General features: G+C 71.6%; 50 protein-coding genes and 2 pseudogenes (1 of these 52 running past the window's edge). 33 read left to right on the top strand and 19 right to left on the bottom strand.

What is annotated here, in order from left to right; genetic code table 11:
* Together AB0G17_RS33050 and AB0G17_RS33045 are read left to right on the top strand one after the other, a co-directional pair.
* Positions 1–399: the 3' portion of a RidA family protein gene (locus AB0G17_RS33050; protein ID WP_361390633.1), read on the top strand. The gene continues 15 nt to the left of window position 1, outside the view; 399 of the gene's 414 nt are visible here — the last part of the coding sequence; the start codon falls outside the window, past its left edge; its stop codon occupies positions 397–399.
* A gap of 133 nt (positions 400–532) precedes the next feature.
* Complete coding sequence (locus AB0G17_RS33045; protein ID WP_361390631.1) at positions 533–2,011, top strand: gluconate:H+ symporter; 1,479 nt, start codon at positions 533–535, stop codon at positions 2,009–2,011.
* Between the two features lie 175 nt (positions 2,012–2,186).
* Here the strand turns inward: AB0G17_RS33045 and AB0G17_RS33040 are convergent, their stop codons facing one another.
* Entirely contained in the window at positions 2,187–3,548 is a 1,362-nt protein-coding gene (locus tag AB0G17_RS33040; protein ID WP_361390629.1) for a M14 family metallopeptidase, read from the bottom strand.
* Positions 3,549–3,965: 417 nt separating this feature from the next.
* Between AB0G17_RS33040 and AB0G17_RS33035 the strand changes: the two genes are divergently transcribed.
* A complete protein-coding gene (locus AB0G17_RS33035) occupies positions 3,966–4,808 on the top strand; it encodes a serine protease (RefSeq protein ID WP_361390627.1) in 843 nt (280 codons plus the stop codon).
* Between the two features lie 57 nt (positions 4,809–4,865).
* Here the strand turns inward: AB0G17_RS33035 and AB0G17_RS33030 are convergent, their stop codons facing one another.
* On the bottom strand, positions 4,866–6,554 hold the full coding sequence (locus tag AB0G17_RS33030) for a glycoside hydrolase family 18 protein (RefSeq protein ID WP_361390625.1): 1,689 nt from the start codon (positions 6,552–6,554) through the stop codon (positions 4,866–4,868).
* 261 nt (positions 6,555–6,815) lie between these two features.
* Between AB0G17_RS33030 and AB0G17_RS33025 the strand changes: the two genes are divergently transcribed.
* The 16 genes from AB0G17_RS33025 (at position 6,816) to AB0G17_RS32950 (ending at position 19,418) form a co-directional block, all read left to right on the top strand.
* Positions 6,816–7,667 (top strand): hypothetical protein, encoded by an 852-nt coding sequence (locus AB0G17_RS33025; protein WP_361390623.1) that lies wholly within the window; start codon positions 6,816–6,818, stop codon positions 7,665–7,667.
* A 68-nt stretch (positions 7,668–7,735) separates the two neighbouring features.
* Complete coding sequence (gene cpaB / locus AB0G17_RS33020) at positions 7,736–8,440, top strand: Flp pilus assembly protein CpaB (RefSeq protein ID WP_361390621.1); 705 nt, start codon at positions 7,736–7,738, stop codon at positions 8,438–8,440.
* A 7-nt stretch (positions 8,441–8,447) separates the two neighbouring features.
* Positions 8,448–9,683, top strand: coding sequence for an AAA family ATPase (locus tag AB0G17_RS33015; protein ID WP_361390619.1), 1,236 nt, complete (start codon positions 8,448–8,450; stop codon positions 9,681–9,683).
* A gap of 95 nt (positions 9,684–9,778) precedes the next feature.
* The gene (locus AB0G17_RS33010; RefSeq protein ID WP_361390617.1) at positions 9,779–10,156 is read left to right on the top strand and encodes a TadE family protein; all 378 of its coding nucleotides are present in this window, start codon (positions 9,779–9,781) and stop codon (positions 10,154–10,156) included.
* Positions 10,157–10,203: 47 nt separating this feature from the next.
* The gene (locus AB0G17_RS33005; RefSeq protein ID WP_361390615.1) at positions 10,204–10,584 is read left to right on the top strand and encodes a TadE/TadG family type IV pilus assembly protein; all 381 of its coding nucleotides are present in this window, start codon (positions 10,204–10,206) and stop codon (positions 10,582–10,584) included.
* 17 nt (positions 10,585–10,601) lie between these two features.
* Positions 10,602–11,939: a CpaF family protein gene (locus AB0G17_RS33000; protein WP_361390613.1), complete on the top strand. Its 1,338-nt coding sequence runs from the start codon at positions 10,602–10,604 to the stop codon at positions 11,937–11,939.
* Positions 11,940–11,947: 8 nt separating this feature from the next.
* The gene (locus AB0G17_RS32995; RefSeq protein WP_361390611.1) at positions 11,948–12,886 is read left to right on the top strand and encodes a type II secretion system F family protein; all 939 of its coding nucleotides are present in this window, start codon (positions 11,948–11,950) and stop codon (positions 12,884–12,886) included.
* 10 nt (positions 12,887–12,896) lie between these two features.
* Entirely contained in the window at positions 12,897–13,784 is an 888-nt protein-coding gene (locus AB0G17_RS32990; protein WP_361390609.1) for a DUF5936 domain-containing protein, read from the top strand.
* A 10-nt stretch (positions 13,785–13,794) separates the two neighbouring features.
* A complete protein-coding gene (locus AB0G17_RS32985) occupies positions 13,795–15,111 on the top strand; it encodes a histidine kinase (protein WP_361390607.1) in 1,317 nt (438 codons plus the stop codon).
* Positions 15,108–15,884 carry a response regulator transcription factor gene (locus tag AB0G17_RS32980; RefSeq protein ID WP_361390605.1) on the top strand — a complete coding sequence of 259 codons (777 nt, stop codon included), beginning with the start codon at positions 15,108–15,110 and terminating at the stop codon, positions 15,882–15,884. Before AB0G17_RS32985 ends, AB0G17_RS32980 begins: the two co-directional genes overlap by 4 nt.
* A 129-nt stretch (positions 15,885–16,013) precedes the next feature.
* Positions 16,014–16,244, top strand: coding sequence for a hypothetical protein (locus AB0G17_RS32975; RefSeq protein WP_358833109.1), 231 nt, complete (start codon positions 16,014–16,016; stop codon positions 16,242–16,244).
* A 65-nt stretch (positions 16,245–16,309) separates the two neighbouring features.
* On the top strand, positions 16,310–16,936 hold the full coding sequence (locus AB0G17_RS32970; RefSeq protein ID WP_361390603.1) for a pilus assembly protein TadG-related protein: 627 nt from the start codon (positions 16,310–16,312) through the stop codon (positions 16,934–16,936).
* A 52-nt stretch (positions 16,937–16,988) separates the two neighbouring features.
* The gene (locus AB0G17_RS32965) at positions 16,989–17,579 is read left to right on the top strand and encodes a hypothetical protein (protein WP_361390601.1); all 591 of its coding nucleotides are present in this window, start codon (positions 16,989–16,991) and stop codon (positions 17,577–17,579) included.
* A 14-nt stretch (positions 17,580–17,593) separates the two neighbouring features.
* Positions 17,594–18,250 carry an OmpA family protein gene (locus AB0G17_RS32960; RefSeq protein WP_361390599.1) on the top strand — a complete coding sequence of 219 codons (657 nt, stop codon included), beginning with the start codon at positions 17,594–17,596 and terminating at the stop codon, positions 18,248–18,250.
* 320 nt (positions 18,251–18,570) lie between these two features.
* Positions 18,571–18,990: an SRPBCC family protein gene (locus tag AB0G17_RS32955; RefSeq protein WP_361390597.1), complete on the top strand. Its 420-nt coding sequence runs from the start codon at positions 18,571–18,573 to the stop codon at positions 18,988–18,990.
* Entirely contained in the window at positions 18,990–19,418 is a 429-nt protein-coding gene (locus AB0G17_RS32950) for a MarR family transcriptional regulator (RefSeq protein ID WP_361390595.1), read from the top strand. The genes AB0G17_RS32955 and AB0G17_RS32950 overlap by 1 nt, the downstream gene beginning before the upstream one ends.
* Positions 19,419–19,433: 15 nt before the next feature.
* Here the strand turns inward: AB0G17_RS32950 and AB0G17_RS32945 are convergent, their stop codons facing one another.
* Together AB0G17_RS32945 and AB0G17_RS32940 are read right to left on the bottom strand one after the other, a co-directional pair.
* The gene (locus AB0G17_RS32945) at positions 19,434–19,847 is read right to left on the bottom strand and encodes a VOC family protein (protein ID WP_361390593.1); all 414 of its coding nucleotides are present in this window, start codon (positions 19,845–19,847) and stop codon (positions 19,434–19,436) included.
* 124 nt (positions 19,848–19,971) lie between these two features.
* Entirely contained in the window at positions 19,972–20,343 is a 372-nt protein-coding gene (locus tag AB0G17_RS32940; protein ID WP_361390591.1) for a DUF192 domain-containing protein, read from the bottom strand.
* Between the two features lie 185 nt (positions 20,344–20,528).
* On the opposite strand from AB0G17_RS32940, the gene AB0G17_RS32935 reads away from it, so the two are divergent.
* From AB0G17_RS32935 to AB0G17_RS32925, 3 genes are all read left to right on the top strand, one after another.
* The gene (locus AB0G17_RS32935) at positions 20,529–21,227 is read left to right on the top strand and encodes a prepilin peptidase (RefSeq protein ID WP_361390589.1); all 699 of its coding nucleotides are present in this window, start codon (positions 20,529–20,531) and stop codon (positions 21,225–21,227) included.
* A gap of 214 nt (positions 21,228–21,441) precedes the next feature.
* Positions 21,442–22,236, top strand: coding sequence for a class I SAM-dependent methyltransferase (locus AB0G17_RS32930; RefSeq protein WP_361390587.1), 795 nt, complete (start codon positions 21,442–21,444; stop codon positions 22,234–22,236).
* Positions 22,237–22,286: 50 nt separating this feature from the next.
* Positions 22,287–23,777 (top strand): DUF2079 domain-containing protein, encoded by a 1,491-nt coding sequence (locus AB0G17_RS32925; protein WP_361390585.1) that lies wholly within the window; start codon positions 22,287–22,289, stop codon positions 23,775–23,777.
* Between the two features lie 363 nt (positions 23,778–24,140).
* Here the strand turns inward: AB0G17_RS32925 and mgrA are convergent, their stop codons facing one another.
* Complete coding sequence (mgrA, locus tag AB0G17_RS32920; protein ID WP_361390583.1) at positions 24,141–25,184, bottom strand: L-glyceraldehyde 3-phosphate reductase; 1,044 nt, start codon at positions 25,182–25,184, stop codon at positions 24,141–24,143.
* 136 nt (positions 25,185–25,320) lie between these two features.
* On the opposite strand from mgrA, the gene AB0G17_RS32915 reads away from it, so the two are divergent.
* The 4 genes from AB0G17_RS32915 (at position 25,321) to AB0G17_RS32900 (ending at position 30,338) form a co-directional block, all read left to right on the top strand.
* Positions 25,321–26,082: an isoprenyl transferase gene (locus AB0G17_RS32915; protein ID WP_361390581.1), complete on the top strand. Its 762-nt coding sequence runs from the start codon at positions 25,321–25,323 to the stop codon at positions 26,080–26,082.
* A 315-nt stretch (positions 26,083–26,397) separates the two neighbouring features.
* Positions 26,398–27,720: a PhoH family protein gene (locus tag AB0G17_RS32910; RefSeq protein WP_361390579.1), complete on the top strand. Its 1,323-nt coding sequence runs from the start codon at positions 26,398–26,400 to the stop codon at positions 27,718–27,720.
* A gap of 368 nt (positions 27,721–28,088) precedes the next feature.
* On the top strand, positions 28,089–28,778 hold the full coding sequence (locus tag AB0G17_RS32905) for a transglycosylase SLT domain-containing protein (protein WP_361390577.1): 690 nt from the start codon (positions 28,089–28,091) through the stop codon (positions 28,776–28,778).
* Between the two features lie 150 nt (positions 28,779–28,928).
* Positions 28,929–30,338 carry an AI-2E family transporter gene (locus AB0G17_RS32900; RefSeq protein WP_361390575.1) on the top strand — a complete coding sequence of 470 codons (1,410 nt, stop codon included), beginning with the start codon at positions 28,929–28,931 and terminating at the stop codon, positions 30,336–30,338.
* Between the two features lie 67 nt (positions 30,339–30,405).
* Here the strand turns inward: AB0G17_RS32900 and AB0G17_RS32895 are convergent, their stop codons facing one another.
* Together AB0G17_RS32895 and AB0G17_RS32890 are read right to left on the bottom strand one after the other, a co-directional pair.
* Entirely contained in the window at positions 30,406–30,939 is a 534-nt protein-coding gene (locus AB0G17_RS32895) for an alkyl hydroperoxide reductase (protein WP_361390573.1), read from the bottom strand.
* Between the two features lie 15 nt (positions 30,940–30,954).
* Entirely contained in the window at positions 30,955–31,509 is a 555-nt protein-coding gene (locus tag AB0G17_RS32890) for a peroxiredoxin (protein WP_150487917.1), read from the bottom strand.
* Between the two features lie 150 nt (positions 31,510–31,659).
* Between AB0G17_RS32890 and AB0G17_RS32885 the strand changes: the two genes are divergently transcribed.
* Positions 31,660–32,670, top strand: coding sequence for a LysR substrate-binding domain-containing protein (locus AB0G17_RS32885; protein ID WP_361390571.1), 1,011 nt, complete (start codon positions 31,660–31,662; stop codon positions 32,668–32,670).
* 213 nt (positions 32,671–32,883) lie between these two features.
* On the opposite strand, the gene AB0G17_RS32880 is transcribed toward AB0G17_RS32885, so the two are convergent.
* The 5 genes and pseudogenes from AB0G17_RS32880 to AB0G17_RS32860 all read right to left on the bottom strand — a co-directional run bounded on the left by AB0G17_RS32880 (position 32,884) and on the right by AB0G17_RS32860 (position 37,681).
* Entirely contained in the window at positions 32,884–35,223 is a 2,340-nt protein-coding gene (locus tag AB0G17_RS32880; RefSeq protein ID WP_361390569.1) for an FtsX-like permease family protein, read from the bottom strand.
* On the bottom strand, positions 35,220–35,912 hold the full coding sequence (locus AB0G17_RS32875) for an ABC transporter ATP-binding protein (protein ID WP_361390567.1): 693 nt from the start codon (positions 35,910–35,912) through the stop codon (positions 35,220–35,222). The genes AB0G17_RS32880 and AB0G17_RS32875 overlap by 4 nt, the downstream gene beginning before the upstream one ends.
* Positions 35,909–36,433, bottom strand: a complete 525-nt coding sequence (locus AB0G17_RS32870) for a PadR family transcriptional regulator (protein ID WP_361390565.1) — start codon at positions 36,431–36,433, stop codon at positions 35,909–35,911. Before AB0G17_RS32870 ends, AB0G17_RS32875 begins: the two co-directional genes overlap by 4 nt.
* Positions 36,434–36,476: 43 nt before the next feature.
* Positions 36,477–36,791, bottom strand: a pseudogene (locus tag AB0G17_RS32865) (FtsX-like permease family protein); the annotation flags it as partial.
* Positions 36,792–36,949: 158 nt separating this feature from the next.
* On the bottom strand, positions 36,950–37,681 hold the full coding sequence (locus tag AB0G17_RS32860) for an ABC transporter ATP-binding protein (RefSeq protein ID WP_361390563.1): 732 nt from the start codon (positions 37,679–37,681) through the stop codon (positions 36,950–36,952).
* A 259-nt stretch (positions 37,682–37,940) separates the two neighbouring features.
* Between AB0G17_RS32860 and AB0G17_RS32855 the strand changes: the two genes are divergently transcribed.
* A complete protein-coding gene (locus AB0G17_RS32855; protein ID WP_361390561.1) occupies positions 37,941–40,334 on the top strand; it encodes a transglycosylase domain-containing protein in 2,394 nt (797 codons plus the stop codon).
* A gap of 75 nt (positions 40,335–40,409) precedes the next feature.
* Here the strand turns inward: AB0G17_RS32855 and AB0G17_RS32850 are convergent, their stop codons facing one another.
* The 3 genes from AB0G17_RS32850 to AB0G17_RS32840 all read right to left on the bottom strand — a co-directional run bounded on the left by AB0G17_RS32850 (position 40,410) and on the right by AB0G17_RS32840 (position 44,929).
* Positions 40,410–42,509 carry a SpoIIE family protein phosphatase gene (locus tag AB0G17_RS32850; RefSeq protein ID WP_361390559.1) on the bottom strand — a complete coding sequence of 700 codons (2,100 nt, stop codon included), beginning with the start codon at positions 42,507–42,509 and terminating at the stop codon, positions 40,410–40,412.
* A 237-nt stretch (positions 42,510–42,746) separates the two neighbouring features.
* Positions 42,747–43,421, bottom strand: coding sequence for a DUF402 domain-containing protein (locus AB0G17_RS32845; RefSeq protein WP_361390557.1), 675 nt, complete (start codon positions 43,419–43,421; stop codon positions 42,747–42,749).
* 116 nt (positions 43,422–43,537) lie between these two features.
* Positions 43,538–44,929 (bottom strand): class II fumarate hydratase, encoded by a 1,392-nt coding sequence (locus AB0G17_RS32840; RefSeq protein WP_361390555.1) that lies wholly within the window; start codon positions 44,927–44,929, stop codon positions 43,538–43,540.
* 144 nt (positions 44,930–45,073) lie between these two features.
* On the opposite strand from AB0G17_RS32840, the gene AB0G17_RS32835 reads away from it, so the two are divergent.
* Together AB0G17_RS32835 and AB0G17_RS32830 are read left to right on the top strand one after the other, a co-directional pair.
* Entirely contained in the window at positions 45,074–46,600 is a 1,527-nt protein-coding gene (locus AB0G17_RS32835) for a ricin-type beta-trefoil lectin domain protein (RefSeq protein WP_361390553.1), read from the top strand.
* Positions 46,601–46,751: 151 nt separating this feature from the next.
* Complete coding sequence (locus AB0G17_RS32830; protein ID WP_361390551.1) at positions 46,752–49,367, top strand: GNAT family N-acetyltransferase; 2,616 nt, start codon at positions 46,752–46,754, stop codon at positions 49,365–49,367.
* A gap of 441 nt (positions 49,368–49,808) precedes the next feature.
* On the opposite strand, the gene AB0G17_RS32825 is transcribed toward AB0G17_RS32830, so the two are convergent.
* Entirely contained in the window at positions 49,809–51,506 is a 1,698-nt protein-coding gene (locus AB0G17_RS32825; RefSeq protein WP_361390549.1) for a fumarate hydratase, read from the bottom strand.
* A gap of 272 nt (positions 51,507–51,778) precedes the next feature.
* Here AB0G17_RS32825 and AB0G17_RS32820 point away from each other — a divergent pair, with 272 nt between their 5' ends.
* The gene (locus AB0G17_RS32820) at positions 51,779–52,441 is read left to right on the top strand and encodes a DUF1707 domain-containing protein (protein WP_361390637.1); all 663 of its coding nucleotides are present in this window, start codon (positions 51,779–51,781) and stop codon (positions 52,439–52,441) included.
* A 149-nt stretch (positions 52,442–52,590) separates the two neighbouring features.
* On the top strand, positions 52,591–52,947 hold the full coding sequence (locus tag AB0G17_RS32815; protein WP_067163559.1) for a WhiB family transcriptional regulator: 357 nt from the start codon (positions 52,591–52,593) through the stop codon (positions 52,945–52,947).
* A 129-nt stretch (positions 52,948–53,076) separates the two neighbouring features.
* On the opposite strand, the gene glpX is transcribed toward AB0G17_RS32815, so the two are convergent.
* Positions 53,077–54,108: a class II fructose-bisphosphatase gene (gene glpX / locus AB0G17_RS32810; RefSeq protein WP_361390547.1), complete on the bottom strand. Its 1,032-nt coding sequence runs from the start codon at positions 54,106–54,108 to the stop codon at positions 53,077–53,079.
* A gap of 128 nt (positions 54,109–54,236) precedes the next feature.
* Here glpX and AB0G17_RS32805 point away from each other — a divergent pair, with 128 nt between their 5' ends.
* Positions 54,237–54,770, top strand: coding sequence for a DUF4245 domain-containing protein (locus tag AB0G17_RS32805; RefSeq protein ID WP_361390545.1), 534 nt, complete (start codon positions 54,237–54,239; stop codon positions 54,768–54,770).
* A gap of 221 nt (positions 54,771–54,991) precedes the next feature.
* Here the strand turns inward: AB0G17_RS32805 and AB0G17_RS32800 are convergent, their stop codons facing one another.
* Complete coding sequence (locus tag AB0G17_RS32800) at positions 54,992–55,582, bottom strand: malonic semialdehyde reductase (RefSeq protein ID WP_361390543.1); 591 nt, start codon at positions 55,580–55,582, stop codon at positions 54,992–54,994.
* Positions 55,583–56,891: 1,309 nt separating this feature from the next.
* Positions 56,892–57,146: pseudogene (locus AB0G17_RS32795) on the bottom strand (IS110 family transposase); the annotation flags it as partial.

Below are 57,146 nucleotides of genomic sequence, written 5' to 3'. Positions count from 1 at the left end.
GCTCTCACCCCCGCCACCCACACCACACCCCCGGCCAGGTTCTCGCACGGCGTACGCAAGGGGAACATCCTCCAGGTCGCCGGGCAGGTCGGCTTCCTGCCCGCCGTCCAGGGGCAGTCCCCGACGACCGCGGGCCCCGGGCTGCGCGAGCAGACCCTCCAGACCTTCGCCAACGTCCGGGCGATCCTGGAGGAGGGCGGCGCCACCTGGGACGACGTGATGATGATGCGCGTCTACCTCACCGACGTCGCCCACTTCGCCGAGATGAACGAGATCTACGACGCGTACTTCGAGGAGCAGGGCCTCAAGGCCCCCGCCCCGGCGCGTACGACGGTGTACGTGGGCCTGCCCGAGGGCCTGCTCATCGAGATCGACGCGCTGGCCGTCCTGGACGCCTGACCTTGCTCTTAGTCACCTTGCTCTTAGTACGACCGCTCCACAGGCCGCACGGAGCGGCGCCCCGGACCGCCGGGACGCCGCCCCGCGGTCCGCCACGCCCTGGAACAGCCCTGCGAGTCACAGGAGTCCCCGGATGCCGTACCCGCTCGCCACCACCGCGCCCCCGCCGCCTGTGCCGCACACGGGCGGGATCCTCCCCTTCGTCGGCGGCACGACGGGCCTGCTGACCGTCGCCGCCCTGGGCATAGCCCTCCTCCTCTATCTGATCATCAAGATCAGACTCCAGCCGTTCGTGGCGCTGCTGGCCGTCTCCATAGCCGTCGGCCTCGGGGCCGGCCTCTCCGTCACGGAGCTCTTCGGCACGGTCCAGAAGTCCGCCGCCGTCTCGACGGTCGAGTCGGGGATGGGCGGCATCCTCGGACACGTGGCGATCATCATCGGGCTCGGTACGATGCTGGGCGCGATCCTCGAAGTGAGCGGCGGCGCAGAGGTGTTGAGCGCCCGGCTCCTCGCGCTCTTCGGGGAGGAACGCGCCCCCCTCGCCATGGGCCTGACCGGCCTGGTCTTCGGCATCCCGGTCTTCTTCGACGTCGGCATCTTCGTCCTGGCGCCCATCGTGTACGCGGCGACGAAGCGCTCGGGCAAGTCGATCCTGCTGTTCTGCATGCCGCTCCTGGCCGGCCTCTCCATGACCCACGCGTTCCTGCCGCCGCACCCCGGCCCGGTGGCGGCGGCCGGGCTGTTCCACGTCTCGCTGGGCTGGGTGATCCTGATGGGCGCGGTGGTCGGGCTGCCGTCGGTGCTGGCGGCGTGGGCGTACGCGGCGTGGATCGGGCGCCGGATCTTCGTGGAGGTGCCGCAGGACATGGTGGAGGCGGCCCAGGAGGCGCGGGCGGCGGTGGCGGCGGAGCAGGAGGCGGCGGGGGTGGAGCCGGGGGAACGGCCGGTGGCCCTGGCGACGGTCCTGACGATCATCGGCACGCCGCTGCTCCTGATCCTGGCCGCGACGTTCTCCTCCATCGCGCTGGACCCGTCCCCCGGCCGCTCGGTGATCGAGTTCTTCGGCAACCCGTTCGTGGCGCTGACGATCGCGCTGGTGCTGGCGTACTGGTTGCTCGGCCTCCGGCGGGGCTGGTCGCGTACGTCCCTGGAAAGGGTGTCGACGGCGTCGTTGAAGCCGGTGGGGAACATCCTGCTGGTGGTGGGCGCGGGCGGGGTGTTCGGTGCGGTCCTGAAGGCGTCCGGGATCGCGGACGCGCTGGCCAAAACCTTCCACGACGTCGGCCTGCCGGTCATCGTGCTGGCCTGGCTGATCTCGGTGGCCCTGCGGGTCGCCCAGGGCTCGGCGACGGTCGCGATCGTCACGACGGCGGGCATCGTGGTCCCCCTGGTCGAGGGCGCGTCCTACTCCCAGGCGCACCTCGCCCTCATCATCATGGCGATCTCGGCGGGCTCGATCTTCGCGTCGCACGTCAACGACGGCGGGTTCTGGATGGTGTCGAAGTACTTCGGCATCAGCGAGCGGGACACGTTGAGGTCGTGGACGGTGCTGGAGAGTGTGCTGGCGGTTGCGGGAGGTGGGGCGGCAGCGCTCCTCAGCTTGCTGATTTAGCCCCCACCCCGCCCCTTCCCGCTGTGACATGCGCGGAGCCGCGTGGCCCCGGGGGCGGGGGCGGGGGCTGCCCGGGCGGGGCCCGCGTTCGTCTGCGGGCCGGATGTGGCTGGTCGCGCAGCCCAGCACGGCCCGCAGACGAACGGGGTCCGGGGCGTAGCCCCGGGGCAGGCCGTCAGCCCGTGCAGTACTGCTGCTCCTTACCGATCGACCGGTACATGCAGTCGGCGTTTTCGAGCAGCTGCAACACCGCGTCCCGGTTCCGCGACGTCTCCCTCTCGATCACCTCGTCCGGCGGGTAGAACCCGCCCCCCGCGCCCGACTCACCCGGATACATCTCGAACGTGAAGTCGAAGATCTTCTGCGCGCCCCAGAGGTAGTCGTCGATCGTGCCGTCCGTGATGTACAGGTCGCTGGACTGCTCCGGCGTGTACCCGTTGGACGCCGCCATCTTGCCGCCGACCGCCGCGTACGCGTCGTGGTCGTCCTGGGTCAGGCCCGGCGCCGTGTTGTTGTACGTGTAGCCGAACGGCCACAGCACCAGTTCGCTGTACGTGTGGAAGTCGATCCCCGCCTTGATCTGCTGCTTGCCGCCCACCACCCGGCTGCGGGCGAAGTCGGCGACGACCTTCACCTCGGGCGCGGATTCGGCCGACGCGCCGCGGTACGTCTCGGAGCCCTTGCTGCTGGAGGATCCGCCGCAGCAGCCCCACTTGTAGTTCCAGTTGCGGTTCAGGTCCGTACCGACGGACGACGAACCGGAGTTGGGCTGGCGGTTCTTGCGCCACGAGCGGTACGAGCCGGTCGCGATGTCGTACTCGCCGCCGTCCGGGTTCAGGTCCGGCACGATCCAGATCTCGCGGTTGTTCACCATGTTGGTGATCCGCGCGTCCTTGCCGTAGCCCGCGCCGAACTCGCGCAGCAGGTACAGCGCCATCTCCACCGTCAGGTGCTCACGCGCGTGCTGGTGGAAGGTGAACAGCACCTCCGGCTCGTTCTCGTCCGTCGCCACGTTGTCGCTGACCTTGATCGCGACGATGTCCCGGCCCTGGTACGACTTGCCGATCACGCGCTTGCTCATGATCGAGGGATAGGCCGCCAGCCGCTGGTCGATCTCCGCCGTCATCTCGGCGTAGTTGTGGTAGTTCGAGTCCGCCGGCGGGAAGTCGAAGGGCTGCGCCTTCAGGCCGTTCGTGCGGTTCGGCGGACCGGCCAGCGCCTTGAGCGTGTAGCCGAGCGCGCGCAGGTCCTTCGCCTGCGCCGCGTCCGCGCTGACCACGACGGTGTGCTCGTGCACCTCGTCGATGGAGACCCCGGTGGCGGCGAGGGCGGTGCGCGCGGCGGGGGTGGCCGGGCCGTGGATCTCGTACTGGGTGGTGGCCTCGTCGGCGGCCACGTCCGCGCGCTCCCGGGGTGAGGGGGAGGGGGACGCGGTGGCGTGGGCGGTCATGGGCGCGGCCAGGGCGATCGCCAGCAGGGCCGCCAGGCCCGCCGAGCGTCTTGCGCCGGAACCGCGCGTACGCGTACGAAGTCGCATGAATGCTCCTGGGGATTCGGAGGTGGGGGTGTTCATGTCGACGTTGCTGGGGTGGTGCCTCGCACCCCGAGCTTCTGGGTATGGCATGTCAGCGTCAAGGTGCGGCCCCTCCTCGTCCGGCCCGCGTGGGTGATATCCCGTCAAGGTCGTTCCCGTGCGCCGGGTCCTCCCGCGCCGCCCGGGAGCCGGGCGCCTCCGTCGCTGTCATGAGCCGATGGTGCGCGGCGGGACTGCCGGACCGGGCCGCCGACGGGGCCCCGATGGACCGTCCGGACGTACGGGACGACCCCGTCGTGAGGGCGGAGCTGATCCAACTGGCCCGAACCAGACGGTTGCCCCCGGGGGTTGGCGCGACCAACAATGCGCATGACAACTTCAGGAACCCACTCCTGAATCCCTTCAGAGGGGAACCCCCACATGAAGAAGCCTCTCGTCGGCACGGTGCTCGCGCTTCTGCTCGTCGGAGCGGGTGCGGCACCGGTCGTCGCGGCGCCGCACACCCACAGCGGCGCCAAGGCGACGGTCAAGGCGGTCGACTTCGCCGGAACGGTCGCGCTCAGCAACTGTTCCGGGTCGCTCATCCGCACGCCCAGCTCCCAGCCGAACGACCCCGCTCTCATCCTCTCGAACGGCCACTGCCTGGAGACCGGATTCCCGGCCGCCGGCGAGGTCATCACCGACCAGCCCTCCACGCGCAGCTTCTCGCTGCTCAACGGCTCGGGCAGCAAGGTCGGCACGCTGCGGGCCACCAAGGTCAGTTACGCGACGATGACCGACACGGACATCACGGTCTACGAGCTGAGCAAGACGTACGCGCAGATCCAGAGCCAGTACGGGATCGGCGCGCTCACCCTCAACGACCAGCACCCGGTCGCGGGCACCGCCATCAAGGTGGTCTCCGGGTACTGGAAGCGGACCTACAGCTGCAACATCGACGGGTTCGTCTACCGCCTCAAGGAGGGCGACTGGACCTGGAAGGACTCGGTCCGCTACACCTCCGCCTGCCAGACCATCGGCGGCACCTCGGGCTCCCCGGTCATCGACACGGCCACCGGCAAGGTGGTCGCGGTGAACAACACCGGCAACGAGGACGGCCAGCGCTGCACCGAGAACAACCCGTGCGAGGTGGACCAGAACGGCAAGGTCACCGTCCGGTACAAGATCAACTATGCCCAGGAGACGTACATCATCGTCCCCTGCATAGGCACCGGGAACAAGGTCGACCTGAGCCGCCCGGGCTGCACCCTGCCCAAGCCGTGAGCACGACGGTCTCCCCGCGCCCCCTCCTAGGGCGCGGGGAGACCCGCCGGACAGGCCCTACGGCAGCGCGTGCACGTGCGGGCCCACCGCGTTCGACCAGGCGTTGCCCGACTTGGCGTCCCAGTTGGTCGACCAGGTCATCGCGCCGCGCAGGCCCGGGTACGTCTTCGACGGCTTGAAGGTGCCGCAGCCGGTGCCCGCCGTCAGGCAGTCCAGCGCCGCGTTCACCACCGACGGCGCCACGTAGCCGCTGCCCGCGCCGCTCGTGGAGGCCGGCAGGCCGAGGCCCACCTGGGACGGGTCCAGGCCGCCCTGGAGCTGGATGCAGGCGAGCGCGGTCAGGAAGTCGACCGTGCCCTGCGCGTAGACCTTGCCGTCGCAGCCGTTCATCGAACCGCTGTTGTAGTACTGCATGTTGACGACGGTCAGGATGTCCTTGATGTTCAGCGCCGTCCTGAAGTACTCGTTCGACGTCGACTGCATGTCGATCGTCTGCGGCGCCATCGTGATGACGAGCTTGCCGCCCGCCTTCGAGGAGAGGGACTTGAGCGCCTGTGTCATATAGGTGGAGTTGAGGCCGTTCTCCAGGTCGATGTCGACGCCGTCGAAGCCGTATGTCTGCATCAGCGAGTAGACCGAGTTGGCGAAGTTCGCCGCGGACGTCGAGTCGTTGATCGACACCGTACCGTTCTGGCCGCCGATGGAGATGATCACCGACTTGCCCGCCGCGTGCTTGGCCGCGATGTCGGCCTTGAACTGGTCGACGGTGTAGCCGCCGAGGCCGTTGGTGTCGAGGTTGAAGGTCACCCCGCCCGGCGCGCCGGTGGCGTCCGCGAAGGCGACCGCGATGATGTCGTAGTTCGCGGGTACATCGCTGATCTTCTGCACGGTCGCACCGTTGTTGAAGTTCTGCCAGTACCCGGTCACCGCGTGCTTGGGCACGCTCCCGCCGCCCGGGGTACCGGTGGCCGAGGTCTTCGCGGTCACCGCCGCCGACTTGGCGGACTCTCCGGCCGCGTTGGTCGCCGTCACCTGGAACTGGTACGAGGTCGACGCGCTCAGCCCGGTCACGGTCGCCGAACCGCCGCTCACCGACCGCACCTTGGCGCCGTCGCGGTAGACGTTGTACCCGGTCGCGTTGGAGACCGCGCCCCAGGAGAGGTCCACCGAGGAGGAGCTCACCGAGCCGACCGCGAGGCCGCCCGGGGCCGCCGGAACCGTCGGCGCCGGGTCGCCGCCCCCGCCGCCGTCCGGGCCGAAGACGGAGATGTCGTCGGCGTAGTAGGCGCTCTGGCCGTACCAGCCATGCGTGTAGATCTGCACCGACGTGGTGGAGGCGCCGGTCTTGAAGGTGGTCGACAGCCGGCTCCAGCCGCCGCCGGTGCCCGGCGTCCAGGTGGAGACGTCGCCGGTGCCGGTCCCGGTGGCGCCGAGGTAGACGTACGAGCCCTGGACCCAGGAGCTCAGTGTGTACGTCGAGTTGGGCTTCACGGCGACCGTCTGGACGCACTGGCCGGTGTCGGAGCCCGACGGGGTCGCCCTGAGGGCGGCGGCTCCGCCGTGCACCGGCGAGGAGACGGCGGCGCCGCTCCCCGCCGTACAGCTCCAGTCGGCCAGCCCCGACTCGAAGCCCGCGTTCCTGGCGTTGTTGACGTCCGCCGCGTGGGCGGTGCCGGTGAGCCCGGCTATGGACAGGGCGCCGACGGCGGCCACGGCCAGGCCGACTCTGCCGCTTGCTCGTTTCACTTGCTGCCTCCGGTGGGGGAGTTGGGAGGTCGGTGGGGAGGTGGGGCGCGCGCCGTGCGACAAGCTGGTCCAGACCTGCGTACAAGTTGGTCCAGACCAATCCTGTTGTCAAGACCTCTGGCACCCCTGGAGGCATCACAGAAACGAGAAGACTGTTCACCCGCAGCTATCTCCTGGATACAGTGCTGCTTCAGGAGGGAAGCGCGGTGATCACTTACGGCTGAGGGGGCCCGAACCGGGCCGAGGGAACGGGGACTTGATGTGCCAACTGCGATAGCCGTCACCAGCCCGGACCTGGTGTTACCGGCGACCGATCCACACACCCCGCCGGTGGCGGTCTTCTCGTCCCCGGACGTCCAGCCGCTCGACGCCGCACTCGCCCACGCCCACCGCCTGCTCGACGCGCACGGCCATGTCGTGGTGCTGTACCCGGATTCGCTCCCGGCCGCCCACGAGCAGCGGCTGCACACCGTCCGCTCGATCCTGGAGAGCGACCGGATCGCGCTGCTGCGATCGCCGCTGCCGCCGCTCGGGCTGGCGGTCCTCGCCCGCCAGCTGTGCCAGCTGTCCATGTGCGATTTCAGCCCCGGCGTGCTCGCCTCGGCCGCCCGCCTGCTCGCGCACTACATCCACGCGGGCGCCGTACTGAACTCGGTCACCCGGCTCGACCGCGTCCCGGTCGGCCTCAAGACGCACGCCAAGTCCTGGCTTCCCGGCACCCAGTTCGCGGTGCTCGCCCACCCGGAGCCGCAGCTGGTGCGGATCGGCACGGGCGACCTGGAGGGGCCCGAGTACGCCTGCCATCTGCTGGTGGCGAGCGCGGCGGCGCCCTCCGACTGGGTCACCGCCACCCTCGCCGCAGGCTGGCAGGTCGGTGCCGTGCTGGAAGCGCCGCTGCCGGGGTACTCGCCCACCTGGTGGGGGACGGGCAGGCTCACCGAGTTCGCCGCGTACCTGTCCGAGCTGTCCGTGCTCTACCAGCTCGTGGCGTCCGTACGACGGGAGTCGTGCCGGTGGTGCGGCATGGAACTCATCGGCGACCGCTGCGGGTTCTGCGCCTCGCCCGTCCCCGCCCCCGAGCTCCAGCTGCCCGCGGGAGGCACGTACACCTAGCCGCCGCGCAGCCCGCCCGGTGGCTCCGTCCGCTCAGTCCCACGTCATCGAACGAGGTCGTACGGTCAATGAACTCCCGTCAGCGCCGTGGCGTCATCCTTCTCCTGGTCTCGGTCCTGTGCGCGGCCGGCGCCTTCGCCGGGGTCCTCTCGGTGATCCACGACGCCAACTCGAAGGTCGGCCCCGAGGTGACGGCGTACCGCGTGAAGAGCGATATCGACCCCTACAAGGACCTGAAGGACAGCCAGTTCGAGAAGACGTCGATGCCCAAACGGTGGCTGCCCGGCAACGCGGTCACCGATCTCTCCGCCATCCGCGGAATGATCGCCGTCACCAAGCTCAGGGCCGGTTCGCTGCTCCAGACCGACATGATCGTGAAGCGGCCCGAACTCCGCGCCGGGGAGCAGGAGATCGCCATTATGATCGACGCCTCCACCGGTGTGGCGGGCAAGATCACGCCGGGCTCCACGGTCAACATCTTCGCCACGTTCGCCGCCGCCAAGCAGGGCGACACCGCCCAGTCGAAGATCATCGTCTCCGGCGCCAGGGTCATCGACGTGGGCAGCCTGAAGGCCCTCGACCCCGGCCGCGACGACCGCAACAAGAGCACCGAGGCCGTCCCGATCACCTTCGCCCTGGGCACCGTCGACGCCCAGCGCGTCGCGTACGCGGAGTCCTTCGCCCAGCACGTGCGGCTCGCGCTCGTCGCACCCGGCGGCAGCCCCTCCGTCCCGCCCGGCGACCGTACGTACCGCCTCGAAAAGGACCAGTGAGGTTCGGATGACCACCAGGATCCTCCCGGCCGTCGCCGACGCCGACGCCGCCCGGTCCGTCACCACCCTGCTCAGCCAGCTCCCGGACGCCGAGCCCGCCGCGCCCGTGGGGGACTCGACCCAGCTCCTGGACACCCTGGCCCGGCTCGCCGGGGAGTCCCTGGACGAGCTGCCCGAAGTCGTCCTCGTCCACGAGCGCATCGGGCCGGTGCCCGCCCTCGACCTGGTCCGCGAGGTCGCCCTGCGCTTCCCCGCCGTCGGCGTCGTCCTGATCACCTCCGACGCGGGCCCGGGCCTGTTCGCCGCCGCCATGGACTCGGGCGCGCGCGGCCTGGTCACGCTGCCGCTGCACTACGAGGAGCTGGTCAGCCGGGTGCAGGTGGCCGCCCAGTGGTCGACCGGCGTACGCCGCCACCTGGGCGGCGGGGGCGAGGCGTCGAGCGGCCCCGGCGGCACGGTCGTCACCGTCACCGGCGCCAAGGGCGGGGTCGGCACCACCGTCACCGCCGTCCACCTCGCCCTCGCGGCGTGCGCCTCGGGCCGCACCACGGCGCTGGTCGACATGGACCTCCAGGCCGGGGACGTGGCCTCGTACCTCGACGTCCAGTTCCGCCGCTCCATCGCGGACCTCGCCACGATCACCGACATCTCGCCCCGGGTCCTCCAGGACGCCCTGTTCACCCACTCCACCGGCGTCGGCCTGCTGCTCGCCCCGGGCGACGGCGAGCGGGCCGAGGAGGTCACCGACCGCGCGGCCCGCCAGATCCTCTCCGCCCTGCGCCACCGCTACGAGGTGGTCGTCGTCGACTGCGGCACCCAGATGAACGGCGCCAACGCCGCCGCCGTCGAACTCGCCGACACCGCCCTCCTGGTCACCACCCCGGACGTGGTGTCGGTACGGGCCGCCAAGCGGATCGTACGGATGTGGGACCGCCTCCAGATCCGCAAGGCCGAGGAGACCACGACCGTGGTCAACCGGCACAACCGCGCCACCGAGATCCAGCCCGCCCTCGTCCAGAAGGTCACCGGCACCCGGATCACCCGCACCTCCGTCCCCGCCAACTTCAAGGAGCTCCAGGCCGTCGTCGACGCCGGACGCCTGCACGACCTGGACGCCAAGTCCACGGTCAAGCAGGCGCTGTGGACGCTGGCGGGCGAGCTGGGCCTGGTGAAGGGGGTCGGCCCGGCGCCGGAGAAGAGCGGCCGGGGCACGCTCGTGCTGCGGCGGCGGGGGCACGGATGACACGGCTGACACGGCTGACGCGGCTGACACGGCTTGCACGGCTGACGGGCATACGGACGCGGGGGATGCGGTCGGGGTGCACGCGGTCGCGGGGGATGCGGACGCGCGCCGACCGGGACCGGGGGCAGGTCATCGTCGAGTTCACCGGGATGGTGCCGATCATCCTGGTGACCCTTGCCGCCATCTGGCAACTGGTCCTGACCGGCTACACGTACACCGTCGCCGGACACGTGGCCGACGAGGGGGCGCGGGCGGGGGCGGCGAAGGACGGGGGGCCCGCCGCGTGCGAGGCGGCGATGCGGGCGGCCGCCCCGGACGGGTGGGACGTGGGGCCCGGCTGCGGCGGAGGCGGCGACCCCGACGTCTTCACGGCCACCGTCGCGATCAAGGTCCCGGTGCTCTTCCCGGGGGCGCTGTCCTTCCCGTTCACGGTGCACGGGCGGGCCGGGGCGGCGCGGGAGGAGAGGCCGTGAGGTGGCGGGAGCTCAGGGGCGGCCGGAGCGGCGCGGGAGCAGGCGCCGTGAGGCGCCGCGCGCACCGCGGCGACCGCGGCTCCGCCGCCGTCGAGTACCTCGGCTTCCTGCCGCTGCTGCTCCTGGTCGCGCTCGCCGGCGTCCAGCTGGGCCTCGCCGCGTACGCCGCCCAGCAGGCGGGCACGGCCGCGCGGGCGGCGGCCCGTACCGGCGCGCAGACGGAGCGCGCGGGCGGAGCCGCACAGGCAGGGAAGGCCGCCGTCAGCGACTGGGTCGGCAAGCGCGCCGACATCGGGGTGCCCCCGAGCTGCCCCGGAGCCACGGTGACCGCGACGGTCACCGTCTCCATCCCCTCCGTCTTCCCCGGCATCGACCACTTCGGCCCGGTCCACAAGAGCGCCACCATGCCCTGCGACGAGAGCAACTGACCGAGGAGGCACGCCACATGAGCCTGCGAGCCCGTATCACCGCCCCCGAGGAGACCCGGGGCGGCGAGGGCGACGCGCACCTCGTCGCCGCCTACCGGGGCAAGCTCCTGGAGGAGATCGACCTCGCCGAGATGTCCTCGCTCGCCGCCGCCGAACGCCGGGCGCGGCTCGAACGCGTCCTCGGCCACATCCTCAGCCGCGAGGGCCCGGTCCTGTCCACCGGCGAGCGCGCCCAGCTGATCCGCCGGGTCGTCGACGAGGCGCTCGGCCTGGGCGTACTGGAACCGCTCCTAGAGGACGCCTCGGTCACCGAGATCATGGTCAACGGCCCCGACCAGATCTACGTGGAGCGCGCCGGGCGGGTCGAGCGGCTGCCGATGCGGTTCGCCTCGCACGAGCAGCTGATGCAGACCATCGAGCGGATCGTGTCGACCGTCAACCGCCGCGTCGACGAGTCCAACCCGATGGTCGACGCCCGGCTGCCGTCCGGCGAGCGCGTCAACGTGATCATCCCGCCGCTCTCGCTGACCGGCGCGACCCTCACCATCCGCCGCTTCCCGCGCTCCTTCACGCTCCCCGAGCTGATCGCCTTCGGCTCGCTCGACCAGTCCATGCTGATGCTGCTCGCCGGGCTGATCCAGGCGAAGTTCAACGTGATCGTCTCCGGCGCCACCGGCACCGGCAAGACGACCCTGCTCAACGCCCTCTCCGGCCTCATCCCCGAGCACGAGCGCATCATCACCATCGAGGACTCCGCCGAACTCCAGCTCCAGCAGAGCCATGTGATCCGCCTGGAGGCCCGCCCGGCGAACGTCGAGGGCAAGGGCCACGTCTCCATCCGCGACCTGGTCCGCAACTCGCTGCGCATGCGTCCCGACCGGATCGTCGTCGGCGAGGTGCGCGGCGGCGAGTCCCTCGACATGCTCCAGGCGATGTCCACCGGCCACGACGGCTCGCTGGCCACTGTCCACGCCAACAGCGCCGAGGACGCCCTGATGCGGCTCCAGACGCTCGCCTCCATGTCCGAGATCAAGATCCCGTTCGAGGCGCTGCACGACCAGATCAACTCGGCCGTCGACGTCCTGGTCCAGCTCACCCGGCACGCCGACGGCTCCCGCCGGGTCACCGAGATCGCCCTGCTCGACTCGCACGGCCGCGACCCCTACCGGCTCGCCACCGTCGCCCGCTTCGACCCCCGCCCGATGGCCGCCGAGGGGCGCGTCCACGGCGAGTTCCGCCACTTCCCGCTCCCGCGCCGCGTCGCCGAACGGCTCTACCTCGCGGGCCAGCCCGTCCCGCAGGCGTTCGGCATCGCCTCCTTCGACGAACAGCTCGCCACCCGAGAGGCCAGGTAGCACCGCCCATGTCCGCACTCACCCAGCTGACGACCGGGATCACGCTGCTCGCCTGCACGGCGGCCGTCGTCGGTGTGCACGTGTACGCCACGGGCCGCGCCCAGCGCCGGGCCCTGGTCGAACGGCTCTCCACTGCCGGGGAGCCGCTGCCCGCGGGGCGTCGGCGGCCCTTCGCCGGGGTGGACCGCAGGCTGCGCCGCACCGGCTTCGGCAAGCGCGTCGAGCGCAAGCTCGCGGTGACCGGCCTGGACCTGACGCCCGGCGAGTTCTTCGTCTACGTACTCGCCGCGGTCGTCGGCCTGTGGGTGGTGGCCGCCTCGGTGCTCGCCTCCTTCTTCGGCCCGCTCGCCGCCCTCGCCGGGCTGTGGGCCGCCAACACCTTCCTGAACTGGCAGCGCATCCGGCGTACCGAGGCGTTCATCAACCAGCTCCCCGAGATCTCCCGCGTGATCGCCAACGCCACCCAGGCCGGGCTCGCCCTGCGCACCGCGATCGCCATGGCGGCGGACGAGCTGGAGGCCCCGGCGGGCGACGAGCTGAAGACCGTCGCCGACCAGCTCGCCGTGGGCCGCACCCTCGACGACGCGCTCGGCGAGCTGGCGAAGCGGCTGCCCTCGCGCGAACTGGTCGTCCTCGTCTCGACGTTGATCCTCTCCAACCGGGCCGGCGGCGCGGTCGTCAACTCGCTGCGCAACCTCACCACCACCCTGGAGGAGCGCAAGGAGACCCGCCGCGAGGTGCGCACCCAGCTCTCCCAGGTGAACACCACGGCGTACGCGGTCCCGGCGATCGGCGTCGGTGCCATGCTGCTCGTCAACCAGATCGCGCCGGGCTCGCTCGCCAAGATGACCGGCACGTTCCTGGGCCAGGCCGCGGTCGTCGTGGCGCTCGGGCTGTACGCGCTGGGCTTCGTCGCGATCCGCCGCATCTCGAAGATCGACGTCTGAGGGGGCGGGCATGGAACTGATCCTGGGACTCATCGGCGGGCTCAGCGTGCTGGGCGCCTTCCAGGGCGTCCGGATGTACCGCGCCGAGGCCAAGCTCCCCGGCGACCTGGCCCTCGCCCTGGAGGTCGGCGCCACCCGCACCACCCGCACCGGCGGCGCCATCGACCGCCTCGGCATCCGCTACGCCCCGCTCGTGCTGCGGCTGATGGGCCCCAAGCGCGTCGGCGAGAAGCGCCGCAAGATCGACATGGCGGGCAACCCCGGAGGCCTGACCATCGACCGGTACGCGGCGCGGCGCGCGGTGTACGGGGCGCTCGGCGCGGTCGGCGCGGTCGTGATGATCTCCGGCGGCAACTACCTCCTGGCCCTGCTGATGGTCGCGTTCGCGTACTACTGGGTCGAGGTCGGCATCTGGGCCGCCGTCCGCCGCCGCCGCGACGACATCGAGCGGACCCTGCCGGACTTCCTCGACGTCCTCGCGGTGGTCGTCTCCGCCGGACTCGGCTTCCGCCAGGCGCTGGAGCGGGTCGCGGAGAAGTACGAGGGCCCCTGGGCCGACGAGGTGCGGATCGCGCTGCGCCAGATGGACATGGGGGTCAGCCGCCGCCAGGCCTTCGACGACCTGCGCCGGCGCAACGACTCCGAGCAGGTCGCCATGTTCGTCACCGCGCTCCAGCAGGGCGAGGAGCTGGGCGCGCCCATCGTGGACACGTTGATAGCGATCGCCACCGACATGCGCCGCACCGACGCCCAGAACGCCCGCCGCAAGGCCGCCAAGGCGGTGCCCAAGGCGACGCTGATGGTCACCACGTTCATGGTGCCCGCCACCATGATCCTGATGGCCTCCGCGATGCTGCTCGGGTCCGAGGCGGACATCGGCTCGCTCACGGGGAAGTGAGGGACCCACCATGCCGAAGCCACCGCGTCAGCCACCACGCCAGTCACCGCGTCAGCCACCCCGCCAGCCGCTGTCGCCGTCCCCCGAGCCCGAGGTCTCCCTCCAGCTCAACGCCCTCCAGGCGCTCTGCCGCCAGGTCTTCCTCTTCCGGCTGGCGATGATAGGGCTCGGCACCCCGTTCGCCCTGGCCAACTCGGCCCGGGGGATCGCCACATGGCTGGTCTCCGGAGCCGTACTGATCACCTTCATGGGCTCGTACGCCCTCTACCGCGACTGGGAGCGCTTCGGCCCGCTCCTGCTGCGCCACCCGTGGTTGCTGGGCGTGGACACGGCCTTCGGCGCGCTGCTCGTGTTCACCGCGACCCCCGACTCCCCGCTCGGCTACGTCGTGGTCTGCACGCCGCTGCTCGCCGGGCTTGTGTACGGGTGGCGGGGCGCGGGCGTCTTCGCCGGCCTCCAGTGCGTGATCCTGGCGCTCGCGTACATGGCCCAGAGCCGGCACCACCACCAGCCGCCGGCCCCGGCCCTGCTGCTGCCCGGCTTCTGTGTGCTGGCGGGCGCGGCCGGGGTCGCCCTCAGAGGCCTGCTGCTGCGGTTCGGCCTGGCCTCCCGCGCCCTCACCGAGGTACGGGCGAGGCTGGCGGTGGAGCAGGAACGGGCCCGCCTGGCCAGGGAGTTGCACGACTCGGTCGCCAAGACCCTGCACGGCGTGGCGCTCGCCGCCGAGGGCCTGGCGGCCTCCGCCGACCGCACCGACCCGGTGACGGTCCGGCGCGGGGCGACGCTGGTGGCCCGCTCGGCCCGCCGCGCCGCCGCCGAGTCCCGCGAACTCCTCGCCGACCTGCGCCGCGAGCCGGGCCCGGACGGGGGAGTGGACGTCCTGGCCGAACTGGCCGCGCGCGTACGGGACTTCGCGGGGCGAAGCGAGCGCACGGGTGTGAGCTACCGCTCCCTCTCCCCGGACCCGGGCGCGATGCGGGTCCCGCAGCCGGTCGCCCGCCAGCTCCTGACGATCGCCTCGGAGGCCCTGGAGAACGCCCACCGCCACGCGGGCCCGGCGCGCGTGGACGTGTCGGCGGGCGTGGTCGGGGACGTGCTGCGCATCAGCGTGTACGACGACGGGCGCGGCCTGCCCCCCGGCACCACCCTCGACGGCCTGCGCCGGGCGGGCCACTTCGGCCTGGTCGGCATGGTCGAGCGCGCGGCGGACCTCGGCGCGCGCATCCGCATCGGCCGGGGCGAGGCGGCACGGGGCACCGAGGTCCGCCTGGACCTGCCGCTCGCGGCGCTGGGCGCTGCGCGGGCCGTGGAGAGGAGCGGGGTATGACGCGGGTGGTGGTGGCGGACGACAACCCGGTCGTACGGGCCGGGCTCACCGCGCTGCTCGACGGCCGAGGCGGCACGGAGGTCGTGGCCGAGGCGGCGAACGGCCGCGAGGCGTACGAGGCGGCACTACTGCACCGGCCGGACGTGGTCCTGCTCGATGTACGGATGCCCGGCGTGGACGGCCTGGCGGCACTGCCCCGCCTGGTGCGGGTGGCGCCGGTGATGATGCTGACGTACAGCGGCGAGGACGAGACCGTACGCGAGGCGCTGCGGCTGGGGGCGCGGGGCTACCTGGTGCACGGCGAGTTCACGGTGGAACAACTGGTCGGCGCCGTACGGGAGATCGGGCGGGGCGGCTCGCACTTCTCGGTGACGGCGGCGCGGGCACTGGGTGTCAGGGCGGGGGCGGGGGCGGGGCCGGCGGCCGGTGCCGTCGCGGCCACCTCTCCGAGTATCGCGCCCCGGTCGATTTCGTTAAATCCGAACGAAGAGGCTTCGCGGATGCAACCGGATGTGGGACAGTCGTCACCGGGGCGCCGGAGGGAAACACCCCTCCTCCGCAAGGGCCTTGGGGCACACCGGCTCAGCAGGAGGGAGGTGGAGGTGATGGAGCTGATCACGGCGGGCATGAGCAATCAGCAGATCGCCGCCGCCTGCTTCATCAGCGAGAAGACGGTGAAGAACCACATCAACCGGATCTTCGCGAAGCTACACAGCAACAGCCGCACCCAGGCGGTCGCGACGTGGCTGGGTACGCGGGGGGTGGCGGGATGAGGCCTCTTCGGCGTCAACTCCACTCCCGGACCGGGAATTGGGCCCAGGGACCCTGTGCCGCAACCGGAGGGCCCGGGTACGGTGCGGCTGTCGAGCGCGGCACCGCCGTAGACCCCGGAGGGGACCACCATGAACGACAAGCTCCTCAAGCCCGCGACCGCCACCAGGATCCGCGTCCACGGCTGGCTGAACACGACGGCGACGGCGCTGCGGCGGCGGGGGGACCGGGGGCAGGGCGCGGTCGAGTACATGGGGATCATCATCGTGGTGGTGGCGATCATTCTGGTGCTTACGCAGACGAATTTCGGCACGACGATCGCCGGGAAGATCACGGCGGCGATCAACAAGATCAACCCCTGATCCCACCCGGGGCCCGCCGTCTCGCGGGCGACCGGGGGCAGGCCTTCCCCGTCTACATCACCGCGGTGGCGGGCCTGCTCTTCCTCGCGTTCGCGTACTTCGCGGTGGGCCAGGCGGCGGTCAAGCGCAACGAGGCCCAGACCGCGGCGGACGCGGCGGCCCTCGCGGCGGCTCAGGACTTCCGGGACCAGCTGCGGACGGGGCTGCTCGGCACCTTCGACTTCGAGCGCTGGCAGAAGCTCCTCGACGGCGACGCGGGCGGGCTGATCCCGCACAGCTCCTGCTCGGCGGCGAGCGACCTCGCCTCGCGCAATGACGCCACGGCCGACACCTGTGAGCTCTCCTTCCAGCCCGAGCCCACCTACCGGGTGACCGTGCAGACCAACAAGACGGCGGGCCACTCGGTCATCGCCGCCACGCAGGACCAGAAGGGTGCGGCGAAGGCGGCCGCCGTGGTCGTGCCGCGCTGTCATCTCCAGAAGGCACCCGGAACCGGGCCCACCGGCGAGCCCCCGGAACCGGGGCCCGGCTCGCCCCCCAGCCAGTCCCCCGGGCCGGGCGGGCCGGGGGACGAACAGAAGGCGTACCGACTCGTCTGCGACAACAAGCGGGACGTCGAGATCGACCCCGGCCACCTCGACCTCCTGCCGAAGGCGTCCGACCTGTTCTCCGTCCATCTGGCCGACAAGTAAGCGCTAGCAAACGTATGAAGTGCGCAGTACGAGGACCGAGGGGGCTTCACTCATGGACAAGGCTACGTTCGGGGCGCGGACGAGAGGCGCGGTGGTCGCTGCGGCTGCCGCAGCCCTGGCGCTCACCCTGACCGCCTGCGGGGGAGACGGCGGGGGCAAGCCGAAGGGCGACGACAAGCCCTCCTCCGCTCCGGCGGCGTCCGGCGGGAAGAACTCCCCGGCCGGTGGCCCGTCCACCCAGAGCACCGAGGTCCTCGCCACCATCAGCGGCGCCGGCGGCGTCGAGGTGGTGATCAACTCGGCGAAGCGGGACGCGGGAGGGTTCGTCACCGTGCAAGGCGTCGTGAAGAACGGGTCCAAGGACCTGTTCTCCGCGCCCGGATGGCAGGGCAGCGAGCAGGAGCTGAGGAGCAACGGCGCCTCCATGGCGGGTGCGGCGCTGGTCGACAAGGCGGGCAAGAAGCGGTACCTGATCCTGCGCGACACCGACGGCCGCTGCCTGTGCTCGCAGTTCACGACGGGCATCCAGGCGGGGCAGGAAGCCCCCTTCTACACCCAGTTCCCCGCACCCCCCGCCCCCGTCACAGAAGTCGACTTCCAGCTCCCCACCATGCCCACCGCCACCATCAAGATCTCCGGCTGAGGCGGAGGCACCCCATGCAGGCCACCCAGGCACCACCCGCGCCCCCGGCCCCCGCCGCCCGGCGCCGGCACGCCCGCCCCGCCGCCCTCGCCGCCGCCGTGCTGCTGTTCGCCGGGGCGGGGACGGGCGCGGCCGTCGCCGACGACCCGAACCCCACCGCCGTGCCCGCCGCCGCCCCGCCCGTGAAGGTCGACGCCAACGCGCCCGGGCTGAAGCTCTCCGACGGGGCGACGCTCGCCGCGCCCAGGGTCGTCGACATCAAGTCGGTCGTCGAGGACATGGGCGGTGAGGAGCGCCGCTCCGACACCAACGCCGACATCTCCTTCGCGCTCCAGGCCGAAGTCCTCTTCGGCAAGGACAGCGCCGCGCTCTCCGCCGAGGCGAGCGGCCGTATCCAGGCCATCGCCGACGAGATCAAGAAGCAGAAGGCCGCGAACGTCCGCGTGTTCGGCTTCACCGACAACCTCGGTACGCACGAGCACGGAGTCGTCCTGTCCAAGCAGCGCGCGGACGCCGTCCAGGGCGCGCTCACGCAGGCGGTCGGCGGGTCCGTCACCTTCGACATCCGGGGATACGCGGAGGACTACCCCATCGCGGACAACTCCTCGGAGGACGGCCGCCGCAAGAACCGCCGGGTCGAGGTGTCCTTCCCGCGCGGGTCGACCGGCTAGGGCCGGGCCGTCGGCCGGGGCGAGGGCGGGCCCGGCCGGCCGGGTGGAGGTGCGGCCGGCCAGGCGCCGTATGTGCGCGGGCCCCCGTCAACGTCCGTAGGAAGTGACGTTCCCGCGCACCACAGAGACTGCCAGCGGGGCCGCGTCCGGCACTTGGAAAAAAGCGCACGTCCGGGCAGGACGGCCGAGAATCGACGGTGGTGGAGCGTGGCAAGGGTGAAGGGTGGACAGATAGTCCGCGCACAGATAATCTACGGGAGGATTAAATTGGGGCGGGCCGTAAACGCTCGCATCAGCGCAGCAACAGACAGGGGATCAACATGTGGGTGTACGAGCACGGCGTCGAGACCAGCGCCGCTCCCGAGGCCGTCTGGCGGCTGTGGGCCGACGTGGAGAACTGGGGCGCCTGGAACGCGGACGTTCAGAAGATCGAGATCCGGGGCCCGTTCGCGGCCGGATCGGAGATCACCATGGGGGCGGACGGTCAGGACCCGGTCGAGCTGCGGCTCACCGAAGTGGCCGAGAACGAACGGTTCGTGGACGAGGCGAGCTTCGCCGGCCTGGTCCTGCGCACCGCGCACCGGCTCGACCGGCTGGGCCCGGACCGTACGCGGGTGGTGTACCGGATGGAGATCACCGGCGCGGCGGCCGACGAGATGGGCCCGGAGATCGGCCCGGCCGTCACCGCCGACTGGCCCGAGACGATGGCCGCGCTCGTCCGCCTGGCGGAGGCGCGCTGATGGCGCTGCGGCCCGGCGAGAGCCCGGGGTTCCTGCTCTGGCACGCCACGCTGCGCTGGCAGCGCGGGGTGACCGCGGCCCTGACGCCACTGGGCCTCACGCATGTGCAGTTCGTGCTGCTCGCGTGCACCTGGTGGCTCAACGGGCAGGGCGAGCACCCCAACCAGCTGGCGGTGGCCCGCCAGGCCGGTACCGACGTGAAGATGACGTCCCAGGTCGTCCGCACGCTGGAGACCAAGGGCCTGCTCGTACGCGAGACCGACCCGTCGGACACCCGGGCCAAGCGGCTGCGGGTGACCGAGGCGGGGGCTGAGCTCGCGCCGCGGGCGATCGAGGCGGTGGAGGCGGTGGACGCGGAGTTCTTCCGGCCGGTGCCGGTGGCTGAGGCGGTGGCGCTGCTGGCGGCGCTGGCCCGGCCGGAAGAGTGACCCGCCGGACAGGCCCTAGGAGCCGGTGCTTCCGCTTCCGCTGCCGCTTCCGCTGCCGTACGGCCTGGTGATCATCTCCATGGCGTGGCCGGAGGGGTCGAGGAAGTAGACGCCCCGGCCGCCGTCGTTGTGGTTGATCTCGCCGGGGCGCTTCATGTACGGATCGGCGAAGTACCGTACGCCCCACTGCTGGATCTTCTCGAAGCCGGCGTCGAACTCGTCCTCGGAGACGAGGAAGGCGTAGTGCTGCGGCACGATCTTGTCGGGGTCGCCGGTGGCGAAGTCCAGGGTGACGCCGTTGCCGGTCTCGACGGGGATGAACGGTCCCCACTCGTCGCCGACCCGCAGCCCCAGGATGTCCGCCAGGAACTCGGCGGAGGCCCGCTTGTCGCGGGAGTGGACGATGGTGTGATTCAACTCGACTGACACGGTGGAATGCCTCCAACAGGCATCTCACGGGCACCTCCACGCTCACCCGGCCGGTGACCCACGCGCGATGCCGTGGTCGTGATCGTAGGCAGGGGCGGGTGGGGCGGGCAAGGCGAGTTCCGGCTTACGTGTCGTCCCCCTGCGCGTTTACGCGCACGCGCACCTGTACGCCGGGCCGGATCCCCCATCCCGCCATCGCGCCCCCCTCCGCCTCCAGGATGTGGCGGGCGCGGAGGCGGGGGGCGGTGAGGCGGTTCGGGGGGACGGTGTGGACGGCGATCACGCGCAGGCGCCGGTCGAGGTAGGCGACGTCGATGGGGAACCGCATACGGAACGTGTGCACGGAGCCGGCCGGGCTGAGCAGGATGGCCCCCTCGACCCCGTCCCGCCCGAGGAGCCCCCGGGTCCGGGCACGATAGGACGTGGCGACCTCCAGGGCCACGAGGGCGCCCCCCTCAACCCCCAACTGCCCCCGCCCATCCCGCCACCGCCCCATGCACCCACGCTACAGAGCCCCGGAGCCCCTACCCCGGCCCCTTCCCCAAACCCTCCGGGGGTGGGAGGGGTGAACCAGCTCCCCCCGGAGGGTCACGCGGCGGAGCCGCCCATGTCCCAGCGGGAAGGGGCGGGGTGGGGGAAACCGTCCCGCCGGACCCACCGGACAGGCCCTAGGGTGCCCCCGTGTACCTCCCCCTCCTCGCCGCCGTCTGGGGCGCCGCCCTCGGGTGGCTGGTGCCGCGCGCCGCCTACCGGCTCTCCGTCGAGCCCGACGAGCCGTGGCGGGACGTCTGTCCGGAGGGGCACGCCCTCACCCGATGGCTCGGCGGCCCGGTCTGCCGGCAGCGCGGCGCGCGCAGATGGGGCGCCGCCGCGGCCGCCGCGGCCGCCGCCCTCGCCACCACCACCGGCCCCCGCCCCGAACTCGCCGTCTGGCTGCTCCTCCTGCCCCCCGCCGCGCTCCTCGCCGCCGTCGACGCCCGGGTGCACCGGCTGCCCGACGTCCTCACCCTCCCCCTGGCGGCAGGCGCCGCCGCGCTGCTCGGCGCCGCCGCGCTCGCCCCGCACCACCAGGGCTCCTGGCGAGACGCCCTGCTCGGCGGACTCGCCCTGGGCGGCGCGTACTTCGTGCTGTTCCTCGTCAACCCCGCCGGACTCGGCTTCGGCGACGTCAAACTCGCCGTCGGCCTCGGCGTGGCCCTCGGCTGGTACGGCTGGGGCATCCTCTTCACCGGCGCCTTCGCGGGGTTCGCGGCGGGCGGCACATACGGTCTGGCCCTGATCCTCGCGCGCCGCGCCGACCGCCGCGCGGCCATCCCGTTCGGCCCCTTCATGATCGCCGGGGCGTACCTCGGCCTGCTCCTGGGCGGCCTCGCCCCGTAGACAGCACGGCGCGAACGAGGCCAGGCCCCGGCCTGACCCGAACCTCGCCGCGTAGGCAGCACGGCGCGAACCAGACCCCGGCCCAGACCCCGGCCCAGACCCCGGCCCAGACCCCGGCCCAGACCCCGGCCCGGCCCCCCGCCCCGCCCCCCGCCGAACCTCGCCGCGCAGATATGCCGCCCCTGCGCCGCCCAAGACGCGTAGGGTCCGCAACATGGCGCAAACCATCCGTAACCACAACACCCGCACCTTCGAAGACCTGATCGACGAGGCCGCGGCCGCCCCCGTGGACGGCTGGGACTTCTCCTGGCTGGACGGACGGGCCACCGAGGAGCGGCCGTCCTGGGGGTACGCCCGTGCCATGGCCGCGCGCTGGGCCCGGGCCACGGCCGCGCTCGACGTGCAGACCGGCGGCGGCGAGGTCCTGGCCGCCGTCCCGCAGCTGCCGCCGCTCGCCGTCGCCACCGAGGGGTGGCCGCCGAACCTCGCCCGGGCCACCGCCCTCCTGCACCCGCGCGGCGTGGCCGTCGTGGCCGACCCCGACGAGCCGCCGCTGCCGTTCGGGGACGGCGCCTTCGACCTGGTGACCAGCCGTCACCCCGTCCAGACCTGGTGGCAGGAGATCGCCCGGGTCCTCACCCCGGGCGGCACCTACTTCTCCCAACAGGTCGGGCCCGCCAGCGTGTTCGAGCTCGTCGAGTACTTCCTGGGTCCGCAGTCCGCCGACGTCCGCGGCAGACGCGACCCGGGCAAGGCGCGCGCCGAGGCCGAGGCCGCCGGGCTCCAGGTGGCCGACCTGCGCCAGGAGAAGCTGCGCACCGAGTTCCACGACATCGGCGCCGTCGTCTACTTCCTGCGCAAGGTGATCTGGATGGTGCCGGGCTTCACGGTCGAGGAGCACCGGGACCGGCTGGCGGCGCTGGACGAGCAGATCCGTACCGACGGCCCCTTCGTCGCGCACACGACACGGTTCCTGATCGAGGCCAGGAAGCCGCTCCGCTCCTCCTGACCCGCCTAGCATCCGGGCATATGGAACGGATGCGGACAGTCGGTAATCAAGTGTCCTGGTTGCGCGGGGTCGGCGCCGCCTCGATTCCCGGCCGCCGGGGCACGCGTACGGCGCGGCCCGCCCTCCTCTGGTGGGGGTGGGCCGCCGCGCTCTTCCTCCTCTACGCCGCCGTCGGCGCCCGCCGCCAGGCGCTGATCCGCACCACCGGCTACGACCTCGGCATCTTCGAGCAGGCCGTGAAGGCGTACGCCCAACTGCGCGCCCCCGTCGCCCCGTTGCGCGGCGACGGGTTCAACCTCCTGGGGGACCATTTCCACCCGGTGCTCGTCGTCCTCGCGCCGCTGTACCGGCTCGCCCCCTCCCCGTACACCCTGCTCTTCGCCCAGGCCGCCCTGCTCGCCCTCGCCGTGGTGCCGCTGGCCCGCCGCGCCCGGCAGGCGCTCGGCCGCCGCGCCGCCCATGTCATCGCCTTCGCGTACGGGCTGAGCTGGGGCATCGCCTCGGCCGTGGCGTTCGACTTCCACGAGGTGTGCTTCGCCGTCCCGCTCGTCTCGTACGCCCTGGAGGCGCTGGCCCTGCGGCGGTGGAGGGCCGCCGTGGCCTGGGCCGCGCCGCTGCTCCTCGTCAAGGAGGACCTGGGGCTCACGCTCGCCGCCGTCGGCGGGTACATCGCCTGGAAGGGGCGGCGCCGACTCGGCCTGGCGACCGCCGCGGCGGGGCTGCTCGGCAGCGCCCTGGAGTTCAAGGTGCTGATGCCGTTCTTCAGCCCGGCCGGCACCTACGCCCACGCCGCCAACCTGGAGCCCGCCCACGGCTCCCTGCTCGCCGCCCTCGCCTTCGCCCCGCTGGACGCGGTACGGCCCGAGGTGAAGGCCACCACCCTCGTCCTCGTCTTCGCCCCCGCCGCCCTCATCGCGCTGCGCTCCCCGCTCGCCTGGATCGCCGCGCCCACGCTCGGCTGGCGGATGCTCTCCCAGAACCCCTTCCACTGGGGCACCTCGTTCCACTACACGGCCGTGCTGATGCCCGTCGTCCTGGCCGCCATGACCGACGCGCTCGCCCCCTACCGGCGCTCCGGCGACGCGCTCGGCCGCCGCCATGTGCGCGCCTCGCTCGCCACCACCGCGGCCGTCACCCTGGTCCTGATCCCGTCCTTCCCGCTCGCCCAGCTCGTCCACCGTTCCACCTGGCGCTCCACCGCGCACATCGCCGCCGCCCGCGACCTGCTGCGCCGCATCCCCGACGGCGCGACCGTCGCCGCCTCCAACCGCCTGGTGCCGCAGCTCACTTCGCGGACGGACGTGGTGCTCTTCCCGACCTACCCGGTCCACTGGCGGCTGTACGACACGGGCGCGACGGTGCCCCCGCCGACCGCCCAGTGGATCGTCTACGACCGCGTGCCCGCCGAGTCCTGGCCGTACCCGCCGGGCTACTGGCCGTACCCGAAAGACCGTCAGGAAGCCGAGCTCATGAAGGCGGAACAGACCTACGGCTACCGGATCGTCGCTCAGCGGGACGGCATCACCCTGCTCAGACGGTGAGGACGGGCGTACGGGACGACGTACGGGACGGGGCCCGCGCGGCCGGGCGCTCAGCACCGCAGTCACCCCCTTGGGTGAGTGGGGTGGCGCACAGATGGGGTGGATCCTCGGCGTGAAGGCGGATGCACGCAGTGTGGTTCGAGCCGGTTCGTACCGCTCTGACCTGCGCGGTCAAAGAAGCGTTCCGCCACCGGGTCCCCCTTGGGGGTACCCGTCCGGCGGTGCCCGCGCCGTGCCCGGACGGTTTCGGAGCGTAGTTCCGGCACGCCGTTGCACCCATCAGCACTTACGAAGGGTTATGGTGGAAACCCCCCCTCGGGCCGGTCCGTATCCCCCCCACGGACCGGCCCGTTTTTTTTCCTCTCAGCCGCGCCCGGCCCAGATGTTGGTGCCCGCGGTGTCCACGGCGAAGGTGTCGATCTCCTTCAACTCCTCGGCCGTCAGCGGCGGTCCGGCCAGCGCCGCCACGTTCTCCTCCAGCTGCTTCACGCTGGACGCGCCGATCAGCGCCGACGTCATCCGCGGGTCGCGCAGCACCCAGCAGATCGCCAGCTGGGCCAGCGACTGGCCGCGCCGCGCCGCGATGTCGTTCAGCCCGTTGAGGCGGCGCGTCACCTCGTCGCTGAGCAGCTCCGGGTCGAGCGACTTGCCCTGGGTGGCCCGCGAGCCCTCCGGGATGCCCTTGAGGTACTTGTCGGTGAGCAGCCCCTGCGCCAGCGGCACGAAGGAGATACAGCCCATCCCGGCCTCTTCGAGGGTGTCGAGCAGGCCGTCGTCCTCGGTCCAGCGGTTGATCATCGAGTACGACGGCTGGTGGATGAGCGCCGGGACACCCATCTCCTTGAGGATCCGCGCCGCCTCGGCGGTCTGCTCGCTGTTGTACGAGGACACGCCCACGTACAGCGCCTTGCCCTGCTGGACGGCGGACGCCAGCGCGCCCATCGTCTCCTCCAGCGGGGTCTCCGGGTCGAACCGGTGCGAGTAGAAGATGTCGACGTGGTCGAGGCCCATGCGGCCGAGCGAGGCGTCCAGCGAGGACAGCAGGTACTTGCGCGAGCCCCACTCTCCGTACGGCCCCGGGTGCATCAGATAGCCGGCTTTGGTGGAAATGACCAGCTCGTCCCGGTATGCCCGGAAGTCCTGGCCGAAGATCTTGCCGAAGTTGAGCTCGGCGGATCCCGGCGGCGGGCCGTAGTTGTTGGCCAGGTCGAAGTGGGTGACGCCGAGGTCGAAGGCGCGGCGCAGGATCGCGCGCTGCGAGTCCAGCGAGCGGTCGTCGCCGAAGTTGTGCCACAGACCCAGGGAGAGCGCGGGCAGCTTCAGGCCGCTGTGGCCGGTCCGCCGGTACTCCATGGAGTCGTAGCGGCCGTCGGCGGCGAGGTAGTGGAGGGGGAGTGATTCAGTCACGTTTCCCTGCTTATCACGGACTTGTGACAGGCCGAGTTGGGCCGCTGTGACCCGTCCGCAGTACTGTGCCTTCCCTGGGGCCGGGCCGTATGCGGCGCTGCGGCGGCCCCCGGAAAGCAACGAGAGGGTGGAATCGGTGAACTTGCGCGACCTGGTGTACGGGCTCTACGCACGCCGGGTGGAAGGCCGCCTCGACCACGACCAGGTGCCCAAGCACATCGGCGTCATCCTGGACGGGAACAGGCGCTGGGCCAAGGCCTCGGGCGGCAGCCCGGAACAGGGGCACCAGGCCGGCGCGAGCAAGATCCACGAGCTGCTCGGCTGGTGTGCCGAGACGGACGTCGAGGTCGTGACGCTCTGGATGCTGTCCACGGACAACCTGGACCGGCCCGACAACGAGCTGGTCCCGCTCCTGGGCATCATCGAGGGCGTGGTGCGCGATCTGGCGGCGGACGGCCGGTGGCGCGTCCACCACGTCGGCACGATGGACCTGCTGCCCGCGCGGACGCAGACGGTGCTCAAGGAGGCCGAGCAGGCCACCCACGACGTCGGCGGCATACTCGTCAACGTCGCCGTGGGCTACGGCGGCCGCCAGGAGATCGCGGACGCGGTCCGCTCGCTGATCCTCGACGCCGCGTCCAAGGGGACGAGCTTCGAGGAGCTGGCCGAGATCGTCGACGTCGACCACATCTCGGAGCACCTCTACACGCGCGGCCAGCCCGACCCGGACCTGGTGATCCGCACCAGCGGCGAGCAGCGGCTGTCCGGATTCATGCTGTGGCAGTCGGCGCACTCCGAGTATTACTTCTGCGAGGTCTTCTGGCCCGCGTTCCGCAAGGTCGACTTCCTGCGGGCGCTGCGCGACTACGCGGCGCGCCACCGGCGGTACGGGACCTGATCCGTCCCGCGATGTCCCACCCGTCACGGTCCGTCCCGGCGGATCCTGACGCATCCTGACCGGGAGTCAATCCCTTTGGTCCCCACCAAGCGCATATGCCCGTGCATGGCGGCGCTTGTTCGAGGGAATACCCCCTCCAGTTGAACGGCCAGAAGTGGTCGCTCACCCGGGAGGCCCTTTGCACCAGGACGCACGTGCACAGTGCACGGACGGAGCGGAGGGCCGGCGCTCGGCCCGCGCATCGTGGCCACAGCCCGGCCCCCACCCCCGCGACGCCGTCGCACCCCGACCTCTTCCGAGGGGGTACGTCCTTCCGTGGTGACCAGCACAAAGCGCCGCATGCCCGACCGGCGCACCTACGTCCTCGACACCAGCGTCCTGCTGGCCGACCCCAACGCCATGGCCCGGTTCGACGAGCACGAAGTGGTGCTCCCGATCGTCGTGGTCACGGAACTGGAGGCCAAGAGGCACCATCCGGAACTCGGCTATTTCGCCCGTCAGGCCCTGCGCCTGCTCGACGACTTCCGGGTCCGGTACGGACGCCTCGACGCACCCATCCCGCTGGGCGACCTCGGCGGCACGCTCCGCGTCGAGCTCAACCATTCCGATCCCGGCGTGCTGCCCGCCGGCTACAGGTTGGGGGACAACGACTCACGGATCCTCGCCGTCGCCCGCAATCTCCAGGCCGAGGGGTACGACGTCACCGTCGTCTCCAAGGACCTGCCGCTGCGGATCAAGGCGTCGTCGGTCGGCCTGCTCGCCGAGGAGTACCGGGCGGAACTGGCCATCACCGACTCGGGCTTCACCGGAATGTCCGAACTGTCGCTCTCGGGCGAGCAGGTGGACCTTCTCTACGAGGAGGAGACGCTGTACGTGCCGGAGGCCGCGGCCCTGCCGGTGCACAACGGCCTCGTGCTCCAGTCCGAGCGGGGCAAGGCCCTGGGCCGCGTCACGGCCGACGGCAACGTCAAGCTCGTCCGGGGCGACCGGGAGGCGTTCGGCCTGCGCGGCCGCAGCGCCGAGCAGCGCATCGCGCTCGATCTGCTGCTCGACCCGGACGTCGGCATCGTGTCGATGGGCGGCCGGGCCGGCACCGGCAAGTCCGCGCTGGCCCTCTGCGCGGGCCTGGAGGCGGTCCTGGAGCGCCGCCAGCACAAGAAGGTGATGGTCTTCCGCCCGCTGTACGCGGTGGGCGGGCAGGAGCTCGGCTATCTGCCCGGCTCCGAGGCCGAGAAGATGGGCCCGTGGGCGCAGGCGGTCTTCGACACGCTGTCGGCGGTCACCACGCGCGAGGTGATCGAGGAGGTGACGTCGCGCGGCATGCTGGAGGTCCTGCCGCTCACCCACATCCGCGGCCGCTCCCTGCACGACGCGTTCGTGATCGTGGACGAGGCCCAGTCGCTCGAACGGAACGTCCTGCTGACCGTGTTGTCCCGGATTGGGGCGAACTCGCGGGTGGTGCTCACCCATGACGTGGCCCAGCGGGACAATCTGCGGGTCGGCCGGTACGACGGAGTGGTCGCCGTCGTCGAGAAGCTGAAGGGCCACCCGCTCTTCGCGCACGTCACCCTCACCCGCTCCGAGCGGTCGCAGATCGCCGCACTGGTGACCGAAATGCTGGAGGACGGCCAGATCTGATCCCGTACGCCCCAATTGGCGCCGTCCGCGAAGCCGTTGAGCTTAGCCGGGCGGCGCCTCTTTGTGGGACCGATCCGGCAAAACCCGTGGGGCCGAGGGGATGTGAGGTTTCACACGCCAAGGGGAATTGCCTTGCGGCGCCGCTCTCCGGCAGAGTCTTGCATCCGTCAGGCCCCGCATACGGCACACCTGTACCTCGTAACTCAATAGCGTCGCCGTATGCCGCCCGAGCACCACGCGGCGCTCCCGCAAGGGAGTTGCCCACCGGGTCAGTTCCTCCCGTGACCTGAGCAGTTGGGAGGAGAGAGCCAGGGGCACGATTGCGTCCGCTCAGGTCACCAGTGCGGGCGCTGCTGGAAGGAAACCGTGTGAGCCGGATCTCGGTCCGGGGATTCGCGGTGGCGTCAGCCACTGCGGTCACCACCGTCGGTGCCGTCGTGGGCGTTGCCTCGGGCGCGCCCCAGTCCGCTTCGAACGACAACGTCGAGGCGACCGCTGCCGACGCGACGCTTCTTGCGGACATCCCCGTGGGCCAGCAGGCCCAGGTGCAGACCGCGTCCCTGACGCAGCAGGCGGACGCCCAGGCGGCCCAGGCGAGCGCCGCGGCGAAGAAGTCCGCCGAGGAGGCCGCCCGCCTCCAGGCCGCCAAGGACGCCAAGTCCAAGAAGGAGTCGGCCGAGGAGAAGGCGAAGGAGCGGGAGAAGGAGCAGATCGCCAGCCGCTCCGCCACCCGCGACCCCTCGTCGTTCCCCGTGCAGAGCTCGTACACGGTCGAGCAGGTCAAGGCCATCGCCCGGCAGATCGTGCCGGCGGACCAGTTCCAGTGCTTCAGCAACATCGTGAACCACGAGTCGACCTGGAACTACCTGGCGGTCAACCAGGGTTCCGGCGCGTACGGCCTGGTCCAGGCGCTGCCCGGCTCCAAGATGGCCTCGGTGGGCGCCGACTGGCGGACCAACCCGGCCACCCAGATCAAATGGGGCCTGAACTACATGAACTCCTCGTACCACAGCCCCTGTGGCGCCTGGTCGTTCTGGCAGGCCAACACCTGGTACTAGAACCGCGATCTTTACCTCGCGCGGCTCAACCTTTCGAGGCCCCTCACCGTCCTTCGGTGAGGGGCTTTGCCCGTGTACGGTCGGAGGCGACGACTCCGGGTGGGGGGAGTGGTGGGGACGCGCGGCGGGGGAAAGGGAAACGACAGCATCATGTCGAAAGTGCCGGGGCTGCTCGGGGCGCTGGGCGCCGGTCTGACCCGTATGGGCGAGAGGCTGGACGAGCGCCGCGTCGAGAACGAGGCGCGCGCCGACGAGGACGCGGGCCTGGACGGCCCCGGCGCGCCTGTCGGCAGTGACGATTCACCGGCCCCGGCCCCGGCCGACGAGCCGGCCGCCGCTCCGGCGCCCGACCACGTCCCCGCGCCCCCCGCCTACGCCCCCGCCGTCGCCGCGCGGCCCGACCCCGTGGCCGCCGTGCCGTGGGGGATGCGGGTCGCCGCCGAGATCGGGTGGCGCCTCCTCGTGCTCGCGGGCACGCTCTGGGTGCTGATGCGGGTCATCAGCGCGGTACGGCTGGTGGTCCTCGCGTTCGTCGCCGCGCTGTTCATCACCGCGCTGCTCCAGCCGACGGTCTCCCGCCTCAAGCGGATGGGCCTGCCCAGGGGCCTGGCGACCGCCGTCACCGCGATCTCCGGCTTCGTCGTGATGGGCCTGATCGGCTGGTTCGTGGTCTGGCAGGTCATGGACAACCTGGACACGCTCTCCGAGAAGGTCAGGGCGGGCATCGACGAGCTCAAGCGCTGGCTCCTCAACAGCCCGTTCCATGTCACCGAGGACCAGATCAACCAGGTCGCCAAGAACCTCAGCGACACCATCGGCCACAACACCAACGAGATCACCTCGGCGGGCCTCCAGGGCGTGACCGTCCTCGTCGAGGTGCTCACCGGCATCCTGCTCGCGATGTTCTCGACGCTCTTCCTCCTCTACGACGGGAAGAACATCTGGCACTGGGTGCTGCGGCTCGTCCCGGAGCAGGCCCGGCCGGCGATGGCGGGAGCCGGGCCGCGCGCCTGGCGCACGCTCACCGCGTATGTGCGCGGCACGGTGATAGTGGCCCTGATCGACGCGATCTTCATCGGCCTGGGCATCTACTTCCTGCACGTCCCCATGGCCGTGCCGCTCTCCGTCTTCATCTTCCTGTTCGCCTTCATCCCGCTGGTCGGCGCGGTGATCTCGGGCGCGCTCGCGGTGGTGGTGGCGCTGGTCACCGAGGGCGTGTTCGCGGCGGTGATGGTGCTGGTCGTGGTGCTCCTGGTGCAGCAGATCGAGGGGCACGTGCTCCAGCCGTTCATCCTGGGCCGCGCGGTCCGCGTCCACCCGCTCGCGGTGGTCCTCTCGGTCGCCGCGGGCGGCCTGATCGGCGGCATCGGCGGCTCGGTCGTGGCCGTACCGCTGGTGGCGGTGACCAATACGGTGGTCGGCTATCTGCGCGCGACCGCGAAGGAGAACGCGCTGCGGGCGGCGGTGGTGCCGGAGCAGGAGGCCGCCGGGGCGGAGCCGGAGCCGCCCGCCCCACCGGAGCCCGCACCCGTGCCGGCGCCCGCGTCCCTGGAGAAGTAGCGCACGTACGCGGAAGGGCCCCGCCGACACGGTGTCGGCGGGGCCCTTCCTTCGTACGTACGCGGTACTACTCGGCCAGCACGGCCTCGGCGTCCAGCGTGACGCCCACGGCCTGGATCACCGAAGCGATCTTGAAGGCCTCCTGGATCGTCTCGCGGTCGACACCGGCCTTGCGCAGGACCTGCTCGTGCGAGTCGAGGCACTGGCCGCAGCCGTTGACCGCGGAGACGGCCAGCGACCACAGCTCGAAGTCGACCTTCTCCACGCCCGGGTTGCCGATGACGTTCATCCGCAGACCGGCCCGCAGCGTGCCGTACTCCGGGTCGGAGAGCAGGTGGCGGGTGCGGTAGAAGACGTTGTTCATCGCCATGACCGCGGCGGCGGACTTGGCGGCGGTGTACGCCTCGGGGGAGAGGTTGGCCTTCGCCTCGGGCTCCAGCTCGCGCAGCACCTTCGGCGAGCGCGAGGCGATGGCGCAGGCGAGGACCGTGCCCCACAGCTGCTGGGCCGGGAGCTCGCTGTTGCCGATGACCGAGCCGAGGTTCAGCTTCAGGTCCTTGGCGTAGTCCGGCAGGGCGGACTTCAGTTCGTCGAGAGCCATGTCAGATCAGTCCGTTCACTCGCCGGAGAGCAGCGCGACCGGGTCCAGGGTGTTCTCGCCCTTGGTCCAGTTGCAGGGGCACAGCTCGTCGGTCTGCAGGGCGTCGAGGACCCGCAGGACCTCCTTGGGGTTACGGCCCACGGAACCGGCGGTCACCATCGTGAACTGGATCTCGTTGTTCTGGTCGACGATGAAGACGGCGCGCTGCGCGAAGCCGTCCTCGCCCTCGATGCCGAGGTCACGCATGAGCTCGTGCTTCGAGTCGGCCATCATCGGGAAGGGCAGGTCGGTCAGGTCCGGGTGGTCCTTGCGCCAGGCGTGGTGGACGAACTCGGAGTCACCGGAGAAGCCGAGGACCTGGGCGTCACGGTCGGCGAACTCGTCGTTCAGCTTGCCGAACGCGGCGATCTCGGTCGGGCACACGAAGGTGAAGTCCTTGGGCCACGCGAAGACGATCTTCCACTTGCCCTCGTAGGTCTTGTGGTTGATCTGCTCGAACTCCTTGCCGCTCTCCAGCGACACGCAGGCGGTCAGGTCGAACTCGGGGAACTTGTCACCAACAGTGAGCACGCGCTCTCCTTGCGATTTCTTGCGGTCGGGAAGGGTCCTTTTTGGGGGCTTCCCTGAGGGTTGGACGGATTACGGATGGTGTCACAGGAGGCATTGATCAGTGAAATAGCTAGACTCGGTCATCGTGATCGGAGGTGCTTATCAGTGGCTATGAGTAATGGTGTGGGTGGCGCGATCGTGCCGTCGGGGGGCCAGCGGGGCCGGTCGGCCGCCCGGGCCGCCAAGCAGCCGAGCCTGGCGCAGCTGCGGGCGTTCGCGGCGGTCGCCGAGCATCTGCACTTCCGGGACGCGGCGGCGGCGATCGGGATGAGCCAGCCCGCGCTGTCCGGGGCGGTCTCCGCGCTGGAGGAGGCGTTGGGGGTGCAGCTCCTGGAGCGCACCACGCGCCGGGTGCTCCTGTCGCCCGCCGGGTCGCGCCTCGCGGTGCGGGCGAAGGCGGTCCTCGACGCGGTGGGGTCGCTCCTGGAGGAGGCGGAGGCGGTACGGGCTCCCTTCACCGGGGTGCTGCGGCTCGGGGTGATCCCCACGGTGGCGCCGTATCTGCTGCCGACGGTGCTGCGGCTGGTCCACGAGCGGTATCCGGAGCTGGACCTCCAGGTCCACGAGGAGCAGACGTCGTCGCTGCTCGACGGGCTGGCGGCCGGGCGGCTCGACGTCCTGCTCCTGGCGGTCCCGCTGGGCGTGCCCGGGGTGACCGAACTGCCCCTGTTCGACGAGGACTTCGTGCTGGTGATGCCGCGGGACCACTGGCTGGGCGGGCGTACGGACGTGCCGCGCGAGGCGCTGCGCGAGCTGGATCTGCTGCTGCTGGACGAGGGGCACTGCCTGCGTGACCAGGCGCTGGACATCTGCCGGGAGGCGGGTCGGGAGGAGGGGGCGGCCGTGACGACGACGGCGGCGGGGCTGTCCACGCTGGTCCAGCTGGTGGCGGGGGGTCTGGGGGTGACGCTGCTGCCGCGTACGGCGCTGCGGGTGGAGACGGGCCGGGACGACAGCCTCACCACCGGGTACTTCGCGGATCCGGCGCCGTCGCGGCGGGTGGCCCTGGCGGTCCGCTCGGGCGCGGCGCGGCAGGGGGAGTTCGAGGAGTTCGCGGGGGCGTTGCGGGGGGCGCTGCGGTCTTTGCCGGTGCGGTTGTGCCCCTCCCCGCCCCTTCCCTAAACCCTCCGGGGGTGGGTGGGGGGTGGAGGCTCGTTTCCCGGGGGCTGCGCCCCCGGACCCCTGCCGGGGCTGCGCCCCCGGACCCCCCCTTTCGTCTGCGGGCCGGTGGGGGCTGGTCGCGCAGTTCCCCGCGCCCCTTAAATGCCGCTGCGCGGCATCCTCGGGGCGCCCCGGAGGGGCGCATTTAGGGCAGCCCCCACCCCGGCCGCAGGGTCACTCCGTTCGCAACCCATCCGGCCGCATCAGCCTCCACAGCGGTGGCAAGGACAGGGCCGTCACCAGGAGGACCACCGCCCCGCCGATTCCCACCATCCCCGCCACCGACGGCCAGTCGACGTGGATCGGGTGGCCCACCATGCGGAGCAGGACCGCGCCCAGGCCCAGGCCCACTCCGGTCGCCAGGGTGAGGCCGAGGGCCACCGGGACCGCCGTCTGCCACAGGACCGACCAGCTGAGGGTCGAGCGGCGGGTGCCGAAGGCGACCAGGGACGAGAGGAGGCGTTTGCGTTCGCGCAGTTGCTCCAGCATGGACACCAGCAGGCTCGTGCCGATCAGCATCAGGACCGCCGCGGCACCGATGTACAGCCCCCGCCGCACCCCGGCGAACCTCGACGCCGTCTTCTGGTCGTCGAGCGCCCGCGCCCGCGCCAACGGGTCGGAAGCCCACGCCGCGTTCAGGACCCGGTCCGCCACCAGCGGATCCCCCGGCCGGGTCGTCACGTACGTCGTGTAGTAGACCTGCGCCTTCGTGAGGCTCCGCATCGCTCCCGGCGTGGCCAGCAGTCCGCCCCACTTCGTGCCCAGCGGATCCGGCCGCGCCGGGACCGTCCGCGCGTCACGCGGCACTGTGTACTGGACCTCCGGCCCGGCGTGGCGCCCGACGCCCGGCGCTTCGAAGTACAGCTTCGCGCCCGCCGCCGCGCCGTCGCCGCCGAACTGCCCGCCCGCCGCCACGAACACGTCGCCGTCCTTGCACGAGGGAAGCTCGCCCACCTCGCGCAGCGCCCGGCAGTCGCCCACCGCCATCTGGATGTACTTCTGCTCGTCGGGGGCCTGGGCCTTCGTGTGCAGGCTCAGGCTCCCCAGCGTCGTCGTGCCCGTCACCCCCGGAACCGCCTTCAAGTTCTCCTCGCGGCGCTCCAGTTCCGCCCTGGAGAGGTTCGACGAGGTCGCCGGGACGACCATCTGCGCCCTCGCCGTGTCTTCGCCGCTCGACGTCACGTAGTCGCCCTCGATGCCGCTGAAGAGCATCTGGAGCGCGATCGCCCCGGCCACCGCCACCGCGATCCCGTTCACCAGACGGGCCGCCGCGCCGGAGTTCAACTGGAGGCGGCGGACCGCCAGTTGCCAGCCGACACCCCCGCCGCCCAGCCGCCGCACCACCGTCTCGATCAGCCACGGCAGCAGCGCCGTGACCCCGATGAGCAGCAGGACCGTACCGCCGATCACCTGGCCCTGGTTGTAGAAGCCGCTGTCGCGGCCCTTGTCGAACATCGGGACCAGGAGGCCGAGTCCGACCACCGGCAGCAGCAGGCGCCACCACAGGCGCCGCGGGCGGGGCACCGACGTCCGTACGACACCCAGCGGCTCGATCACCACCCCGCGCAGCGCGAACAGCGTCACCCCGACCGCCGCCGCCGGCACCGCCACGGCCACCAGGAGCGCCAGGCCCGCGCTGGGGTCGAGGTCGGAGGGGAAGACGTTGAGCTGCGCGATCGAGACCTCGCCCACGTACTGGCGGGCGATCAGGAAGAACACCGTGCCCAGCGCGAGGCCGAACAGCGAGCCCGCCAGCGCCTCGCCCGCCGCGATCCAGCGGGTCATCCCGCTGTCCGCGCCCACCAGCCGCAGCGCCGCGAGGCGCTTGTCGCGCCGGTCGCCGCCGAAGCGGACGGCCGCCGCGATGAAGACCGCGACAGGCAGCAGCAGCACCACGAAGATGATCACGATGAGCAGGGCCAGGATCGGGTCGATCGGCTCGGACGGCTTCTTGTGGGGGAAGATCTTGATCCGCTCGACGTCGAGCTGGTCCCCGGTCAGTGCCTTGCGGCCCTTGAGGCTGTCGCTGCCCGCGTAGTAGGCCAGTTCGTGCGGGCCCAGCAGGCCCGCCTCGCCGATCGTGCCGGTGATCTTGTACGGGACGCGCTCGCGCAGCAGTTCGCCGCCGGGCGACCGGAGCAGGTCGCGCAGCTCGGGCGAGGCCACCATCGTGCCGGGCGCGGGCAGCGCGGACAGACCCGGCGGAACCGGCGCCCGGTCGCCCTCGGGCTGCACCAGCCGGCCGCGGATGTCCTCACCGCCGAAGACCGTGTCCGTACGGGCGATCAGCATGGTGTCGGCGGCCGCGGGTATCTCCTGCCCGGCGCCGTAGTCGTTGCGCGCGTTGTCGCGCGCGTCCCGCGCCGAGAGCGCGCCCGGCAGGGCGGTGGTGGCGAGCAGCAGCGCCACGCCGAGACCGACGCCGACCGCCGTCATCAGCGTGCGCGTCCACCCCTCGCGGCCGCCGGTGAGCGCGAACTTGGCACCGAGCAGCAGGTCGCGGAGCCGGTTCATATGGAGTGCTCCAGCATCATGTCGCGGGACTTGCCGTCGCGTACGACGATCTCCCGGTCGGAGTAGGCGGCGACCCGGGCCTCGTGGGTGACCAGGACGACGGCCGCGTTGGCGGACCGGGCCGCCTCGGTGAGGAGCTGCATCACGCGCTCGCCGTTGAGCGAGTCGAGCGCGCCGGTCGGCTCGTCCGCGAAGATCACCCGCGGCGAGGTGACCAGGGCGCGGGCGACGGCGACGCGCTGGCCCTGGCCGCCGGAGACCTCGCCGGGCCGCTTGTTCCCGAGGTCGTCGACCTCCAGGCGCTCCATCCAGGACAGCGCCGTGCGCTCGGCCTCCTTGCGCCGCACGCCGGTCAGCCGAAGCGGCAGGGCCACGTTCTCCGTGCAGGTCAGCTCGGGGACGAGCTGGCCGAACTGGAAGACGAAGCCGAACTCGCTGCGGCGCAGCGCGCTGCGCTCCGCGTCCTTCATCGACGACAGCTCACGGCCGTTGTAGAGGATCGTCCCCGAGTCGGGCGTGACGATCCCGGCCAGACAGTGCAGCAGCGTCGACTTGCCCGAGCCGGACGGGCCCATGACCGCGACGACCTCGCCGGGGTGGATGGAGAACTGCGCGCCGTCGAGCGCGGGCGTGGACCCGTACGACTTGCGCAGGTCCTTGGCGACGAGCAGGGAGCCGGCGGGCGTCATGCGCGTACCTCCGTGGCGAGCTGGTCGAGGCGGGCGGCGGTCAGTTCCAGCCAGCGCAGGTCCGCCTCCAGGTGGAACAGGGCGTGGTCGCAGATCAGCTGGTCGGAGAGGTCGCCGCGGCGCTTGCGGTCGGTGAGGATGCGCATCAGGCGCAGGTGCTCGGCGCGCTGGGTGTCGAGCAGGTCGCCCGCGCTGCGGCCGGTGAGCAGGGCGAGGACGACCTTGGTGTAGAGCGTCGACTGGAGGTATGGCTCGGGCTTCTCCGGCTGCTTGAGCCAGGCCTCGACATCGGTGATGCCGGCCGAGGTGATCGCGTACCGCTTGCGTTCGGGGCCGCCGCCGGCCTCCACGCCGTCGACCTCCACGAGGCCGTTCTTCAGCAGGCGCGACATGGTCGAGTAGACCTGCCCGTAGTGGAGCGGGCGGTCGTGCCCGAACTTCTCGTCGAAGGCGCGCTTGAGGTCGTACCCATGGCGCGGGCCCGACTCAAGGAGTCCGAGGAGGGTGTGGCCGATGGACATGCTCAGATGCCTTTCTGCTGTATGTCTGCGGAGGGTGGTCGATTCACTCGGTACGGAGGCCGTCGGGGCGCATCAGGCGCCACAGCGGAGGCAGGCTGAGCAGCGTCACCACCAGGACGGCGACGGTACCGGTGCCCGCGAGCGGCAGGAAAAGCCAGCAGTCGGTGACCTGTTCGCCGGCCATGTCGAGCAGGGCCACGCCCAGCGCGGTGCCGCCCGCGACCGCGAGCACCACCCCGAGGAGGACCGGCACGGCGGTCTGCCAGAGCACGGACAGGGCGAGCGAGGAGCGCCGGGTGCCGAAGGCGACCAGGACCGACAGGAGCCTGCGGCGCTCGCGCAGCTGCTCGATCTGCGCGCTGCTCGCCTGGTTGACGTGCGGGATGGAGGAGGCCGCGAGGAGCAGCGCGACGCCGAGCCCGACGCCGAGCGCGGTCAGCAGCGTACGGATCCGGCCCTCGCGGCCGCCGGTGACGGCGAACTTGGCGCCGAGCGCCGGCTCGCGGACGCGACGGCTCACGGGGCACCGGCCGGGGCCGGGGCGAGCCCGAGCCCGAGGTCGCGGGAGCGGCCGTCGCGGACGGTGATCTCACGGTCGGAGTGGGCGGCGACCCGCATCTCGTGGGTGACCAGGACGACGGCCGCGCCGGTGTCCCGGGCGGCCTCGGTGAACAGCCGCATCACCAGCTCGCCGCTGAGCGAGTCCAGGGCGCCGGTCGGCTCGTCGGCGAAGACCACGCGGGGCGCGGTGACCAGGGCGCGGGCGACGGCGACGCGCTGGCCCTGGCCGCCGGATATCTGGTCGGGACGGCGCCGGGCGACGCCGTCGACCTCCAGGCGCTCCAGCCAGTGCATCGCCGCGCGGTCGGCGTCCTTGCGGCTCACCCCGTCGAGGCGCAGCGGCAGCGCCACGTTCTCGGCGCAGGTGAGCTCGGGCACCAACTGGCCGAACTGGAACACGAACCCGAAGTCGCGCCGGCGCAGCGCCGAGCGCCGCGCGTCGTTCATCGCGGTCACCTCGCGCCCGTCGTACGTGATGGTCCCCGCGTCGGGCCGGACGATCCCGGCGAGACAGTGCAGCAGCGTGGACTTACCGGACCCCGAGGGACCCATGACGGCGACGACCTCGCCGGGGGCGAGGGAGAAGTCCGCGCCGTCGAGAGCGGGCGTGGAGCCGAAGGCCTTGCGCAGCCCGCTCGCGCTGAGCAGGGGGCCGGACGACGGGCCGGATGACGAGCCGAGTGACATGGGGAGAACTATACGCACCAGGTATACGCGGTGTGTATACCCCTGGTGCATAGCACCCTGCGGAACATGACATTCCCTGGCAAAAACGGGCAGGATCCTGGGTTCTGGCAACCCTCGGGGCCTTTTGTCAGTCGGTTCCCATGGGGTGGGTGCTGATTCTCACGTACGGAAAAGACGTGATCGGCTCCTCTTTGTCCGCACGTGCGGTGTTAGTTTTCTGAGCTGATCTGGCGAGTCAAGAAGGCGAGCGACTGAGGTTATGGGCCGAGCGGAAGAGCGGCGGGCCCGGCAGCGCGGTGCGCGCCGGACCCAGCAGAAGAAGGGCGGGCGGATACGCAGGCTCTTCACCTGGAAGAAGATGCTCGGCACCTTCTTCGGCCTCGTCCTGCTCGGGATGGGCGGCTTCTACATCATCTATCTGATGACGCCGATCCCCGAGGCGAACGCCCAGGCGCGGATGGAGAGCAACATCTACAAGCTCTCCAACGGCAAGATCATCGCCCGTACGGGACAGCTCAACCGCGAGGTCGTCGGGCTCGACAAGATCCCCGAGAAGGTCCAGCTGGACTTCGTCGCCGCCGAGAACATGTCCTTCTACAAGGACTCCGGCGTCGACTTCAAGGGCACCACCCGAGGCCTGCTCAACACGCTCTCCGGCAAGGGCAAGCAGGGTGGCTCGACCATCACCCAGCAGTACGTCAAGAACTTCTACCTGAGCCAGGACCAGACGGTCACCCGCAAGCTCAAGGAGCTGGTGATCTCCCTCAAGGTCGACCAGAAGTACTCCAAGAAGGAGATCCTGGCCGGCTACATCAACACCAGCTTCTACGGCCGCAACGCCTACGGCATCCAGGCCGCGGCGCAGGCGTACTACGGGGTGGACTCCTCCAAGCTGACCATCGAGCAGGGCGCCTATCTGGCGGCGCTGCTCCAGGCGCCCAGCCAGTACGACTGGGCGGTGGCCACGGAGACCGGCAAGAAGCTGGTGACCAACCGCTGGAACTACGTTCTCGACAACATGGTCAAGATGAAGGAGCTGGACCCGGCCCAGCGGGCGGGGATGAAGTTCCCGGTGCCGGTCGAGCCCAAGCCCGACCCGGGCATGGAGGGGCAGACCGGCTACATGGTCCGGGCCGCCAAGGAAGAGCTCGTCCAGAACGGCATCAGCGAGGCCGACCTGGCCAAGGGCGGCTGGACCATCACCCTCAACATCGACCCCAAGAAGCAGCAGCTCCTTGAGGCCGCGGTGAAGCAGGAGCTGACCAGCAAGCTGGACAAGAAGAAGAAGGTCGACCAGGACGTCCAGGCGGGTGCGGTCTCGGTGGACCCGAAGACCGGTTCGGTCGTCGCGCTGTACGGCGGCCAGGACTACATGAAGCACCAGATCAGCAACGCGACCACCCACACCTACCAGCCCGCCTCGACCTTCAAGCCGCTGATCCTCGCCGCCGCGTTCAACGAGAAGGCCGAGACGCAGGACGGCAAGGAGATCCGGGCCAACACCATCTACAACGGTGACAGCAAGCGCCCGGTGAAGGGCGAGGGGGGCAAGGGCTACGCACCGCCCAACGAGGACGACGAGAGCTATGGCCCCATCACCGTCCAGACGGCCATGAACAAGTCCGTCAACAGCGTCTTCGCGCAGATGGGCGTGGACGTGGGGTTGCCGAAGCTGCGGGACACCGCCGTCGCGCTCGGCCTCAACCACATGAAGGGCGTCGGTGCCGAGCCCGCCATGACCCTGGGCTCCTACGGCGCGAGCCCGATGGAGATGGCCGCCGCGTACGCCACGCTGGACAACCACGGCAAGAAGGTCACGCCGTCCATCGTCAAGTCGGCCCAGCACAAGGAAGCCAAGTACAACAAGCCGGACCCGATCGGCGACCAGGTGATCAGCCGTGACGCGGCCGACGCCGTCACCTCGGTGCTCACCGGTGTGGTCGACGACGGTACGGCCAAGAAGTCGGTGCGGGACGCGTCCAACCGCGACGGGCAGCCGGTGGCGGGCAAGACCGGTACCTCCGACGACAACAAGTCCGCCTGGTTCACCGGCTACACGCCGTCCCTGGTGACCTCTGTCGGCCTGTGGGGCGAGGCCGCCGGACCCCGCACAGTGAAGATCGACGGCAAGGAGACCACGGTCGGCAAGGGAAGTCAGGTCTCCCTCACGGACGTCGCCGACATCGACGGCCGGGTCGCCGGTGGCTCCATCCCGGCCCGCATCTGGGCCGCGTACACCTTCGACGCCGTCGGCAGCGACGACTCCAAGTTCGACCTGGACACCGACCAGGGCGCGGCCGTGCAGCCGGACGAGCCCCCGGCGAGCACACCGTCGGCCCCCCCGTCCAACACTCCCTCGCACACCCCGTCGCACACCCCGAGCCGCACGCCCTCGCACACGCCGAGCCACACCCCGACGCGCACGCCGACGACCGGCGGCACCAACGGCGGCAAGCCCACCACCGGGGGGCAGACCACCGGCGGTCAGACCACCGGGGGCCAGACCAACGGCGGTCAGACGAACGGCGGTACGACCACGGGCACGGCCAACGGCGGTACCACCACCGGCACCACCGACGGCGGTACGACCACCGGCACGGCCGACGCCGGTACGACCCAGGGCACCATCCAGGGCGGCGGCAACACGCCGTAGCCCAGGGCCCGTAGGACGCGCGTCGGCCCCCCACCCGTCCGGGTGGGGGGCCGACGCGTTCGACCTGCCGTCGCCTCAGGGGCGGGTCGCCAGCTCGAACCAGACCACCTTGCCGCCGGAGAGCCGGGTCGCGCCCCACCGCCGGGCCAGCCGGTTCACCAGGAACAGGCCGCGCCCGCCCTCGTCGGTGTCCCGCGCCCGGCGCTGCCGGGGCAGCTGCGGCGAGTCGTCGCCGACCTCGCAGCGCAGGACGTCCGTCTTGAGCAGCCGCAGGGTCACCGGGCGCTCCGCGTACCGCACGGCGTTGGTGACCACCTCGCTGACCAGCAGCTCCACCGAGTCCGTGAGCTCCTCAAGGCCCCAGCGGTCCAGGGCGCGCCGCGCCAGGCGGCGGGCCCGGCCGGGCGCCGAGTCCTCCGGGTCCAGGAACCAGTACGCCACGTCGCTCGGCGCGATCCCGTCGAAGCGGGCCGCGAGCAGCGCGATGTCGTCGTCCCGGTCGCCGGGGCCCAGCATGTCCAGGACGTCGTCGCAGAGCGCCTCAAGGGGTGGCGGGTGGTCCGGGCCGGTCAGCTGGGCGGTGGCGGCGAGGCGCTCGCGCAGCTGCTCGATGCCGGTCCACACGTCCCGCAGCCGGGACTCGACCAGGCCGTCGGTGTACAGGAGCAGGGTGGCGCCCGCCGGGGCGTCCAGCTCGACCGCCTCGAAGTCGACCCCGCCGACGCCGATCGGCGCGCCCGGCGGCACCCGCAGCACCTCGGCGCGCCCGCCCAGGTGCAGCAGCACCGGCGGCGGATGCCCGGCGTTGGCGATGGTGATGCGGTGGGCGACCGGGTCGTACACCGCGTACAGGCAGGTCGCCATCCGGTCGGTGCCGAGCCGCTGGGCCTGCTCGTCCAGGTGGTGCAGGACCTCCTGCGGCGGCAGGTCGAGCCCGGCCAGGGTCTGCGCGGTGGTGCGCAGCTGGCCCATGATCGCGGCCGAGGTCATCGAGTGGCCCATGACATCGCCGACGACGAGGGCGACCCGGCTGCCGGGCAGCGGGATCGCGTCGTACCAGTCGCCGCCGACCCGGGCGGTCTCGGCGGCCGGCAGATAGCGCGAGGCGAGCCGCACGCCGGTGGGCTGGGGCAGCGAGTCCGGCAGCATGGTCCGCTGGAGCTCGTCCGCGATGTACGCCTCGCGCCCGTACAGCACGGCCTTGTCGATGCCGAGCGCGGTGTGGGTGGCCAGCTGGGCCGCCACCAGAAGGTCGTTCGCCTCGAAGGCGGGCCGCTCCAGACCGCGTACGAAGACGGCGGCGCCGATGACGCGGCGCCGGCCCCGGAGCGGGGCGAGTATCGTCCGGTGGCCGCCGGGGACCTGGCGGTCGGGGCCCAGCAGCTCGGCCAGGGCGAGCCGGGCGGGCACGGAGTCGCCGAAGACCGGCCGCACCCCGCGCAGCACCTCGGCGAGGGCGCCGCCGGTGCGCACCTCGCAGAGCTCGGCGGCCGGGGTCAGGTCGGTCTGGGCGTTCAGCAGGGTCAGGGCGTCGATCGCCTCCGGCTCCTGCAGGGACTCGTCGACTAAACGCAGCCGGTCGGTCCGGCGCAGCCGCAGCACGAAGGGGCTGGCGGGCCGCTCGTCCCCGACCGGCAGCGGGTCGCGCAGATGGACGAGGATCGCGTCCGAGAAGGTCGGGACGGTGGCCCGGCACAGCCCGAGCACGATCTCGTCGAGGTCTATGCCGCGCGCGATCCTGCGCGTCGCGGCGCCCACGAACCGCAGCCGGTCGCCCTCGCGCCGGGCCACTGCCGCGCCGTCCCCGCCGCCGGGGACCTCACCGCCGCCGCCGGCCCCGGGAGCGCCGGAGGCCGGGCCGCCGGGAACCCCGCCGCCCGGGGACTCCGAGGGGCCCCGTCCGGACGGCGCGCCCATCGTGCTCGCGGTCGCCGCCGCCCCCAGGTCGCGGGCGAGGTCGCGCGAGCCCGGCTCGGGCTGGCCGGGCACGGAAGCGGTGGCCGCGCGGGCCCGGTCCCGCCGGGCGGCCGGAGCGGCGACCTGGGGAGCGGGCACGGCGGAGTGCGCGGCGGAGCCCGCACCCGGCTCGTCCGGGCGCGGCCGGGCCGCCTCAGGAGGCCGGGCCAGCTGCTCCTGGTGCCGGCTCTCGTGCGAAGTGGGCTGGTGCTCCGTCACGCGTCGGGTTCCGTCCGTCCGGAGTGGGGCATCCACCGTGCTGGGGGCAGGGCAGGGATGCGCGAGGCAGTCGCTTCGTGCGGTATACCCGTTCCATGGGCGGCCGCGACACCCCTCACGTCCCGACCCCCCTCGAGGTGACATACGGTCAATGTGCGCCCTGGGTTCCCTTGTTGTCGATGCGCAGCCTTGCGGAGGACGATCCTACGTTTGAACCCCGGGGGCGCATCAAGGGTCTCACGACGGCATATGCGCCGGGGTGCGATCCCAGTCCGCCGGGAGCGCCGGAACCGGCCAGCGCGGATCGGGCCGCCACTCCTCCCACCCGTCCGAGAACGGCCTGCCCCAGGCGCGGATCACCTCGACCGCCGCCTCCCCGGCCGCCCGGACCCGGCGGGCGTGGGCCGCGTCCATCAGCCCCACCCGCTGGGCCTGCGCGAACTCGTCCTCGTCCCGCCACTGCCAAGTGCGGTCCGGGTAGACGGAGATGTCGAGAAAGTGGTCCTCGGAGTCCATCCCGCCCGACCACCGCGTGCGCGGCTCCTCCAGGTTCACGTACCAGCTCCGGAAGCGCCAGCCCCGCTCCCAGAACAGCCAGACCGACCAGGGGTCGCCGGGGCGCGCGAGCTTGAGCACCCCGGTGCCGAACCAGCGCGCGCGCTCCGTGGTGCGCGGGGCGGTGTAGCGGGTGGCGAGCGGCTCCTCGTGGACGGGGGTGCCGTCCACGAGCACGGGCTTGACGCACTCGGTGCCGGGCGCCATCCACACCGCGAGCAGGTCGTCGGTGTCCTGGACGACGGTCACCGGGCGGCAGATGTGGACGCGGCTCTTCAGGTCGGGGGCATTGCCGCGGTAGCGCCAGAGGATCTGGTCCCCCGGCGCCCAGTGGTGCATGCCTCCGGTACCTGCCATGCGCAGATCCTAGGAGCACGGTCAAGGCCGCGCTGCGACCCGCGTCACGGCTGCGGTCACCGCCCGGTCACCGCCCGGTCATCGCGCCCGGCGCCCGCACCGCCCGCGCCCGCGTCTCACGGCCTGGTCATCCGCAGCACGTCCAGCGCCTCGTCCAGCTGCGTCTCGGTGAGGTCGCCGCGCTCCACGTAACCGCCCTCCAGGACCACCTCGCGGATCGTCTTCCGCTCGGCCAGCGACTTCTTGGCGACCTTCGCCGCCTCCTCGTACCCGATGTACTTGTTGAGCGGGGTGACGACCGACGGCGAGGACTCCGCGTACTCCCGCGCCCGCTCGCGGTTGGCGGTGATCCCGTCGACGGTACGGTCGGCGAGCAGCCGGGAGGCGTTGGCGAGCAGCCGCACCGACTCCAGCAGGTTCTTGGCGATGACCGGGAGCATCACGTTCAGCTCGAAGTTGCCCGCCGCGCCCGCCGCCGCGACCGTCGCGTCGTTGCCGGTCACCTGGGCCGCGACCATCAGCACGGCCTCCGGGATGACCGGGTTGACCTTGCCGGGCATGATCGACGAGCCCGGCTGGAGGTCGGGCAGGCTGATCTCGGCCAGTCCGGTGCGCGGCCCGGACGCCATCCAGCGCAGGTCGTTGGAGATCTTGGTGAGCGAGACGCCGATGGTGCGGAGCTGGCCGGAGGTCTCCACCAGGCCGTCCCGCGCGCCCTGCGCCTCGAAGTGGTCGCGGGCCTCGGTGAGCGGAAGGCCGGTCGCCCGCGCCACCTCCGCGATGACGGCCGCAGAGAACCCGGGCGGGGTGTTGATGCCGGTGCCCACCGCGGTGCCGCCCAGCGGGAGCTCCGCGAGCCGGGGCAGCGAGGCCCGCAGCCGCTCCACGCCGTACCGCATCGCCGCCGCGTAACCGCCGAACTCCTGGCCGAGGGTGACGGGGGTGGCGTCCATCAGATGCGTACGCCCGGACTTCACCACGTCCGCGAACTCGCCGGCCTTGCGCTCAAGGGCCTCGGCGAGGTGCTCCAGGGCGGGGATCAGGTCGCCGGTGACGGCGGCTGTGGCGGCGATGTGGATGGAGGAGGGGAAGACGTCGTTGGACGACTGCGAGGCGTTGACGTGGTCGTTGGGGTGGACGCCACGGCCGAGGCGCTCGCTCGCCAGGGTCGCCACGACCTCGTTCATGTTCATGTTGGACGAGGTGCCCGAGCCCGTCTGGAAGACGTCGACCGGGAAGTGCTCGTCCCAGCGCCCCTCGGCGACCTCGGCGGCCGCCTCCTGGACGGCCTCCGCGATGTCCTTGTCCAGGACGCCGAGTTCGGCGTTGACCTTGGCCGCGGCCGCCTTGATCCTGGCCAGCGCCTCGATGTGGGCGCGCTCCAGGCGCTGTCCGGAGATCGGGAAGTTCTCCACCGCCCGCTGCGTCTGGGCCCGCCACTTGGCGTGCGCGGGGACCCGCACCTCACCCATGGAGTCGTGCTCGACGCGGTACTCACTGTCGTTCATGTCTCTGAACCTCCTTGGAAACTTGAGCAGTTGTCTTGTTCTACCTATTCCCCATCAGCCCTACTGGCCGGTAAATACCGGTGGGCTGCTTTCTTCCGGGGGACGACCCCCGTACACCCAGCAGCACAGAACCGGGGAGGCGCAATGAGGCGCACCAGGCACAGACTTCGCCGTACGTTCGCGGCCGCCGTGGCCGCGGCGGCCGCGTTCGGGGGCATGACGGCCACGGCCACGGCCGCGCACGCGGCGACGGCACGGGCGACGGTACAGTCCACCCCCCTGCCGCCCGAGCTGGAGAAGATCCGCGCCGCAGAGGCGCTCAAGCTGTACGGGGATTCCGCCGAGCGGCCCATGGACCAGCGCAGGACCGGGCTCATCTCGCTCGGCGACAGCGAGATCTCCGGCGAGGGCGTCGGCACCTACGAGGCCGGCACCAACGGCCCCGACAACTGGTGCCACCGGGCGCCCGACTCCGCGATCCACCACACCGGGATCGCCGCCGACGAGACGTACAACGTGGCTTGTTCGGGCGCCTACACCGGCAACATCCGGATAGGCGGCAGCAAGCAGTACGCGGACGAGCTCGTGCAGAGCGACAGTCTGGCCGTCAAGGCCCGCAACACCCGCATCAAGATGGTGCTGCTGGTGGCCGGGGCCAACGACGACCTCCAGTTCGGCCCGGTGATGACCGACTGCGTGGAGCGCTACCTGCTGCTCCAGGGCCCGTGTGAGCCCAAGTACGCGCCCACCTGGCAGGCGAGAGTCGACGCCCTGGTGCCCAAGGTCGAGCGGACGGTCACCGACCTGAAGACCGTGATGCGCGACGCCGGGTACGCCGACGGCGACTACAAGCTGGTCGTGATGGGCTACCCGAGCCCGATCGGCCCCGACTTCCACGACAACCCGAACTTCCCGGGCAAGCTCGTCTGCGGCGGCCTCGGCTACGACTCGGACACCGTCTGGGGCCGCAACACCGCCGTCCCCGCCTTCGAGCGCGGGATGCGCAGGGCGGCGGCCGACACCGGCGCGGTCTACCTCGACAACTCGCGGCTCTTCAACGGCCACGAGGTCTGCATGGAGGACACCTGGGCGCGCGGCCTCTACATCGACCTCTCCAAGCCCGGCCTGCCGGACTCCAACTCGGTCCGCCAGTCCTTCCACCCCAACTACCGGGGCCACGGCGCCTTCGCCTCCTGCCTCACCCAGATCTACAACTCGGACCTGCGCGAGGCCAGTTGCGCCGACCCCGCGTCCACCGGCACGCCGGTGCTCTACCCGCTCGCCTGGGACGACGCGTACCGGCCGCTCAAGGGCTCGGCGACCGGCAGCTGTCTGGACGTGAGCGGCGCCTCCAGCGCCAACAACACGGCCGTCATCGGCTGGGACTGCCACGGCGGCCGCAACCAGGGCTGGTGGTACGACAGCGCCCGCAAGGCGCTCCACACCCAGCTCACCCAGGACCGCTGTCTGGACGTGCCGGGCGCGAACTACGCGGCCGGGGCCAAGCTGATCATCTGGAACTGTCACGGCGGGGCCAACCAGGAGTTCGTCCGGGACGGCTCCACCCTGCGCCCCGCGGCGGCCGGCGGCCTGTGCGCCACGCTGGCGGCGGCCAGGGATCCGCTGACGCTGCGGCCGTGCGACGGCTCCGCGTCGCAGAGCTTCGCGTGAGGGCGGACGCGGGGTCGTCGGCGTCATTCGCGTGACGGCGGCCTCGGGAGCCTCGGCGTCCTCCGAGTGACCGTCCCTCCATGGCTGCCCCCTCATAACGATCCCCTCCCTTTAGGTTAGGCTGTCCTAACTTAAAGGGAGGGGATCGGGCGTGAGCGCCGAGGTCTATCGCGACACCTGGGGCATCCCGCACCTGCGGGCGGCCGACGCCCGCGAGCTGGCGTACGCCCAGGGACGGGTCACCGCCGTGGACCGTGCCTGGCAGCTGGAGGTCGAACGGCACCGGGTGCAGGGCACCACGGCCGCCTTCCTCGGCCCGGACGCGATCGGCTGGGACGTCTTCGCCCGCCGCGCCCGGCTCGCCGACACCGCCCGCCGGTGCTTCGAGGCGCTGGATACGGCAACGGCGGAGTGGGTCACGGCGTACGTGGCGGGGGTCAACGACGGGCTCGCGGACTGCGCCGCCGACCGCCCCGGGTTCGCGGAGGCGGGCGTCGAGCCCGGTCGCTGGGAGCCCTGGACCCCGCTCGGCGTCTGGCTCTCCACCCACATCCTCTTCGCGGGCTTCCCCACCAAGCTCTGGCGCGAACGGGCGGTCGCGGTGCTCGGCCCGGACGCGGTCGAGCTGTTCGCCACCGACGGCCCCGGCACCGCAGGCTCCAACGGCTGGCTGGTCACCGGCGAGCACACCGCCACCGGCGCCGCGATCCTCGCGGGCGACCCGCACCGCTTCATCGAGGACCCCGGCGTCTACCAGCAGATCCGCCTCTCCTGCCCGCGGTACGACGTCGTGGGCCTCGCCGTCCCCGGCGTCCCCGGCATCGCTCACTTCGGCCACACCGGCTCGGTCGCCTGGGCCATCACCAACGCCATGGCCGACTACCAGGACCTCTACCGCGAACGTCTGCGCCGCGACGGTACGGGCGTGGCCGCGCTCGGCCCCGACGGCTGGGCCCCGGCGAGCGTCCACACGGAGACGGTGGAGGTGGCGGGCGCCGCCCCGGTGACGGTCGAGGTGATCGAGACGGACCGGGGCCCGGTGATCATCGGCGGCCCCGACGCGCCGGACGCCATCAGCCTGCGCCACCCGCCCCGCGTCACCGCCGCCCTCGGCTTCGCCGCGCTCCCGGCGCTGCTGCGCGCCCGGACCGCCGACGACGTCGACCGCGCCTTCGACGAGTGGGTCGAGCCGGTCAACGTGGTCCAGGCCGCCGACACCCGGGGCGGCCATCTGCACCGGGTGGCGGGCCGCGTACCGCTGCGCCACGACACCAACCGCGTACGGGTCGTACCGGCGTGGGAGGCGGCTCACGCGTGGACGGGCTGGGCGCCGATGCCGCGCGCGCAGGTGTCCGGGACGGCCGTGATGGCCAACCAGCGGGGCCTGGCGGCGCCGCTGGGAGTGGAGTTCGCGGCCCCGTACCGGGCGGACCGCATAGCGGAGCTGCTGGACGGCTCGCGCGCCTGGACGCCTGAGCGGATGTCAGCGATCCACACCGACACGGACCTGGCGTCGGCGCGCCCGCTGCTGCGGCTCCTGGGCACCCTGAAGGACCTGACCCCCCGGGCGGCGGCTCTCCGGGACGCGCTGACGCTGCGCTGGGACCGCCGGATGGAGGCGGATTCGGCGGACGCGATGGCGTACGCGACGGTGAGGGAGAGGGTCGTACGCCACCTGGCGGCGCACCCGTCCTTCGCGGACCTGGCCGAACTCCCGCCCCTGCCCGACCTGTTCCTGCCCTGGCTGGCGCTGACGCCGAGGATCGCGTTCGCGCTGGAGACGATCCTGACGACGCCGATGCTGCCGGAGCTCGACCGGGTGGAGCTGGTGCGGGTGGCGCTGGAGGAAGTGGCGGCGGAGGGCGGCGAGTTCGCCCCGTGGGGCGAGGCCCACCGCCTGGCGCCGTGGCAGGCGCTGCCGGCGCCGCAGGAGTGGCCGGCCCTGGCGGGCGACCACGACTGCGTCCTGTCCACGAGCAGCGTCCCCGGCCTCACCCACCGCAGCGCCCGTGGTCCGGCCGCGCGCTACGTCTGGGACCTGGCCCGCCGCGAGGACAGCCTGTGGGTGGTCCCGTTCGGCGCCTCGGGCGCACCGGACAGCCCGCACCACCGCGATCAGCTGCCGCTGTGGGTGAGGGGGGAGCCGGCGCGGGTGGTGACGGAGTGGAGCGAGCTGAGGAGAGAGACGATGTACGAGGCCCATGCCGATGGCCCGACCGTGTACGAGGAGAAGATCCCCGACTTCGGAACGGTCCGCCTGCGCCCGCTGGCTCCGTCCCGGGACGCGGACCTGATCCACTCCTGGGTCACCCAGGAGAGGGCGCGGTTCTGGGGGATGCGGGACGCGGACCGGGCGTACGTGGAGGAGACCTACGCGTACGTGGACTCCCTCCCCACGCACCACGCGTTCCTGCTCCTGCTGGACGACGAGCCGGTCGGGCTGTTCCAGACGTACGAGCCGGGGGCGGATCCGCTGGGGGAGTGCTACGAGGTGCGGCCGGGCGACGTGGGCGTCCACATCCTGGTGGCCCCCGCGCCGGGCCCGGCCCGGCCCGGCTTCACGGGCGTCCTGATGAACTCCCTGATCCGGTACGTCTTTTCGGACCCCGCGCACGAGCGGATCGTGGTGGAGCCGGATGTCCGGAACGAGAAGTCGGTCGAGCGGATGGTGCGGTCGGGGTTCGTGCTGGGGGAGGAGGTCCAGAAGCCGGAGAAGCGGGCGCGCCTGGCTTTCCTGGAGAGGCCCCCCACCCCGCCCCTTCCCTGAACCCTCCGGGGGCGGGTGGGGGCGGCGGCCCTGAGCCACTTCTCCCGGGGGCTGCGCCCCCGGCCCCTGTTTGTCTGCGGCGCGGTGGGGGCTGGTCGCGCAGTTCCCCGCGCCCCTAAAAGCCGGGCCGTCGGCCGGCTCCCGCTGGAGCCGCACATGTCACAGCCCCGCGCCCCCGCCTCCAGCCCCTCCGGCGCTTGAGGAGCGGGGTCCGGGGCGGCGCCCCGAGAGGGGGCCGCAGGCCCCCCAAGGGGCGCGGGGAACTGCGCGACCAGCCCCCACCGGGCCCGCAGACGAAAAGTTGTCCGGAGCGGGGTGCAGGGGGCGCAGCCCCCGCCCGGGGGGCCGGGGGCGTAGCCCCCGGGAAAACCCCTCAACCCCGCCCACCCCCACCCACCCCCGGAGGGTTTGGGGAAGGGGCGGGGTGGGGCTCAAAACGCCTTACTGCCGCGCAGCACCCCGTACCGGAATGTTCAAGAACGTAGGCGGCTCAGCCGGCGCCTGAAAGAAGTCGTTCCCCTTGTCGTCGACCACGATGAACGCCGGGAAGTCCTCGACCTCGATCTTCCACACCGCCTCCATCCCGAGCTCCTCGTACTCGACGACCTCGACCTTCTTGATGCAGTCCTGGGCGAGCCGCGCCGCGGGCCCGCCGATGGAGCCGAGGTAGAAACCGCCGTGCGCGTCACACGCCGCCGTCACCTGCCCCGACCGGTTCCCCTTCGCCAGCATCACCTTGGAGCCCCCCGCCGCCTGGAACTGCTCGACGTAGGAGTCCATGCGCCCGGCCGTCGTCGGCCCGAAGGAGCCGGAGGCGTAACCCTCGGGGGTCTTGGCCGGACCCGCGTAGTACACCGGGTGGTCCTTCAGGTACTGCGGCATCGGCTCCCCCGCGTCGAGCCGCTCCTTGATCTTGGCGTGCGCGATGTCGCGCGCCACGACCAGCGGCCCGGTCAGCGAGAGCCGGGTCTTCACCGGGTACTTGGTGAGCTCGGCGAGGATCTCGTCCATGGGCCGGTTGAGGTCGATGCGTACGACATCGTCCTCGCCGGACGTGGACAGGTGCTCGTCCGTCGTCTCCGGCAGGAACCGCGCCGGGTCCTTCTCCAGCTCCTCCAGGAACACGCCCTCGGCCGTGATCTTCGCGACCGCCTGGCGGTCCGCCGAGCAGGACACGGCGATCGCGACCGGCAGCGAGGCACCGTGCCGGGGCAGGCGCACCACGCGCACGTCGTGGCAGAAGTACTTGCCGCCGAACTGCGCCCCGATCCCGATCTTCTGCGTCAGCTCGAAGACCTTCTGCTCCAGCTCCTCGTCCCGGAAGCCGTGCCCGGTCGGCGAGCCCTCGGTCGGCAGCTCGTCGAGGTAGTGCGCCGAGGCGTACTTCGCGGTCTTCAGCGCGAACTCGGCGCTCGTACCGCCGACCACGATCGCCAGGTGGTAGGGCGGGCACGCCGCCGTACCGAGCGAGCGGATCTTCTCCTCCAGGAACTTCATCATGGAGGCCTCGTTGAGGACCGCCTTCGTCTCCTGGTAGAGGAACGACTTGTTGGCCGAGCCGCCGCCCTTGGCCATGAAGAGGAACTTGTACGCGCCGCCGTCCGTCGCGTACAGCTCGATCTGTGCCGGCAGGTTCGAGCCGGTGTTCTTCTCCTCCCACATGGTGAGCGGAGCCATCTGCGAGTAGCGCAGGTTGAGCTGCGTGTACGCGTCGAAGATGCCGCGCGAGAGCGCTTCCTCGTCGCCGCCCGACGTCAGCACGTTCTGGCCGCGCTTGCCCATGACGATCGCCGTGCCGGTGTCCTGGCACATCGGCAGCACGCCCGCCGCCGCGATGTTCGCGTTCTTCAGCAGGTCGAGCGCGACGAACTTGTCGTTGCTGGACGCCTCGGGGTCGTCGATGATCTTCCGCAGCTGGGCGAGGTGCGCCGGGCGGAGGTAGTGCTGGATGTCGTGGATCGCCTCGGCAGCCAGCTTGCGCAGCGCCTCCGGCTCGACCTTGAGGAACGTACGGCCGTCGGCCTCGAAGGTGGAGACACCCTCGGCGGTCACCAGCCGGTAGGGCGTGTTGTCCTCTCCCAGGGGGAGCAGGTCGGAGTACGCGAACGCAGGGCTGGCAGGGCGGGAGACGGGGGGCATGTGTACGGCCATTCCTCACTCGGCAGACAGCGGCTGACCTCCATTGGCACAGCGCCCTCAAGCGTATGCCGCCGCCACGGCGCCGATGCTGTGAGGTAGGGCTCAGTGGCCGACCCCACACCGCCGCGCCGACCGTCGCGTACCCCTAGTCGCGATCTATCGCGTTTGGGTACGCTGCTTCCGTGGACCTCGAAAAGCACGACGCCAAGCCGCCGTCGCAGGCGCAGTCGCAGGCGCAGGCGCAACGGAAGCCGCAGTCACAGTCGCAGCCCGTGGAGCCCGCGCCCCTGCGCGCCTCCGACGCCGACCGCGACCGGGTCGCCGACATCCTGCGCGAGGCCCTCGCGGAGGGGCGTCTCGACGCGGAGGAGCACGCCGAGCGCATCGACGGCGTCTACCGCGCCAAGACGATGGGCGAACTGGAGCCGCTCGTACGGGACCTGCCCGCGGCCGCCGACGGCGCGCACCGGTTCGGTGCGCCGTCCTCCGCGTCGTCCACGCCCGCGTACGCGACCGCACACGCTCCGGACGAGGCCGCGGGGCCGGTGGCCGCCGAGAACCTGGTCGCCGTCTTCTCCAGCTCGACCCGCAAGGGCCGCTGGCGCATCGGCCGCCGTACGAACGCGTTCGCGCTCTTCGGCAGCGTCGAGATCGATCTCACCGAGGCCTATTTCGAGCAGCGGCTTTCCGTCATCAACGCCACCTCGATCTTCGGCAACATCGAGGTCCGGGTCCCCGAGAACCTCACCCTGCGCGGCAGCGGCACCGGCGTTTTCGGCAACTTCGAAGTGGACACCCTGGAGGCCGAACACCCCGAAGCGCCCGTGGTGGTCGTGAACGGATACTCGGTATTCGGCAACATCGAGGCCAAGCCCAAGCGCGGCAAGCGGATCGCCGACCTCCACGACCGCCTGCGCAAACGCCTCGACTCCTGACGCGTCGCGTCCGCACACTTCCGGACATCGGCGCACGATCGGAATTCCGGACAACGGAACTCAGTGCATAGGCGCGCGTACAGCGGGTAGGGACTGTCGCATCGTCGCTCGCTCGCGAAGCCGTCGTCAGCCGTCGTCAGGAGTTGGCCGTGCTGCATCCGCCGCATCAGTCCCTGCAGGTCGCCGTCGCAGTCCCGCCGCAGCGCGGCCCAGCTCGGGAGGACCAGGCGGGCCCGTGGCACACGGAGGCGGTCTGCCGCCGGGACGAGGCGGGGCTGTTCTTCGCCCCCTCCAAGGAGCCGACGGCCGCGCGCCTGTCGCGCGAGGAGGCCGCCAAGCGCGTCTGCGCCCGCTGCCCGGTCATGGTCGAGTGCCGCGAACACGCCCTGCTCATGCCCGAGCCGTACGGGGTGTGGGGCGGCCTGACGGCGGCGGAGCGGCGCGTGGTGCTGGCCCGCCGGCGCCGGCGCGAGGTCGAGCTGAAGAAGGCCGCGTCCGCCGCCTGACGCGCGCGTACGTACGCGAAGGGGCGCCCCCGTCCGCACAACGGGGGCGCCCCTTCACGTACGTACCGTCAGCTACTACGTACCGTCGACCAGGCCCGGTCAGCCGCGTACCGCTGGCTGACCGGTCGGCTACTTCGCGCGGTCGAAGTCGATCTGGCTGTACGCGCGGAGCTTGGACAGCCGGTGGGTCGAGTCGATCTGGCGGATCGTGCCCGACTTCGAGCGCATGACCAGCGACTGGGTGGTGGCGGTCTCGGCGCGGTAGCGGACGCCGCGAAGGAGCTCGCCGTCGGTGATGCCGGTGGCGACGAAGAAGACGTTGTCGCCGGAGACGAGGTCGTTGGTGGACAGGACCCGGTCGAGGTCGTGACCCGCGTCGAGCGCGCGCTGCCGCTCGGTGTCGTCCTTGGGCCAGAGCTTGCCCTGGATGGTGCCGCCGAGGCACTTGATGGCACAGGCGGAGATGATGCCCTCGGGCGTGCCGCCGATGCCCATCAGCAGATCCACACCGGTGCCCTCGCGGACGGCCATGATGGATCCGGCGACGTCGCCGTCGGAGATGAACTTGATACGGGCGCCGGTCTCCCGGATCTCCTTGACGATGCCCTCGTGGCGGGGCCGGTCGAGGATGACGACCGTGACGTCCTCGGGCGAGGAGTTCTTGGCCTTGGCGACGCGCCGGATGTTCACCGACACGGGTGCGTTGATGTCGACGAAGTCGGCGGCCTCGGGCCCGGTGACGAGCTTGTCCATGTAGAACACGGCGGACGGGTCGAACATCGTCCCGCGGTCGGCCGCGGCGAGGACCGCGATGGCGTTGGGCATGCCCTTGGCGTTGAGCGTGGTGCCGTCGATGGGATCGACGGCGATGTCGACCTCGGGGCCGGTGCCGTCGCCGATGCGCTCCCCGTTGTAGAGCATCGGAGCTTCGTCCTTCTCGCCCTCTCCGATGACGACGACGCCGTTCATGGAGACGGTGGAGACGAGGGTGCGCATGGCGTTGACCGCGGCGCCGTCGGCGCCGATCTTGTCGCCGCGCCCGACCCAGCGGCCCGCGGCCATGGCGGCGGCCTCGGTGACCCGGACCAGTTCCAGGGCGAGGTTGCGGTCGGGGGCCTCGGGAGAGACCTCGAGCTGGGGCGGCAAGTTGTGCTCGGTCATCGGAGCGCACCTTTCTGTACGGCGACGGCCGGTCGAAAGCAGAGGGTCCCTGGACTCTATCGTCACATCGACAAAATGAGCAGAGGGGGCCACGTATGAGCAGCGACATGACCTGAGACCATGGGTGCGTGGCAGGAACACGTGGCAAGCAGAGTGTGCGGAACATGCTGCAGTCGTTGGCGGTGATCGGTATCGCCGTGGCTGTGATCTACATGTTCGTCCCGCACGACGGCAAGAAGGACCCGGTCAAGGCGGTCGACTACCGTGTCGAGCTCCTGACGGTCCGGCGCGCCGCGCCGTATCCGGTGGCGGCGCCGGTCGGGCTCCCGGACCAGGACAAGTGGAAGGCGACCTCGGTCACGTACGACGGCCAGGCCGACCACGCCTGGCACCTGGGCTTCCTGGATCCGGCGAAGGAGTACGTGGCGATCGAGCAGTCCTCGGCGGCCGACCGGGACAAGTTCGTCAAGTCGGTCGTCAAGAAGGCGACGAAGACCGACCACACCCAGCAGATCGCGGGGGCGACCTGGCGCCGCTGGGAGGGCCCCAAGTACGACGGGCTCGTCCGCGAGGACAAGGGCTCCACGACGGTGGTGACCGGCACGGCGGGCTTCGCCCAGCTGGAGCGGATGGCGGCGGCGCTGGAGCTGAAGAAGGCGTAAGGGCCGTCTGATCGCTGATCTTTGACGTCTGACGTCTGACATCTGACATCTGACATCTGGCGTCTGACGTCTGACATCTGACATCTGACGTCTGGCATCTGGCATCTGGCATCTGGCGTCTGGCGTCTGGCGTCTGGCGTCTGACATCTGACATACGGCGAAGGCCGCCGCACCCGAGGGGTGCGGCGGCCTTCGTGGTCCTGTTGGTCCAGGCCCGGGGCTCAGACGGTGGTGACGACCTCGTCGTACGACAGGCGGGGGCTGCGCGGGTGGGACGCGCCCTCGCCCGGCTTGCCGATGTTGACGACCATCAGCGGGGTGTGGTCGCCGTCCAGGAACTCCTTCTGGAGCCCGGCGGCGTCGAAGCCGGTCATCGGGCCGGCGGCGAGCCCGGCGGCGCGGACGCCGACGATGAAGTACGCGGCCTGGAGCGCGGCGTTCAGCCCCGCGGCGTTCTCACGGGCCGGGCGCTCGCTGTAGAACACGTCCGCGGCCTGCGGGAAGGCGGGGAAGAGCTTCGGCAGCTCCGCGTGGAACTCGTTGTCGGCGGCGAGGATGGCGACCAGCGGGGCGGTGGCGGTCTTGGCCCGGTTGCCCTCGGCCATGTGCGCCACGAGCCGCTCACGCGCCTCGGGCGAACGCACCAGCACGATCCGCAGCGGCGTCTGGTTGAAGGCGGTCGGCCCGAACTTGACCAGGTCGTAGATCGCCTGCACCTGCTCCTCGGTCACCGGCTCGTCGGTGAACGCGTTGGCGGTACGGGCCTCACGGAAGAGGAGGTCCTGGGCGGCGGAGTCAAGGGCGAGAGACATTACGTACCTTCCGGACTTACGGGGATTCCGCTTGTGGGGATCAAGCGGTGACGCAACCGTACGACGGATTTAGGTTAAGTTTCAACTAACTGGGGGGCGGGGTGACTGGCCTCACAGGATGGACGATTTCCAGCCACGGGGGCGGATGCGGCCCTGGGAGTACGGGGAACCCACCCACCCACCCGCCCTGGGGGGGCGGGGCTACGCCCCACCCATTGAGCCGGGGCCACGCCCCGGCGCCCCACCCGCCCTCAGCGGCCCGCCCCCGCCAAGCCCACGGCCTGCACCCCGCCAGCCCACGGCTCCGCCGCCAAGCCACCCACCCGCCCCGAGGGGTGGGGCTCCGCCCCACCAACGGACCGGGCTCCGCCCGGCGACCCGCCCCTGCCACTCGCTGCGGAGCACGAGATGGCACCCAACCGGCTCGGGGGTGCCGCCCCGCCGATGGGCCGGGGCTCCGCACGGCCACCCGCCCCGCGACCCGCGCGGCGGAGTACGAGGCCGCATCCAACCAGCCGGGGGGCCTCACCGATGGGCCGGCCTGTGCCCGACGACCCGCCCCCGCCACGTGCGGCGGAGTGCGAGACGGCACCCAGCCTGGGGCGGCGGCCGACCGGGCCACCCGACCCGGAGAACCACCGACCTGCCCGCGCGCGTTGGGGCGCAGGGCTCCGGGGCGAAGCCCGGGGAGAGGAACAGGGGTGCAGGCCCGTCGGCGGTCCCCACGGCTTCGCCCCGAAGCCTTCACGCCCCGCAGGGGCTGAGCGCCCAAGAAGCCTCACCTGCTCCCAGGGGGCTCACAAGCCCCTTCGCCCCAGAGGCCAGGTTCGTCGCCGTGAGGGGCAGGGGCGCACCCCGGCCAGGGGGGCAGGAGCTCACCGGAGAAACCCCACCCCAAAGGGCCGCGCCCGGCAACCCCCGGCGGCCTCCGCCCGACAAGCCCACCCACCCCAGAGGCTCCGCCCGACAAGCCCACCCACCCCAGAGGCTCCGCCCGACAAGCCCACCCACCCCAGAGGCTCCGCCCGACAAGCCCACGCACCCCAGAGGCTCCGCTCGACAAGCTCACCCGCCCCAGAGGCTCCGCCCGACAAGCCCACCGGCCCCTTCTCCGCCAGGGCCCGGGGCGGAGCCCCGAAGGGGGTGCAGGGGGCGTAGCCCCCCGCAGGGGGACCGGGGGCGTAGCCCCCGGGGACCCTCCCTCTCCACCTCGCCCACCCCCACCCCCGGAGGGTTCAGGGAAGGGGCGGGGGTGCCTCTATGTCCTTCGTCAAGGAAGTGGTGCCGGGTTTGAGGTTGTTTGGGGTGGTCATGCGGCGAGGGTGACGGTGGAGGTTCGGGACTCGTAGAAGGTGCCGTCGCGGAGCATGGCAAACAGGACGCTGATGCGTTGGCGGGCGAGCCGCAGGAGTGCCTGGGTGTGGGTTTTGCCGCGGGCGCGTTGGCGGTCGTAGTAGGTGCGGGAGGCCGGGTCGGCGTTCATGCAGGCGAAGGCGGAGAGGAACATGGCCCGTTTGAGCTGCCGGTTTCCGCCGCGGGGTGCGTGTTCGCCGTGGATCGAGGT

The organism is Streptomyces sp. NPDC023838 (genome assembly GCF_040639555.1).
GTDB lineage: Bacteria > Actinomycetota > Actinomycetes > Streptomycetales > Streptomycetaceae > Streptomyces.
Note: the sequence above shows the minus strand (reverse complement) of the source record. Positions and strands in the feature narration are given on the sequence as shown.

Bases quoted from the DNA above. Each gene is read 5' to 3' on its own strand.
- AB0G17_RS32895 (WP_361390573.1), bottom strand. From the start codon at position 30,939: ATGGCTCTCGACGAACTGAAGTCCGCCCTGCCGGACTACGCCAAGGAC.
- AB0G17_RS32990 (WP_361390609.1), top strand. From the start codon at position 12,897: ATGGAACTGATCCTGGGACTCATCGGCGGGCTCAGCGTGCTGGGCGCC.
- AB0G17_RS32940 (WP_361390591.1), bottom strand. From the start codon at position 20,343: ATGGGGCGGTGGCGGGATGGGCGGGGGCAGTTGGGGGTTGAGGGGGGC.
- AB0G17_RS32855 (WP_361390561.1), top strand. From the start codon at position 37,941: ATGGGCCGAGCGGAAGAGCGGCGGGCCCGGCAGCGCGGTGCGCGCCGG.
- AB0G17_RS32985 (WP_361390607.1), top strand. From the start codon at position 13,795: ATGCCGAAGCCACCGCGTCAGCCACCACGCCAGTCACCGCGTCAGCCA.
- AB0G17_RS33015 (WP_361390619.1), top strand. From the start codon at position 8,448: ATGACCACCAGGATCCTCCCGGCCGTCGCCGACGCCGACGCCGCCCGG.
- AB0G17_RS32960 (WP_361390599.1), top strand. From the start codon at position 17,594: ATGCAGGCCACCCAGGCACCACCCGCGCCCCCGGCCCCCGCCGCCCGG.
- AB0G17_RS33035 (WP_361390627.1), top strand. From the start codon at position 3,966: ATGAAGAAGCCTCTCGTCGGCACGGTGCTCGCGCTTCTGCTCGTCGGA.
- AB0G17_RS32880 (WP_361390569.1), bottom strand. From the start codon at position 35,223: ATGAACCGGCTCCGCGACCTGCTGCTCGGTGCCAAGTTCGCGCTCACC.
- AB0G17_RS32950 (WP_361390595.1), top strand. From the start codon at position 18,990: ATGGCGCTGCGGCCCGGCGAGAGCCCGGGGTTCCTGCTCTGGCACGCC.
- AB0G17_RS33010 (WP_361390617.1), top strand. From the start codon at position 9,779: ATGCGGACGCGCGCCGACCGGGACCGGGGGCAGGTCATCGTCGAGTTC.
- AB0G17_RS32965 (WP_361390601.1), top strand. From the start codon at position 16,989: ATGGACAAGGCTACGTTCGGGGCGCGGACGAGAGGCGCGGTGGTCGCT.
- AB0G17_RS32975 (WP_358833109.1), top strand. From the start codon at position 16,014: ATGAACGACAAGCTCCTCAAGCCCGCGACCGCCACCAGGATCCGCGTC.
- AB0G17_RS32870 (WP_361390565.1), bottom strand. From the start codon at position 36,433: ATGTCCATCGGCCACACCCTCCTCGGACTCCTTGAGTCGGGCCCGCGC.
- AB0G17_RS32930 (WP_361390587.1), top strand. From the start codon at position 21,442: ATGGCGCAAACCATCCGTAACCACAACACCCGCACCTTCGAAGACCTG.
- AB0G17_RS32840 (WP_361390555.1), bottom strand. From the start codon at position 44,929: ATGAACGACAGTGAGTACCGCGTCGAGCACGACTCCATGGGTGAGGTG.
- AB0G17_RS32900 (WP_361390575.1), top strand. From the start codon at position 28,929: ATGTCGAAAGTGCCGGGGCTGCTCGGGGCGCTGGGCGCCGGTCTGACC.
- glpX (WP_361390547.1), bottom strand. From the start codon at position 54,108: ATGACCGAGCACAACTTGCCGCCCCAGCTCGAGGTCTCTCCCGAGGCC.
- AB0G17_RS33040 (WP_361390629.1), bottom strand. From the start codon at position 3,548: ATGCGACTTCGTACGCGTACGCGCGGTTCCGGCGCAAGACGCTCGGCG.
- AB0G17_RS33000 (WP_361390613.1), top strand. From the start codon at position 10,602: ATGAGCCTGCGAGCCCGTATCACCGCCCCCGAGGAGACCCGGGGCGGC.
- AB0G17_RS32825 (WP_361390549.1), bottom strand. From the start codon at position 51,506: ATGCCCCCCGTCTCCCGCCCTGCCAGCCCTGCGTTCGCGTACTCCGAC.
- AB0G17_RS32800 (WP_361390543.1), bottom strand. From the start codon at position 55,582: ATGTCTCTCGCCCTTGACTCCGCCGCCCAGGACCTCCTCTTCCGTGAG.
- AB0G17_RS32845 (WP_361390557.1), bottom strand. From the start codon at position 43,421: ATGGCAGGTACCGGAGGCATGCACCACTGGGCGCCGGGGGACCAGATC.
- AB0G17_RS32885 (WP_361390571.1), top strand. From the start codon at position 31,660: ATGAGTAATGGTGTGGGTGGCGCGATCGTGCCGTCGGGGGGCCAGCGG.
- AB0G17_RS32955 (WP_361390597.1), top strand. From the start codon at position 18,571: ATGTGGGTGTACGAGCACGGCGTCGAGACCAGCGCCGCTCCCGAGGCC.
- AB0G17_RS32980 (WP_361390605.1), top strand. From the start codon at position 15,108: ATGACGCGGGTGGTGGTGGCGGACGACAACCCGGTCGTACGGGCCGGG.
- AB0G17_RS32995 (WP_361390611.1), top strand. From the start codon at position 11,948: ATGTCCGCACTCACCCAGCTGACGACCGGGATCACGCTGCTCGCCTGC.
- AB0G17_RS32835 (WP_361390553.1), top strand. From the start codon at position 45,074: ATGAGGCGCACCAGGCACAGACTTCGCCGTACGTTCGCGGCCGCCGTG.
- AB0G17_RS32860 (WP_361390563.1), bottom strand. From the start codon at position 37,681: ATGTCACTCGGCTCGTCATCCGGCCCGTCGTCCGGCCCCCTGCTCAGC.
- cpaB (WP_361390621.1), top strand. From the start codon at position 7,736: ATGAACTCCCGTCAGCGCCGTGGCGTCATCCTTCTCCTGGTCTCGGTC.
- AB0G17_RS33045 (WP_361390631.1), top strand. From the start codon at position 533: ATGCCGTACCCGCTCGCCACCACCGCGCCCCCGCCGCCTGTGCCGCAC.
- AB0G17_RS32875 (WP_361390567.1), bottom strand. From the start codon at position 35,912: ATGACGCCCGCCGGCTCCCTGCTCGTCGCCAAGGACCTGCGCAAGTCG.